This is a genomic window from Bacteroides sp. 90-K9/2, from assembly GCF_047310725.1.
Classification (GTDB): Bacteria; Bacteroidota; Bacteroidia; order Bacteroidales; family Bacteroidaceae; genus Bacteroides; species Bacteroides vicugnae.
On sequence record NZ_JBCGVL010000012.1, the window covers coordinates 27,555 to 85,225 of the forward strand.

Here is a 57,671-nt window from a genome sequence, read left to right on the forward strand (position 1 = left end):
CTTTTGCTGATGAACGCTTGGACTCACTGTTAAACGTACTTGATAAAACGATTAAGGAAGCCGATACTTATGTGCAGATTAAAGAAAACAAACTCCATGAGTTGAAAAGAGAAGCCCGAAAGACAGCTCCTCTTTCTATTGAACGCTATCATTTGAATAACGCTATCTATCTTGAATATAAAGCATACAGTTCTGATTCTGCACTCCATTATCTGAATGAAAACTTGCTGCTTGCAAGACAGTTGAATGATAAAGAGAGAGAACTTAAAATTCAATTGGAGTTATCTTATTTGTTATCTTCCATCGGAATGTATATGGAAGCGGCAGATATATTAAATTCCATTGATCGCCAGACCCTTCCAACATCTCTTTTGGGCCATTATTATACATGTTATGAACATGTATATTCTGAAGCGGGAGCCGCACAACCACGATATAAAATGTTTGCTTCCCGCTATGTAAAGTTGAGTCATGTATATCGGGATTCTATGGAGGTTACATTAGATTCGTCTTCGGCTACTTACCTGTGGTTGCGTGAGACGCAGCTAAGAGAGGCCGGGAAATATGATGAGGCTATGGAATTCAGTGACCGCCGGCTCGCAGAAGCTTCTTTTGGCACTCCCCAATATGCATTGGTGGCTTATCAACGTTTCCGTCTTTTTGAGAGCATGGGCAAGAAAGACGAACACTTATATTATTTAGTACTTTCAGCTATATCAGATGTACGTTCCGCTATTAAAGAACAATCTTCTTTGATGGTACTGGCACAAGAACTGCATGGCAAAGGAGATTTGAAACGTGCCTATGACTATATCAATTTCTCATGGGAGATATCACAATTTTATAAAACGAGGTTGCGGAGTTGGATGAACATCACCCCGCTTTCCATGATTAATGGGAATTATCAGGATATTATCAAGCAACAAAATCGGGAACTGCTGATTTATATTACGTGCGTAGCCTTGCTGGCCTTACTGTTGGTGGTAGCGTTAATCTATATTTACCGACAGATGAAAGCCCTTTCCATCGCTAAGAAAGGATTACAGGAAGTAAACGAACGGCTGTTCTCTTTGAATGAAGAACTCGAAGAAGTGAACCGCCATCTTCGTTCCACCAATCTGGAACTTTCAGAGTCCAATCTCATTAAAGAAGCCTATATCGCCCGTTTCTTTAAATTGTGTTCTGTATATGTAGACCGTTTGCAAGCATACAGAAAGTTGGTAAACAAGAAACTGCAACGTGGGCAAGTGGCAGAATTGTTGAAAATGACACACCTTAGCAATGATATTGTAACCGTTGAAGTGCAAGAATTGTATGCGAACTTTGATTCCGCTTTCTTGCATCTCTTCCCTAACTTTGTGGAATCGCTTAACGAATTATTGTTGCCCGAAGAACAGATTGTTTTGAAACCAGATGAATTACTGAATACCGAATTGCGTATTTTTGCTTTGATACGTTTGGGAATAAAAGACAGTTCGCAGATTGCAGAGCTTCTGCATTACTCGGTAAATACGATCTATAATTATCGTTCAAGAGTGAAGACCAAAGCACGTGTTTCACGAGATGATTTTGAAGATTTGGTGGCAAAAATCCGTTAATAAAATCTGTGCCGAATCTACCTTTTAATGTGAGCTTGTTAAGTATTAATATGTTTATTATCAGATAGTTATTTCTTTGAGTGGATTATGCATTTCCACTTATATTCCCTTTGCTATTTTTTATCGGGGCATTTCCCTCTATTTTTGTCATAACCGAACGGAACGAACTGATTCCGCTTTCGGGAGTTCTTTTTTTATTAACCTTTATAGAAATACAAATGAAAAATGAATTACTGCATTTTTTTGTTCCGGAAAAAGGAAGAACAAAACGCCGGCCTATAAGCTGGATCTGCTGTTGGGCTATTCTATTGGGGATAGTTTGCAACGCTTGCTCTGACGATGATCCTGTGAAAAAGAATCCTTACCTGCAAGTAAGTACTCGTGCCATGCTGAAAGAGGTGGTAGAGGTCAAATTCAACAACATTGATGGAAATACCGATATTACTGTCGATTTTGGTGACGGGACGGTCAAGGAGGGGAAAGCTGCCACCCCTATCACTTATGCCTATACCCAGAGTGGTGACTACACACTACACGTTACGGCAGGTCAGTATGAGGTGCAGAAGAGAATCCGTATCTATAATCTATTGGCGTTGACGGAGGCGATGAAGCAATTCAGAGAGCCGGATAACAAAAAAGTATGGGTCATGACACACCGGGCACATACGTCCGACAGAACTGTTCCTGAGAATTCAGTCTCTTCCGTAGAAGATGCCATTGATTCAGGAGCTGAAGTGATCGAGTGTGATACTCATGTGACAAGTGACGGAGTGGTAGTGGTTTGCCATGACCAGACGATCAATGCTACAACGAATGGCACAGGTGACATCACGAAAATGACCTATGCGGAAATACAGAAGTACAACTTGAAAGACCGGAATGGCCGGGTGACTGATGAAAAGATGCCTACTCTGGAAGAGTTTCTGAAAGCAGGACGTGGTAGAATCTATTACAATCTCGACTACTCTCCGCGTACAGCAACTTCGCAACAAGTGGTGGATATCGTGATGAAACTGGATATGATGGAATCTGTATTTTTCTATTGTAACAGTGCGCAGAAGGCGGAAGAAGTATTGGGCATTACTTCCAAGGCACATGTGTATACATGGACAGGAAGTCATAAACCGATGATAGGATTACCGGGCAACTACTTCGTGCAATACAGCTACCTGACGAATGGGAAAAGCACTCCTTTGGGAAGTTCAATCAATGATGGAATGCTTGCTACGGTGAATATGCTTCCTGCCAGTGGCAGTAGTGTGTCCGAATGGACGTTGAACGAGACTTATCTGGATGAACTCTTGCAAATCTATCCGATGGTATGTATGATACAGACGGATTTACCGGACTTGTTGATTCCGGCATTACAGGCAAGAGGGCTTCGTTAACTTTATCATCTAATATAAAAATCATCTATTTATGAGAAATATTTATTGTAGAACGTGTACCTGTCTGTTAGGTATATTGCTGATGCTGTTTTCCGGCATCCAGGCAAGGGGAGCTTCCTGGGAAGTGCAGCAGGAACGTAAAATATCCGGTACGGTGATCGATGAAAAGGGGGAACCTGTCATCGGAGCTTCGGTGGTGGTTGTAGAGACAAAGCAAGGTAGCATTACCAATATGGACGGTAAATTTCAGGTGAGTGCTCCGCAGAACGGACATTTAAAAATCTCTTATATCGGTTATGAAACACAAGAAGTGGCTATCAAGGACCGGCAATTACTAAAAATTGTGTTGAAAGAAGAATCCACTGCTTTGAATGAAGTGGTAGTGGTGGGTTATGGTACGATGAAACGGAAAGAAATGACTTCGGCTATTTCGCATGTCGGTGCGAAAGACCTGAATCAAATATCCAGTCTTGATGCTTCCATGTTGTTGCAGGGGAAGGTATCCAGTGTTTCTGTTTCCAATACGGCTTTGGCCGATCCGAATAGTACGGGAAGTATTCAGATTCGTGGTATATCATCACGTAATGCCGGGTTGGGTCCGTTGATTGTTGTAGATGGAGTGCCGGGAGGTGATATGACGAATATTAATCCTGCGGATATTGAATCTATCGATGTATTGAAGGATGGTGCCGCTTCTGCTATTTATGGTACACGGGGTAGTAACGGTGTTATCCTTGTTAATCTGAAAAAAGGAACCTGTGACGGGGAAGTGCATACTACTTACAGTGCTGCCGTCACTTTCAATAAAGCAAAGAAAGAGCTGGACATTATGAATGCGGAGGAATATCGTGCTTATCGTACGGTGTCTAATCCACTTTCCGATATGGGAGCCAGTACAGACTGGTTTGATGCCGTTACCCGTTTGGGAGTGACACATATGCACACGTTAACCTTCTCCGGAGGTAATGCGAGGACCAATTATCGCGTAACAGCCGATTACCGTAAAGCGCAGGGAATCGACTTGCGTTCCGACCGTCGGGAATATGGTGCACGTGCCACCATCAGCCACACAACGAAAGATGGCCTGTTTACGTTTGCAGCCAATATGACTCCCCGTGTCATCGACCGGAACAAGTCAGCCAGTGTGTATGGCAGCGTTATTAAGAATAATCCGACGATGCCGGTTTATGATCCCGAATCAGCTAATGGGTACTATCGTTTTCCGTCCGGAGGAGATAGCTCAAATATTGTTGAGCAATTGAATGAGGAAGAAAATGGTACGGAGATTAAATTGCTGGAATGGAATGCTACTGCTGCCGTTAATTTGCTGCCGTTGTTTAATCCTGCAAATCCGAATATGGTCTTGAAATCGCAGGTTACTGTTTCACAGTATCAGGTGGATAAGTTCAACGGATGGTTCATACCATCTACTTACGGTCCTAATGTGAATTCGGGCGTTGCCGGAAAAGCGAGCCGAGACTTTGATAAAAACACCAATAACAATCTGGAATGGGTGACCAACTTCTCTACACGTATGAAGGATCACCAAATCCGTGCAATGGTAGGTTATAGTTATAATTACGGTGTAAGTTCGGGTATGGGAGCTGAAAACTGGGATTTCTCTTCCGACGGATTGACGTATAATAATCTGGGCTCCGGTCTGGAAGCAGCCAAAGAGGGAAAGACCATGATGAGTTCTTATAAGAATGACCATAAACTAATCAGTTTTTTCGGACGTGTCAATTACGACTGGAAAGAGCGCTATCTGTTTACTTTCTCTTTACGTCACGAGGGCTCTTCCCGCTTCGGTGAGAATCATAAATGGGGTAATTTCCCGGCTGTATCTGTCGGTTGGCGTATTTCGGATGAAAAATTTATGAAAGGACTTTCATGGATTGATGACTTGAAAGTGCGTTATGACTATGGTGTAACCGGTAATCAGGAAATAGGTAACTACCAGTCTTTGGCTACTTATAAGGCTTATGGCTGGTATCAGTATGGCGGCAATAACTTCCATGTATGGGGACCGAGCAAGAATGTTAATTCGGAACTTCGTTGGGAGAAGGGACACAACCAGAACATCGGTTTGGACTTCTCGCTCCTCAAACACAAGGTGACCGGTTCATTTAACTATTTTCACCGTAAGCAAAGCGACTTACTCGGTAGCTATTCCGTATCGGTTCCACCTAATTTGTTCTCTACAATCTATGCCAATGTAGGTACATTGCGCAATACCGGTTTCGAGCTTGATATAACAGTCAATGCTGTCCGGACAAAAGACTTCACTTATAGTTTCACATTAGTGGGCGCTACTAATAATAACAAGTTTGTCAGCTTCTCCAATGATGTGTACAAGGGACAGAAATATTACTCCACCTGTAGCATGGCAAACCCCAATAATCCGGGATATTTGCAGCGGATTGAAGAGGGAGAGCGTATCGGTAACTACTTCACATACCGTTATGCGGGAGTGGATAAAAAGGGTGACTGGTTGATTTATGACAAGAAGGGAAATGTAATCCCTGTATCCCAAGGTACGGAAGAAGACAAAGCAGTAACCGGAAACGGTTTGCCGAAATTCACCGGTTCTATGACGCACAACTTCACTTACAAGAACTTCGATTTGACTGTTGCTCTCCGTGGTGCTGCCGGATTTGACATCTTTAACGTGCACGATTTCTATTTCGGATTACAGAGTATGAGTACCAATCAGTTGACCACCGCTTATTCGAAGAATGCCCATATCACAACAGGTAAGAATGTGATTACCGACTATTTCATCGAACCGGGTGATTACCTGAAGATAGACAACATTACTTTAGGATATACGATGAACCTGAATAAGAAGTACATCGAAAAGATACGCCTGTTCGGTACAGCTAACAATCTTTATACGTTTACGAAATTTACGGGTGTAGACCCTTCTACATACGAAGTGAATGGACTGACACCGGGTACTTTCGGAGGAGGATACAACTATTATCCGTCTGCTTTCCAGTTTATTTTAGGTTTACAAGTAAGTTTTTAAAAGAAAAACAATTATGAAAATAACAAGATATATTATAGGATTGGGTATGATGGCAGGTACAGTGCTGGGGTTACCGTCTTGTACTGATCTGTCGGAAACGGTGTATGACCAGGTGATGTCCAAGAACTATTATAATACGAAACAGGATGTTATCAATGCTGTATTCCGTCCTTTTGAACACATGTACTGCTGCATCTGGATACGTCATGAGAATGAAGAACTACCGGCGGACCAACTGATTACTCCTACTCGTGGTACTTGGTGGTACGATGGAGGATTGTGGGAAATGTATCATCGTCATCAATATGATGATATCAATCAAGGGGACTGGTTGAGTGAATGGGATAACTTTTATGTAGGCATTGGCCAATGCAATATGGTATTGGATGACTTGGCACAGTTGAACCCGTCTAATTTTGGTTTAAGCGACAGTGAATTTGAAAGTTTTAAAGCACAGCTGCGTTGTATGCGTGCCTGGGGTTATCTCCGTCTGTTGAATACACATCGCAACTGTATTCTAACAACTACGTCGGATCAGGCAGTGAACGAACTGCCGGAAAACCGGAAACAAGTTTCTCCGCAGGTGATGTTCGATTTCATCGAGAGTGAATTGAAAGACTACTGTCTGACAGCTTTACCCTCCAAGAGTGGACAATCCGGCAATGGCAGCCAGCAGGGACAGTTTACCAAAGCTGCTGCGGCATCTTTATTGGTACGTCTCTATCTGAATGCAGAAGTATGGATCGGCCAGGCTAAATGGCAGGAATGTATCGATATGTGTAAACGTATCACTGGGGGAGAGTTCGGATATTATGCGATTGCTGATAATTGGTATGCACCTTTCGACTGGAATAATGAAATGTGCAATGAGGTAATCTTTGGTTTCCCCGGTTCTTATGGACTGACCAGCTGGCATCTGCAAAATGACAGAAGAACGGTTTACGGCCGTGGTTTGCCTTATGGCAGTGCGTATTACCTGAAGATAGAAGGAAATGGCGAACGGAATCCGAAATATGCACTTTCACCGAGCTATGACAACCAGCAACCACGCGAACTGTTTGACTATGGTTTGGGAATGGTTACGCGGAAGTTTGCTAAATATCAGGGAGATATACGATATAAGCAATATGTAAACACGGGTAATAACACACGTGAAGGTATGTTCTTTCTTGAAGGTAAGATTGCCAACTCCGCTGTCAGTGGAGGATATGCCAAGAATCCGGATAATCAGTATGTGATTTATTTGCGTGACCAGGTCGGACGATTTGAGGGAAATGCAGAATCAGGCTATATCTCCAATCCGGCTTATAAGGAATCCAAGTTGGGCAATGGTGACTTCAACTCCGGGCTTTACTGTGTGAAGTATCCTTTCTATCCGTTTACCGGAGGTTATTATATCGAGTCTGACTACACGGAGATTCGTTTGGCCGAGATTATTTATTCGCAGGCTGAATGTCTTCTCCGTCTCGGACAGGCGGGTGAGGCTGGCAAGTTGCTGAACAGCGTACGTAAACGCAACTATGAAAACTTTACAGCGAATATCGCTTATCAGCCGGAAGGTAACGTTGTGCTCGATCTGAAAGAAATGTTGGATGAGTGGGGACGGGAATTTCTGGCGGAAAGTCGTCGGCGTACAGATCTGATCCGCTTTGACAGGTATCAGGAAGCATGGTGGGATAAACCACGAGATGCAGACGATCATTATGAGTTGTTCCCCTTGTCGCAGACGCAACTGGAACAGAATGAATATCTGAAACAGAATCCCGGTTATCCGGATATTTCCCGGTGAAATCGGTGAATTTGCGATTATTCTTATCTAATGTACAAGTTAAAAAAGAAAGAAAATGAAAAATAGATTATTCATAATATCGAAGCTATGTATGCTGGCTTTCATGATTCTGTTGGCACAGGGATGCCAGGAAGATTATGAGATGATAGACCCGCCTATGATGACGGATTACGATGACGATCTGGACGAAGAAGTGATTATGCAGAAAGGATTGGAGAGTTACTTTGTGACTCAATTCGGTGAAGGTGAGATGGATGGCAGTTCTTGGGAACAGGCACTGGATGCGGCTGGCTTCCGTAAGTTGTTGAGCGGTTCAATCGATCTCTCCAAGAGTACGATTTATATGAGTCAGGGAAAATATATAATGTCCGAAGAGAGTGGGCTTGGTGTAATCGTCCGCAAGGATGTCAAAGCGATTAAGGGCGGGTATAGCCAGTTTAGTGAAGGAACGGATGTTTCGGCACGTGATATAGATGCGTATGTGACAGTCATCAGTGGTGATGTGAACGGAAATAAGCAGGCGGATGCCGGTGATTGTGGTTTGTTGCTTGTCAAGAAAGGGCATATAGCTATTGAAGGGGTTACTTTTCAATATGGGTATGTGTCTGAAGCGGATGCGAGTACTACCGAATGTGGTAGTGGCATTTACGTGAGCGGCGGTGCCGGCGATACTTCTATTGAGTTGACCGATTGCGTGATTAGAGATTGTAAGTCGGGAGTAACGACTTCTGCCAAGCAGGGTGGCCCGGCTGTTTTTGTATTGTCGGGACAGGTACGATTGAATAAGGTAAGCTTGTTGGACAATACGGCTGCAGGTCGTGGAGGAGCTGTTCGTTGTAGTAGCAAGACGGCAGTGGTATTTATGAATGGCTGTCTGCTGAAAGGTAATTCTCATAACGGTTCGTGGGGAAATGGTATTCAGATGTCGGAAGGACATATTTGTATAAACAATACCACGCTGATAGAGAATATGGGGACGGGTGCCGCTTTGAACGGAGGAGGTAGTATATTGCTGACTAATAACACAATCATTGGAAATGCGAATGACAGTCATGGGGCTGTGCGCTGTGAGACGGGAGTTGGCGGTGATACGAAGTTTATTAATAATCTGTTGATTTCTGAAAATCCTTCGGCTCCGAGTTTTAATCTGAATGGTAGTAATTTTGAGGCTTTCTCGAAAGGATATAATGTGTATCAGCGTGTGACGGGGATAACGATGAGTGCGTCCGATACGGCTTATCCTAATCAGGTGAACGGTGCGCTGAATGAGGAGGGAGTGTATGTGTGGGATCTTAATCAGATTGGTTCGGTAAAAGGATATGCTACCAGGCAGGCGGTGATAGAAGTTGCGAAAAGCTTTAACCCGGTGGCTTCGCCTATTGCTAATTTGGGAGAAGTGTTTGTGGAATGGATCGGTGAAGATGCTTTCGGAATAGACCAGCGGGGAGTGACTCGTAATGCCAATAAGATGCAGGCCGGTGCTTATGATGCTGTTCTGGCCAATTAAACTCTAAAACGACTGTAACATGAAGAAGATATTTTATATAATAGCTTTGGGCGTCGGACTAGCCGGATGCTCAAATAATGAGGATGAATTACTGTCAACGGGTAGTTTCCCCGAAGACCATGTAATCCGTATCATTACAGAAGTAAATGAACCTTTGTCGCGTGCAGGGTATGATGCAACGAATCTGGAACGTTTCGGATTGATGATCCGGAACAGCGAGAATGCTGCTTATAACTATCATAAGCAAATGGTTGGTTCCGGAAGTGCCTGGAGTACGTCCGACGGTCAGCAGATGCTTTGGGATGCGGAAAGAACGCCGGTGACGATGATAGCGTATGCGCCTTATATGAGTGAAGCCGCTCCGGATGCCTCTTTGGCAGTCAATGCTCTTACCAATCAGGCTACTGAGGAGAATGTGAAGTCCTCCGATTTTTTGTTGATGAAAGCAACAGTCGATCCGGAGCAGGATTTAACTGCGGATGGAAAGCTGAAAATCTCTTTGAGTCATGCCATGAGCAAGCTGATTATAAAAATCACAGTCAATGGAACGACAGATGCTGCGATGAATAAGTTAGGGGATATGTCTATCAATGGGGCTGTTGTTAATGGCATTTGTGATATGTCGGCAACGGTTCCGATGGTTGTTCCTGCGCCAGATGCCGTGGTGGCTACTGTGGCTCCCTATAAAGGGACGGAATCTTGCGAATGTATTCTGCCTCCACAAAAAATAGCAGAGGGCTTCTCTGTGAACTTCAGCTATGACGGGAAACTGTATATCTGGACTGCAAAGGAAGCCATTGAATTGGAAAAAGGAGTGGAACATACCTTGACTCTCAATGTAAACACAACTGTCCGATTGGCTGCTAAGATGGCCAGAAATTGGGCAACCGGACAACTTATCGACCGGAACTAAAGAAGGAGGAGATATAAACTATGAAGATTACAAAACTGATATTGGCTGCCTATTTGTTGATGGGTATGGCGGCTTGTGATACAGATAAGGATATAGCTGTGTACAGTGAAGATTCCGGTGCTATTCAGATTGAAGCTGTAATTAATACCGTCTTTACACGTAGTAATCCCGATGCAACGGGAGATCTGCAGAAACAATTTAATGAGGGTGATGAAATTCAGTTAAGTTGTGAGGATGGATATCTGAATTATGTACTTTCGGAAGGAAAATGGGTGCCGACCGATAATTATTATTTAAGATGGGGGGAGGAACCGGTAACTTATTCGGCTTTTTATCCGGTAGTGAACGGAGCCAGTACGGCTAATTTTACGCTTCCCACAAACCAGCAACGTTTGGAAAACCTGGCTAAGGCCGATTATATGACGTGTACCGTAGAGAATGCAACGGACGATGGTTCCCGTATTCTCCGTCTGGGTATGAACCGGAAAATGGCAAAAGTGATTATGACGCTTGCAGATGTAGGCGGACAAGCTAAGGTTCAGGGAGTAAAGATTGGTTCCTATCAGGGATATACAAACGGGGAAGTGGTATCGGGTACTTCTTTAATATCCCCTTTCATTACAGTTCCCGAAGGTGGTAAGGCAGGACAGGATGGTTGTATGTATACTGCCATTGTGGCTCCCGGAAAAGCCGGGACAACTGCTACCTTTGTCTCCTTAAACTATTTGGGCGAAGATATGGTGTTGCCCGGTATACCGGAACTGAAACCCGGAAAGTGTTATGAATTCACATTAAAAGTGGAAGGCTCGATCATAACTATCAGTGAACCGATTGTTTCTCCGTGGGATAGCGGTACTTTGCCGGGCGGAGATGCGGAAGAACTGCAACTGGCGGCTTACTATGTGAAAGAGCAACCTGCCGGAAATGCAACCGGTATGGATTGGGATAATGCAATGGGAGTAGATGCGTTACGCAACTTGTTGCAAACGAATAGTAATAGTGAAATTTCCAATGCTAATGCAGTCAAACTGGATGGTAAAAAGATTTATGTAGCTGCGGGATCTTATGAGATTGCGAAAGAAAACTCCGGAGTGAAGATAGAATATAGCGGTTATAGTAAACAAGTGGAAATAACGATTGAAGGCGGATATGATCCTTCAAGTACGGGAACGGATTTAACGAAACGTGACGTTGCTAAATATACGACTGCTTTCGTCAGAAATACCAGTAGTGGAGCATCTGCGACGTCCAACTCTTTATTAGTATTGGGTAATCAGACAAATATTATTTTCGATGGCTGTACTTTCAATGGACAATATGGATTGAATGATGCAGGAAGTGTTCGTGCCGTGTTTGTTGCGGCAGGTGGAGGTGATGCAACTCTGCAACTGAATAATTGTGTCATAAAGAATTTCAATCGTGGAAGCGATGGTGGAACGGATGGTGGAGCAGCCGTTAAAGTATCAAAAGGAAGAGTCTTGTTAAATCAGGTGGAAATGGTGAGCAATAAAGCGACAGGGCGTGGAGGAGCCATCACTACTACCGCAGCAAACAGCTTCCTGTTTATGAATAATTGCTTGTTGCATGAGAATTATGCACCAACCGCTTGGGGAACTAGTATTCATGCCGGAAATGGATATGTCTGCATGAATAATGTAACCGTACTTGGCACGGCAGCTACAGGAGGAAATAGTATCACTGTCAACGGAGATGCTTACTTTATGCTTGCTAATACTACGATTGTCGGCAATTCAGGAAATCCGAATGGTGTTTTCCGTGCAGGGAAAAATGCTTCTCTTGTGGTCAACTCTTTATTTGCCAAAGGAGCCGGAAATAGAACTATTTATGTAGGTAATATCACTTCCGGTGGATACAATGTATATCAGGCGGCAGATGCCGGTTGGGGAGCAGTTGCTACGGATACGGATTATTCATCTCAAACTCTTCCTATTGCTACTTTAACGGATGGCGTTTATCAATGGACTGTGACCAGTGTTATTGATGAATTTGCAACCAGGCAGGCTGTGATAAATGCAGTGAAATCCTTTGATGCAACTGTGGGGCAGCAATTTGTAGACTGGGTTGGTGAAGCCGGCTTTGGAGTGGACCAGCGTGGAGCAACCCGTAATGTCAACAAGATGCAGGCTGGTGCTTATGATGCAGGATTGTAACTGTGACCAAAATATAGTAGATATTGAATTAAGTAAGAAGATTAAATAACAAATGAAAGATATGAAGAAAAGCAAGTTTATAGTGCTTTTGTTGCTGTTCTGTTTGCAGTCAGGTTTCCTGGCTGCACAACGGGCGGAGCTCATTCGCAAAGATGTATTGAATCCGCACTTGGATAAGGTTTTAGTGGTGGCGCATCGCGGAAATTGGAGTATTGCTCCCGAAAACTCTTTGGCGGCTATCGATAGTGCTATTCAGATGAAGGTGGATATTGTAGAGATAGATATCCGTAAGACGAAAGACGGTGAGTTAGTTCTCATGCATGACGATACGGTAGATCGCACTACCAATGGTACAGGAAAAGTAAAAGATAAAACGTTGGCTGAAATAAAGCAATTCCGGTTGAAGGATAAGGATGGCCAGTTGACGGAACATACTGTTCCTACTTTGGAAGAAGCATTGTTGGCAGCCAAAGGTAAGATTATGGTTAATCTGGATAAGGCCTACAGCATTTTTGATGATGTATATATTATATTGAAGAAAACCGATACTGCTGATTTAGTTATAATGAAAGGTGCTCAACCGGTGGAGACGGTGAAGCGGGAGTTCGGTTCTTATCTGGATAAGGTGATTTATATGCCTGTCGTAACGATTGATGAGGAAAAATCAATGAAGGTTGTTGAAGATTATATGGAACAGTTGCATCCGGTTGCGTTTGAGCTTTGTTACAGAAATGCTTCTAGTCCGGTACCTGCCAAAATGGAGCGCAGGCTGGCAGGGAAAAGTCTGATCTGGTATAATACTTTGTGGGCTTCTCTGGCAGGCGGGCATGATGATGAGGCTGCAAAGAAAGACCCGGATGCTAGTTATGGGTATCTGATAAACAAGTTGGGAGCACGAATCCTTCAAACAGACAGTCCGGCTTTTATGCTCAATTATTTGAGAAGTAAAGGGTGGCATGACTAATCACTAAGACTACATTTATGAATGATATAAAATTTTCTTTATGGACAGTAGGGTGGCTGTACATCCTATTTTTTGCAGGCGGTTGTAAATCGACGAATGATTCGGGAGCTCCGGTTTCTTTAACTTGGGAAATGGGAAACTACGATGAAAAGGGTAAATATTATGAAAATTCATTTCTGCTGAAGAATATATCAGATACTCCTGTAGGAAAAGAATGGGAGATTTATTATTCGCAGTTTCCCCGTACTATCCGCCAAGATGCTTCGTCACCGGTTAGAGTGGAGCAGGTGAATGCAACCCTTTTTAAAATGTATCCGGGAGAGGGCTTTATCTCATTAGCTCCGGGAGATTCATTGAAAGTGATTTTCCAGTGTGATGGGGAAGTGCCAAAGAATTCGCATGCGCCCGAAGGAAGCTACTGGGTGAGCCAGTCGGGAGCATCGAAAGGTAAGCCACTTCCTGTAACATTGAATAACATACCATTACCTATGACGGAATGGCAAAGAACGATTGCCCGGAAAACGTACGAAACAAACCTTCGTTTGAACAATGCTATTACTCCGGAGTTTCGCTTGACGGATATAATACCTTCCATAAAAAAGGTGATTACTACCGGAGGTAATATCTTGTTAGAAAAACAACTAGCTTTGACTTTCCATGAGGATTTTGCCAATGAGGGAAAACTGCTAAAAGAGAAACTTTCCGGATGGTATGGTTTGGAAGTAGTGCCGGAAGCTCCGGTAACCATTACTCTGGATTACCTTTCTGACAAAAAGAAAGCAGTTAATGAGGAATATTATGAATTGAGTATCGACGGTCAGCAGATCAGGATTAGCGCTACTACTCCGCATGGTATTTTTAACGGAACGCAGACCCTGTTGGGGTTGCTGAAAGGACAGGAGAGTCCGTTTCGGTTGGAAGCAATGTCTATAAAGGATTATCCGGATTTATTATATCGGGGACAGATGTTGGATATTGCCCGGAATTATACAACGGTGGATCACTTGAAGAAACTGATTGATATTCTATCTTCTTACAAACTGAATGTGCTTCAGTTCCATTTCTCGGATGATGAAGGTTGGCGGCTGGAAATTCCGGGGTTGGAAGAACTGACTGCCATCGGATCACGACGGGGACATACTACCGATGAAAAAGATTGGTTGTATCCGGCTTATGATGGTGGATATGATCCGTGTGCCGCTACATCGGGAAATGGTTATTATACCCGGGAGGAATTTATTGATTTATTGCGATATGCAACCGAAAGACATGTGCAGGTAATTCCGGAAATCGAATCTCCCGGCCATGCGCGTGCGGCAATTGTAGCAATGAATGCACGTTATCGGAAATACATCGATACAGACCCGGAGAAAGCGAAGGAATATCTTTTGAGTGACTTGCAGGATACTTCCCGATATGTTTCCGCACAGGCCTATACGGATAATGTTATGAATGTAGCCTTACCTTCCACTTACCGTTTTATGGAGAAGGTGATTCAGGAAATTGTGAGCATGTATAAGGAAGCGGATGCGCCACTGACCACCATTCATTTAGGTGGTGATGAGGTGGCTAAAGGGGCATGGATGGGATCACCCTTATGCAGAACGCTCATGGAAGAACAGGGAATGGAAAAGGCACATGATTTGGCCGAATATTTCATTACCCGGGTGGTTGATTGTTTGCAACAGCATAATTTATCTTTTAATGGCTGGCAAGAAGTAGCTTTAGGGCATAAGAAAGATACTCATACTTATTTGGCTCAACACGCATCCGGTATCAATTCGTGGAAGACTGTTCCCGAATGGAAAGAGGATGAAATTCCTTATCAGATAGCCAACAACGGTTATCCGGTTATTCTCTGCAATGTGAATAACTTCTATCTGGATTTGGCTTATGATGCTCATCCCGATGAACCGGGACATTTCTGGGGCGGATATGTGGATGAATCCAAAGCCTTTTCCATGCTTCCATTCGATGTCTATCGTTCTTCCCGTACGGATATGGCGGGAAATCCGGTTGAGATCAGTTCCGCAGGAAAAGGAAAAACGGCTTTGACCGCATCCGGCAGGAAACAGATAAAAGGCGTACAAGCCCAACTGTTTGCCGAAACAATTCGAGGATTTCAATGGGTAGAATATTATATGTTCCCTAAAGTGATAGGACTGGTAGAGCGTGGTTGGAATGCACATCCGGACTGGGAAACTCTTTCCGGAGCAGCAGAGCAACAGGCTTTTGACCGGGATCTGGCACTATTTTATGAGAAAATCAGTGTAAAGGAAATGCCTTATTGGAGCCGGATGGGGGTAAACTTCCGTTTACCGCATCCCGGACTCTTCGTGAGAGATGGACTTCTGTATGCGAATACTCCTATCGAAGGAGCACAGATATGTTATACGACGGATGGAACTGAACCGACGATTGATTCGACACTATGGGAGACCCCTGTAACGTGCCAGTCTGCTGTTGTAAAAGCAAAACTGTTTTATAGGGATAAGCAAAGTGTGACCAGCTGTTATTTACAGTAATTAGTGGAATAGTATAGCAGCCTTAGATACACAAGTTTTTTGTTTGTGTATCTAAGGCTGCTATGGATTTTATTCAGAAAGGCTTGGCTCATCAAGAAAGAGAAGTTCGAAATAAAAGAATGAAATGAACAATGTGAATGGATAACTGAGTGTTGGTCGGCTTATGATTGGTGATATAAATATAATAAATATTAATAAACTCATCCGCAACTAGGAAATATCCCCCATTTGAGAGTCTATATAAATAAAAGAATGAACTTACTTCTTATATCATAAATGAACATGAAATTCAAAGCATTGTTACTTGGCCTGTCTGTGATGGCTGCACTGCCTGCTTTTGCGCAGAAGCCGGTGTACTTGGACACAGGTAAGCCTATCGAAGAGCGAGTGAAAGATGCATTGAACCGGATGACCCTTGAAGAAAAGGTGAAGATGATTCATGCACAGTCTAAATTTAGTTCGGCAGGCGTTCCCCGCCTCGGAATTCCCGAAGTATGGGCTACTGATGGTCCTCACGGTATCCGTCCGGAAGTCTTATGGGATGAATGGGATCAGGCAGGATGGACAAACGATTCCTGTATTGCTTATCCGGCACTGACGTGCCTTGCTGCTACATGGAATCCCGAAATGTCTCATCTTTACGGGAAAAGTATCGGTGAAGAGGCGCGTTATCGCAAAAAAGACATTCTGTTGGGCCCCGGTGTGAATATCTACCGTACACCCTTGAACGGACGTAACTTCGAATATATGGGAGAAGACCCGTATCTGTCCGCCACTATGGTGGTTCCTTACATCAAAGGTGTACAAGAGAACGGGGTAGCTGCCTGTGTGAAGCATTATGCCTTGAATAATCAGGAGTTCAACCGTCATACCACCAATGTACAATTAAGTGATCGTGCTCTTTATGAAATATACCTGCCTGCTTTTAAAGCAGCTGTCCAGGAAGGTGGAACATGGTCGATTATGGGCTCTTACAATCTCTATCAGGGAGAGCACGCCTGTCACAACAAGCGCCTGCTTAAAGATATTCTTCGTGATGAATGGGGCTTTGATGGTGTTGTAGTGTCCGACTGGGGAGGTGTGCACAATACCGAGCAGGCGATTCACAATGGCATGGACCTCGAGTTTGGTTCATGGACGAACGGACTGTCTGCCGGAACGAGAAATGCCTATGATAATTATTTCCTTGCTTTCCCTTACCTGAAATTGATAAAAGAGGGTAAAGTAGGGACAAAGGAACTGGACGAAAAGGTTAGTAATGTCCTTCGTCTGATATTCCGTACTTCAATGGATCCGCACAAACCATTCGGCTCTTTAGGTTCTCCCGAGCACGGGCAAGCCGGACGTGAGATAGCTGAAGAAGGAATTGTATTGTTGCAAAATAATGGTAACGTACTGCCTATCGATTTGAATAAAGCTAAGAAAATAGCCGTTATCGGTGAAAATGCCATTAAGATGATGACTGTGGGCGGTGGTAGTTCTTCTTTGAAAGTGAAATATGAGATTTCTCCGTTGGATGGACTGAAAAGCCGTGTGGGTTCAAAAGCGGAAGTGGTATATGCCCGTGGATATGTAGGCGATCCGACAGGAGAGTATAACGGTGTGAAAACCGGTCAGGACTTGAAAGACAACCGTTCGGAAGATGAACTGCTTGCAGAGGCTTTGCAAGTGGCTAAAGATGCCGATTATGTTATCTTCTTCGGTGGCTTGAACAAGAGCAATCATCAGGATTGTGAAGATTCGGACCGTGCTTCTTTAGGTTTGCCATATGCACAGGATAGAGTGATTAGTGAACTGGCAAAGGTGAATAAGAACCTGATTGTGGTCAATATCTCCGGCAATGCTGTGGCCATGCCTTGGGTAAATGAAGTACCGGCTATTGTACAGGGCTGGTTCCTGGGCTCGGAAGCCGGAACAGCTCTTGCTTCCGTATTGGTAGGAGACGCCAATCCTTCGGGAAAACTTCCTTTCACCTTCCCGGCAAAACTGGAAGATGTAGGGGCTCATAAACTGGGCGAATATCCGGGCAATAAGGAAGAACTGGCACAGTCTAAACATAGAGGAGATACGATTAATGAAATCTATCGGGAGGATATTTTTGTAGGCTACCGCTGGGCGGACAAAGAGAAAATCAAACCGTTGTTCCCGTTCGGACACGGATTGAACTACACTACTTTCGCTTATGGAAAACCCTCGGCTGACAAGAAAACAATGACAGTAGATGATACTATCTCTTTCACGGTCAATGTGAAGAATACAGGAACTCGTGAGGGGCAAGAAGTTGTTCAGCTTTATATCAGTGATAAGAAATCCTCTCTTCCTCGTCCGATCAAAGAGTTGAAAGGTTTCCGGAAAGTGAAACTGGCTCCGGGCGAAGAGAAAACGGTAACGCTGACGATTGATAAGAAAGCATTGAGCTTCTTCGATGATGCTAAACACGAATGGGTGGCCGAACCGGGCAAGTTTGAGGCAATGATCGGCAGTTCATCCAGAGATATTAAAGGTACTGTACCATTTGAGTTGAAATAGGTAGATGTTTTGTTAGAGATTTTTTTAAGGAGATGACAGAGAGTCTGGGTACTCGGAAAACGCTAAGTGATTGCAACAAATCGACTTAGCGTTTTTTTATTGCCTAATTTTCCCTGCGTTTGCAAAAAATAGTAAGAAAGTAGTCGTTTCGCTTGGTAAAGTGTTGTATCAGAAGTAATTTTGGGAAAAATAACAATCAAGGTAACCTATTATGGAAAAAGGTATTTGGCAGGAAATAGAGGAACTGTATAAGGAGTTTCAGCAACTCGGTATCAGTCAGTCGGTGGACTATGAGAAGTACTACCTCTATTCTCTTATTACCCATTCTACAGCCATTGAAGGTTCTACACTAACCGAAATGGATGCACAGCTTCTTTTTGATGAAGGTGTAACAGCTAAAGGAAAGCCGTTGGTATATCATTTGATGAATGAGGACCTGAAGAAAGCATACGAGCTTGCTAAAAAGGAAGCGGAACGCAATACTGTTATAACTCCTGCTTTCTTGCAGAAGTTAAACGCTACTTTGATGCGGACAACAGGGGGAAGGCATAATACAATAGGCGGCTCTTTCGATTCTTCCAGAGGTGAGTTCCGTTTGTGTGACGTTACGGCTGGTGTAGGTGGGCGTTCTTATATGGGTTATCAAAAAGTACCTGTTAAAGTAGAAGAACTTTGTTTCTTGTTGCAGGAACGGCAAAAGAATGTGGAAACGTTCCGTGAACAATACGAATTAAGTTTTAATGCTCACCTCAATTTTGTGACTATTCATCCTTGGGTGGATGGTAACAGGAGAGCAGCTCGTTTATTGATGAACTATATTCAATTCTGCTATCATCTTTTCCCCGCTAAGATTTTTAAGGAGGATAGGGCAGATTATATCCTTTCTTTACAACAGGCGCAAGATGATGAAACCAACCAGCCTTTTTGGGATTTCATGGCAGTGCAGTTGAAAAAAACACTGTCTTTGGAAATACAAAAATATAAAGCTTCTCACAATAAAGGATTTAGTTTTATGTTTTAATCTTGTAGGGCTTCTTTTGATAAGACTTCCACCCATTGTATATTGTGTTGTTTTTCATTAACGAAATCACCGTTACAGTAACGGCTGTTGCATTTATTAATATCGAACTTATGTAATTCTCTAATAGTTTTAAATAAAGTTTCACCAGTTTCACCGTTAGCTGAATAGTTATAGACCAGATATTTATGGTGAAAGGAAACGCAAAATATAGAAATATTCATCCTTCACACTCTTCACCGTTCTTTTTATATGCTATAAGCTAAAGTAAATATGCTATAAGCAAAAACGAATATGCTATAAGCTAAAATTAATAAGCTCATAGCAAACGCTCCATCAAGTATTAACACTTGAGTTATAGGCCATTAATACTTTGTATCTAGGCTATTAATACTTGAGTTGTTGGACATATATACCCAAGACGCAGGATATATATATCCAACATGCTGGCTATATATGCCCAATACATTGGCTATATATACCCAACAAATTGGATGTATAGACACTTAATCTATACGATATAAGCATTTCCACGATGCTATATTGCTATTTATTTCTCTGCATTTTATCTTTGTGAAGGAGGTGAAGGATGGTTCTTTATTTTTTTATGTACCTCTTTCACCATAAACATTTGATTTAGAACTATTCAGCTAAAGGTGAAACCGGTGAACCTTCCATATGAATCTTATAGTAACAAGTAGGCTTTAGGAAGTTCTGCCTTAAGCTTATTGCTGTAAACTTCAATTTATACTGATTTTCTTTTCTCTTTTCTGATTTTATATTCTATCTTTGTAGTGCATTCCATTTTAAACCACGGCGGAGAACCTGCCGTATCAGTGTGGCGGGCTTTTTTATGCCCGTCCCATTAATCCTATATGGCGGTTTCGCACCCCCATGTAGGATGTTAGTGCACCTACTGCTGTCGTGGATAGTGGAATGCAATGGGACAGGCGGAACCGCTTCTTTTATTCCTTAAAACTACCTTTCTGTATCGCCCCATTGAACTTAATTTATTCACCATTTAATTAAAATTCTTATGGAAGAAGTTTTAAGCAACCAGCAGGCTCGTCCGGGGGACACGACGCAACTCATGCACGCTATCTTTTCATCCGATGATGAAATGATGTCTTTTTATCTGACCCTCAATTGTTTTATGAATCCTGAAAGCTATCTCTCTTGTTTTCTTTGCTTTCATCATATACTTTCTTTGCTTTCTGCAAAAAAATAACAATTTCTCACTGATAATCAATTACATTCGAGCATTTATTTATTAGTTGTAGAGAATTTGACATTTAATGCATGTACCTATTTCCGTAGAACATATACATTCCTTGTATCAGAAAGTTGATGTATAGATAATGATAGATTGAAGCGGTAAACATCTTTCTCCGTCTTTTGGAGCGCGATGCTATATACTCTTTTTACATTCTAATAGAAAAGTGAGGTTATCGTTTACCTAATGTCAACAGACTTTCCGGTCCCATATTGAACAACAAGTCTATGATACTCAAATTAGGTAGAAAACTCAGTTTGGATTCGAAAACCTGATAGTAAGGTTGTGGAACAAACTCTGTATCTACTTCCCGGAAATCCTTTTTGGGATGGATGACTTCCCGAAAATCGGATTCTCCGGGAGCAAACTCCATCTTATATTCACTAGTACGCTCCATAGTGGGGTGAATATCTATCAATTCACAGACCATCCGGCATAGTTCTTCGTTGAAATCGATTAAAAACTCGTATTTCTTTTCGTAGAAAGGGCGGAAGTCGTCTTTGTAATATTCAAAGAAAGGAGTACTGTTGTAGGCCGATTCGATGGCGTTCCAGTGCAGATGTCTCCAGTTGCCGTGGTCGGAAATGCGGATGTCTTTCATCGGACACTTCAGAGTGTCGGGTTTTACGGTTGGGATGGAAAGAGCTAATTCGCCGGATGGTCCGGCAATGGTACACCGGTTACGGTAGGTTTGTTTGATGTAGTGGTCATGTTGTTCTACAAACACTTTGTCATAAGTCAGAAGTTTGGTATAATATTCGACGGGAGCGAGATAAGCTGAAGATAAATAGGCTATTTTCATTTCTTTCATTTTAATTCGTTTAGGGAACTCTATAGTTGAGGATATTATTAAGGAGTTGTTTCTTTTATGAATCGGAAATCAGAAGATTATTCCACTGTTCTGAAAAAACGGTTCCATCGGTATCCGTCAAACAGTCCCGTGTCTTTTTCTTTGGAGAACCAGATGACGGAGGCTTTTCCGATGACATGGTCTTGCGGGACAAATCCGAAAAGACGCGAGTCGGAGAAGTTGACGGTATTGTTAGACCCCATCCAATAATAATCTTTTGTGAAATAACAGTGTTTCGTGGGCTTTCCGTCCACGTAGAGGGTATCGTTTTTTATCTCTGCCTGTTTGCCTTCGTGCATCACGAGCGTATTTCGTAGCAGGGTTATGTTCCAGGGATAGACACGTATAAATTGCCCCTTTCCGGGAACAATCAGCGGATTCGGATCAGTGTTTTCCTTGTTCGACAGAGGTTGAACGAAGCACTCTTTTCCATTCATCGCCTGTTCCAGCAGATAGTATTCATAACGGCTGAAACTGCGCACGTGGGTACTGTCATTGCTTCCCATCAATTCGTCGTTGGTGATGGAAAGAGTATGCATCAGTGAGGTTATCAGATTTTCTTTTGAAGCGGGGTACGAATAAAGTCTTTTCTTATCCGGGTTGAACTGTGCCTCGGGAGAAATAACGGAGAAAAGGGAATCAACAAATAAGGTGTCACCCGGCATTCCGAGGCAACGGCTGATATAGATTTCCCGGCGGTCGATGATAGGTTCCCGGATTCCGGCCGGATTATTGAACACTACGATATCTTGTCGCCGTACAGGACTTTCGCACCAACGATGATAAGAAAAGAGCGACATGAAAGGAATTCGCAACCCGTAACTCCATTTATTCACTAAGATACGTTCACCCTGGAAAATGGAGTTTTCCATACCGGTGGAAGGGATAAGGCAGGACGTAAAAGCAAATCCCCGGAGTAGAAGCACTACGACTACTGCTCCGGCAAATGCTAGTATCCATTTGAATTTACGAATGTTCATTAATATTTATCACCTTATCACTCTATTCTATCCGTACACTTATCAGTCTACCCACTTGAAGAGGCGGTTCCAACGGATTTTACCGTCAAACCATCCACGGTCTTTGTCAAGCGACAGCCATACGACAATCGGTTTGCCCACTACATGATCTTCGGGTACAAAACCCCAATAACGGGAGTCGGCAGAGTTGTGACGGTTGTCACCCATCATCCAGTAATAATCCATTTTGAAGGTATATTCATTGGTCTTTTCACCGTTGATGTAGATACCGTCCGGTTTCACTTCCAGCTTGTTGCCTTCGTAGGCTACGATGCAACGCTCATAGATAGGCAGGTTGTCTTCTGTGAGGGTAATGGTAGCTCCTTTGGCAGGAATCCAGATCGGACCGTAATTGTTGCGGTTCCATTTGGTATAAAGGTTTAGCGGATACATCTGTCCGGCGTATTCTTCCGGTTCCATTACTATTTTGCTGATTAGCTTTTTATTGCCAAGGAGAGTGTCATACATCTTTTTAGTCAATGGAAGATGATATACAGGATTCAGTTTGCCTTGTGCATTCCGGTTGTCCAGTCCCATATCCAATAATCCGCCTTCCCAGCCAGAGTCTTCTATCAGCATGGTGTCATCCTTGCTGATGCCTAATTCGCGCAGCATATCTTCCGGAATGTACGGACCGGTAGTCTGCACGAAGTAGTTGAATTGCAGGTTTTCGGGGTTCTCAATCGCCTTACCGTCAATCATCACCTGTCCGTCTACAATTTGCAATGTATCACCGGGCAAGCCGACACAACGTTTCACATAATTCTCGCGACGGTCTACCGGACGCCACAGTACTTCACCGTAAGTACGCGGATTATTTAGAATCTGTTTACGTCCCGCGTCATAGTAGAGGTCATAGATTGCACGTTGCTGTGAACGTGTCAGGCTATCCATCTCAATCTGTTTGGAGTAGATGCGTTGTCCTTCACCGTAAGCCAGCGTATAGAAGTCCGTTGTCTGTTGGTAGTTCACTGCTACCGTGTCTCCTGCCGGGAAGTTGAAGACAACAATGTCATTCAGCTTCACTTTGCCGAAGCCCGGTACCCGTTTGTATTTCCATTGTGGCCACTCGATATACGATTTAGTATTGAAGACAGGCAGCGTATGTTGTGCCAACGGCATAGAAAGCGGAGTGTTCGGTACGCGGGGACCGTAGCTCATCTTGCTTACATACAGGAAATCGCCTACCAGTAATGATTTTTCCAGCGAAGAGGAAGGGATCTGGTAATTCTGAAAGCTGTAGATATTGACGAAGTAGACGGCAACCAACGCAAATACGATGGCATCCACCCAACTCATCACACTGCGGACAGCCGGATTCTTCGACTTCTTCCAAAAAGACCAAGGTATTTTCTTTGTGATATAAATATCGAAAATGAAAGGAACAATAATCAATCCCCACCAACTCCGTACCCAGAGAAGGAAAGCGAGGTAAAGTAGAATAGCAATGGCACATTTGATCCATTGTGCGCGTGTGGCTTGTCTCATAATGTTATATTTGTTTAGAACTAGCTTCTGAAATCTTAGTCGTTCAAGAATGGGAATAAATCACTCATGCCCAAAAAACCTTCGTGTGTGGCAGTATATTCGGCTGCCAGTACGGCTCCCAATACAAATCCGCCACGGCTTTTAGCATCATGCGTGATAGTTATGCTGTCTACGTCGGATTCATAGCGAATGGTATGAAGGCCGAACACTTCTCCTTCGCGGATAGAGGCGATAGGAAGTTCATTAGGCGCGCAATCGTTGGTTCCGCTAATGGTTCCGTCCGGTGCAAGGAAAGTTCCTTCCACCCATTTGTCCTTACGGTCCATCTTTTCCAGAATACCTTCTGCCAGAGTGATGGCTGTTCCGCTAGGAGCATCCAGTTTATGAATATGATGTGTCTCGCTCATGGTGACATCATAAGTGGGGAACTGGTTCATAATTTTAGCCAGATACTTGTTGACGGCAGAGAAAATGCTGACTCCCAGACTGAAGTTGGACGACCAGAACAGTGTTTTGCCTCCTTCAGCGCAGAGCTTTTTGATTTCTTCGCCATGCTCGGCCATCCATCCGGTGCTGCCGGATACCAGTTTCACACCGGCTTTGAAAGTTTTTATATAATTGCTGTAAGCTACCATCGGATTGGTAAACTCAATGGCCACATCGGCCGATTTGAACGCTTCGGATTCGAAGTCATCCTGATTATTGATGTCAATGATGCAGACGATTTCATGTCCGCGACTACGGGCAACCTTTTCTATCTCTTTGCCCATCTTTCCGTAACCGATCAGTGCTATTTTCATTGTTTTCTGACTTATATTCAAAATAATAGTCGCAAAGATAAGATTTTTATTACATTTGCAGCGCACATTAACGTCTTGTTAACATGGAACATCTTCTCCACTACGTGTGGAAACATAAATTATTTCCTCTGAAAGTACTGCAAACCACCAACGGCTTACCGGTAGAAGTGATTGATTCCGGTCTGCAAAACCCGAATGCCGGTCCCGACTTTTTTAACGCGAAACTAAAGATTGATGGCACCTTATGGGTAGGGAATATAGAAATACATACACATTCTTCTGATTGGTTTCGCCACGGGCATAATTGCGACAAAGCCTACGATTCTGTAATTCTCCATGTGGTGAGCGAGGTGGATACGGAAATAACCCGTACCAATGGTGAACAGATACCACAACTATTGCTGACTTGTCCGGAAAATGTGCAATCCCATTATCATGAACTTTGCGTAGCCGATCATTATCCGGCTTGCTATCCCATCCTTGCCTCTCTTCCCAAACTCACTATCCATTCCTGGCTGACCGCTTTGCAAACAGAGCGTTTGGAACAGAAAGCACAGTTAATCATGCATCGTCTCGAACTTTGCAACAGTAATTGGGAAGATGCTTTCTTTATCACCCTTGCCCGTAATTTCGGTTTTGGATTGAACGGAGATGCTTTTGAAACGTGGGCGGAATTGTTGCCATTTCGTGCGATGGATAAGCACCGGAATAATTTGTTTCAGATAGAAGCTTTCTTCTATGGTTTGGCAGGGTTGTTGGAAGACACATTTCTGAAAAAGGAACAGGAGGACGAGTATAGTATTCGTCTTTGCAAAGAGTTTCGTTATTTGCAGCGAAAATTTGAAATCGGGCAGGGGATGGATGCTACTTTATGGCGTTTTCTACGGCTTCGTCCGGAAAACTTTCCTCACATTCGCCTGGCGCAGTTGGCTTATCTCTATCAGAAAGGAGATAAACTGTTTTCACGTTTACTGGAAGCGGATACTCTGACGGACGTGAGAGCTTTACTGGATACACGTACGTCTTCCTATTGGGAGAATCATTATTTATTCGGGCGACTGTCTCCACAAAAGGAAAAGACGATGGGAGAGCGTTCCAAGGATTTGATTATCATTAATACGGTGGTTCCTTTTCTTTATACCTATGGTTTGCACAAGACGGATGAACGAATGTGTGAACGTGCCTCACGTTTTTTGGAAGAATTGAAGGCGGAGAGCAATCATATTATCCGTTCGTGGAGCGATGCCGGACTTCCGGTAGTCAGTGCGGCGGATAGTCAGGCACTGATACAGTTACAAAAAGAGTATTGCGATAAGCGGAAATGTCTGTACTGCCGCTTCGGTTATGAGTATTTAAAGCATACAAAGATTTAGTTCTTAAAATAACCAAGATGCCAAACTTGTCATTATCTTTGCGTCGTCAATTAAACTCTTAATTTATATAGTGTTATGAGAGCTAAAAAGTTTGTATGCTGCTTGCTGGCTATGATGCTGCTCGCAGGCGTTTCGTTTATCTCCTGCGGTAATAGTTCTAAGGCAAAAGCCGATAATGAACTGACTACACAAGACGGTGAAGATTTCAAATCCTTTCTGGATAAATTTACTTCCAGTGCAGCCTTCCAGTATACTCGTATCAAGTTCCCATTAAAGACTCCGATCACTTTGTTGGCAGATGACGGAGAAACCGAGAAAACATTCCCTTTCACTCGGGAAAAGTGGCCGTTGCTGGATAGCGAAACAATGAAGGAAGAACGTATCACCCAGGAAGAGGGAGGTATTTATGTTTCCAAGTTTACGTTGAATGAACCGAAGCATAAAATCTTTGAGGCAGGCTATGAAGAATCCGAGGTTGATTTGCGTGTCGAGTTCGAGTTGCAGTCGGATGGGAAATGGTATGTGGTAGACTGCTATACAGGTTGGTATGGATATGACTTGCCGATTGGAGAGTTAAAGCAGACTATTCAGAATGTGAAAGAAGAAAATGCCGCATTCAAAGAAATACATCCTTAGAAAGGAGAAATAAGTATTAAGTATCAAGTATTGAGTATTAGCCAGTCATTTGATGTTAATACTTGATACTTAATACATGATATTGATTAGGGTTCTCCGACATAATATCCCAGTTCGGATTCTTTTCCATCCACCATCTCTCTGACAATACCGTTCTTGGTGTTGAAATCCTGATAGAGTTCCTCATAATCACGTGTATAGTCTGCATCGGGGACTACGTTAACATCAAATTTAAGTTCGGCTCTTCCGTCGGGGAGCATATTACCGAAAATCCGGATGCGGTGAACCACCTCGCCTACATTCTTAATACTATTGTAGGTTGCCTTGAATTGTCTGATTCCGTCTTCGGGAATGATGATATGCGAACTTTTATCCAGAATGATACAGCCACAGGAAGGTTGCATTTCTGAAATGATTAACGGAGCATCTCCTGTATTGGTGATAGTAAACATGATATCGAGCTGCTGACCTTGCTTGATGGGGTAATAGTGCCTGATCGAGTCCTTTATCGTCATACTTGTGGGACGTACTTCCTTCCTGCACCCTGTAAAGCAGAGCGGAAGTGTCGTCAGTAGGAAAATATAGAATATAGATTTATTCATTGTTGCCATTTATTTTTATTATATCACTTTTTCAGCATCTAAGGGATGAATGCAATTTCATCGATACCTATTTGCGCTTCCGGTTTCTTTAAACAACTGATTTTGATGCTTAGTTGTTCTGCTCCGTTCAGGTCTGCCGGAACGGTGGCTTTTATCATTTCCCCTTTTTCCGGGGCGTCTTCCGGTTTCAGGTCTATTGTTTTATAGGCTATTCCGTCTTTCAACAGTTGAATTTGTTGTGGCGCATAGATGTGATGCCGGGGAAGATTCAGAAAGCTGATATAGAATGTTCCTGATGCGTTGATACCTTTCACCGGCAGGTTGATGGTACATTCTTCTCCCGGAATGACTACCCAACCGCAATGATAGTCTCCGGGTAAACCGTGAGTGCCATCAGTCAGTTTCTTGGAATCAATTTTATTCAGTTTAGGAGTTGCTGAAGGATTGAGTCCTAAAAACAAGCTTTTCTTGATGTCGGAAGAAAGTAGGTATTGTTCCCATTCCTTTATATAATAGTCGATTTCATAGGCTGACTCATTATAATATTCCATTCCGGTAAATGCTTTGTGTTCTTTGAGCTGGGTGATCCATTTCCGGGCTTGGGGAACCGGTTGGATCTCCTTTCCATTCCGTTTGGCATATCCGTAAGCATCAAAGCCGTGGTCACGTCCTAATTCCAGGCGTGTGAAAGACAAAGCAGTCTGAAGTTCGTGCAGCTTTTTACGCTCTTTCCCTTTTGCTTCGGAAACAAAATCTCCCATTTCATCATAGAATTTGATGAATTGATCCGGATAGAGGAATGCTTTTTCTGATTCTCTGATACCGGCATAAAGTCCGAGTCGTTTTCCGGATTGGGCATTGTTCTCCAATTCAGTGTAGTAATCGTATAGCCATTTTTTTGATACTGGATATTCCTGATTAAAGTAACTTCTGATTAAGTCATCGACCGGGAGTTCCGGGTTGATAAGGAGGGAGGATAATACAAAAGTCCTCATTTCATCGAAAGAAGAATAGCTATATCCACTTCCGTTGAAGAATATGCCGCTGGCTCCATGTTGTTTGAAGAATTGGAGTCTTTGTTGAGCTATCTTTAATATGGGAAAAGGAGTGAGGTAGTCGTCGAAGTTGTTGATATAGTCCCATATATAGATGTTGTTCGTTACTTTCTTCCAGTTGTCGAGTTGGTCGGCAAATTTCTTGTCTTGCTCATCCTTGCCGTCTGTCCGGCGAAGTGGGTAGTCGATGGCGCTGACGATTACTCCGGTGTTGGCGGGGAGTTGTTTGTCGGTGACCTGTTGTGTGGTCAGATAAGAAGTCGTAAAGAAAAAATGCTTGGGAAAACGTTGTGAAAGGCGGATGATAAGTTCCGTAACGGCCGGAGTGGCATTCTTCTCCGTGTTTCCCAGTGCGGTGCAGGTGGCACATGTGCAGGCATACGGAGCATCATCCGGGGCTATTACAAAACGGGAATTCCCCTTTTCACCGAAGTTATTTACAATATAACTTTCTATCTGGCGGTACATGTCCTCGGAAGAGAAACACAGTTGTGAGTCATCTGTCTTTCCATGAATGGTGGCGTATACTTTTTCCGCTTCTTTTCCCAATACTTTCCGCAGGTTGTGTCCCCATATTCCCCAGCTGTCGTCGAAGTTGTTTAGTCCGATCACCCCTGTATGATCGAGATTCAGACCGTGTGGGGAATAAATGCTTTGGTAGTCAAATGTAAAGGTTCCACAAGTATCATTGAGATTAATAAGGGCGGGAGGAAGATCGGAGCCGTCTATGCGCGGGTCTTCTTTGCTGATTTTCTTGATTAGCTGGTATTGCAGCCAGAGCATTTGTTTGTCGTCACTTGCTGTCAACCTTATATCAGCACCTTTGCAGGCTACTTTGAACCCTCTTTGTAAGGTGGGGTCTATCTGTATAATGATACGCCATGCATCCATCTCAGAAACGCCAAAAGCTACCATTTCATCGTCATTTGCACGCTTTTTGAGATGCTCGTACAGGTATTTCGCCCACCGGGTGTCTCTGTCGGTCGGGTCTTCGCCAATAGTGACGAGATATCCTTCTTTCGATGGGAACATCTCCGTGCGTGCCTGCATACGGCAGCCGGATAAAAGGCAGCAAATACAGATCATTCCTGCCAATATGGGGCCAAGCGTATCAGAATGAAATATAAACTTGTGCATAGATGTTATATAAATTTTTATAGCGTGTCGATATGGATTCTATCTGGTTGGACGGACTTGTCCCTCGCACTGTATTGGTTTGGTTATAATAGGTGTTCCAGGTACCCATCAAGCCTATGGTAATGTTAGGACTTACCATATACTGGCCTCCTAATCCCACCATGGTATTGGTGTGAGAGAAAGAGCCGGGAAGCGCATAGTCCAGTACGGCCGTTTCCGGTGCCGATCCGATGCTTGCCATGGCGTTGATATTTGTCTTTCCGTCACTGGCCGGGAAGTACTTGGCACCAATCTGAGCATTGTAATAGAAGTTGGAGTTGAAGAAATGCATATCTATCTTCGTGTTGAGACGAACTACTTCAATGGTCTTGGCTAATTCTCCGCCTACAGTGAGTAGGTTAGTCTTTGACTCATTCCAACCCGTAAACAGATAGCCATTGTCTCCGGTGCCACCTGCAAAGAATTCATCGTTCCATTCATAACGCTTTGTATAGGCGGCTACCCGTCTATAACCCACATGCGCGCCTATTTCCCAATCATTCTTGAGATAATGTCGTAAAGCGACATCAGCCGTTATATCCGGGAAATATTTGGTCGCCAAGGCTGCATTGGCCGTGAGGCTCCACTTCGGTGAGAAGTGATGCGTCCACTCACCTTGTACCTGAATGCCGACCCCTCCCGGTGTCTGCTCTTCCGCTTCCATGCTGTCGCTTGCCGAGCCACTTCGCCCTGCATAGTTGAGGCGTCCTGTATAGCTGTTCTTCTGGCCTTTTCGGGTATATTCGGCCGTTGCAACAGAGGTAATGATATCTTCTTCTCCATAGCGTGCACGAAGATAGGTCAAGGCAATCTCATTCTTGAGCATCATGCTTCTAAGACCCGATAAATGTCGTTGGAAAGAGCGATATTCCATGATGGATGGCTCGTAGAACTTCTGGTAATAATAGGCAGAATCCGCTTGACGGTTGGCTTCATATACCACTCCCTTGGCGTACTTTAATGATTTGTTCTGACTGTCATAAAGCAAAGCTGTATCAAGAACTGCGAGAGCCTTTTCCGGTTCTTTGGCCTTTGTCAGTTGCAGGGCACGGTATTCACTGCTCTGTGAGAATGCGCCTATAATCTCTTTGTTGCTCGGGTATTTGTTGAGTATCGGCTTCAGGAATTCCAAAGAAGCTTCGTATCTCTTGTCACGTTCAAGCACAGTAGCTCTTTTTGCCTGATAGAACGGTTCTTCAGGATAATAATTGATCCCTTGTGCTGTGTATTTCTCGAATTCATCGTATTTCCCGAGTAAACCGGCCGAATTGATGGCATACCGTAATCCGAGATCGCTCGATGGATTCAGGCTAATTAGCTTGACAGATTCCTCGTATGCTTTCTTCGTAGCTCCGGCTTCCATACATTTCTTGATGTAGGGCACTGCCAGTTCCTCGTATCCGATGACATAAAAAATGCGCATATCCTCATCACTCTGTTCGATGGCAGATAGATACAGTTGCAAAGCCTCTTCGGTTTTATCCATTTTATCGAGAATAAATGCCCTTTTCAACGTGCCGTTTTCGTAATCAGGGAAGTGAAGAGTGATGGTGTCCAATGTTGCAAGTGCTTCATTGTAACGTTTCATATTGATATAGCAACTCAAGGCTTTTTCCCATGCGGCACCGTTCATATCATTGTCTATATGTTTTTGAGAAACGAACAATACGTGCGGCAATGCTTCTGCGTACAGACCGAGTTCCATCAGCTTTTCTGCTTTTTTCATGTGCTGTGCGCTCATGGCAAGCGTAATATCATAATCATCAGGATACATCTCATACATCTTTTTCAGCGTTGAATAGGCAAGATCATCCTCATTCATCTGGCGATAAAGCATATATTCTTTATAAAGAATTCCTTTATCATTGTTGCCATATTGTTTTTTAGCTTCTCTGATATAGAAGAGAGCATCGTCGGTATATCCTCGGGTGACGGAAGTGTTCAGCAGGTAGTCCAATGCTTCCTTGTTCTTATTGCCTCCTTCATAGGCCATGCCATATAATACATAAGGATCCCGTTGCTTTTCTGCACGGGCAGCCTCCATTAACAGGTCGTTATACATGCGCCGTATGGCAGGGCTGTTGTTCCTTCGCATTTGCTCGCGTATAAACACCAGTGCTTCCGGATAACGTGCCAATTCGCTGAGAATACTTGCCCTTTTGACGATAAGCGCACCGCTTCCCGGTATGGCAGCCAAACCGTTGGATGACCAGCCTAGAGCGGCTTCCCGGTTTCCTTCCTGCAAATGCAGGTTAATGATGTCCAGATAATATTCTTCGTTTTGGGGAGATACTTTGATGAGCTCCGTCAGCTTTTCGATGGCCTCTTTCCGGTTACCACCTTTTTTCATTTGCTGGTAGCCTACCTCCATGCTGTAGATATAATCCTTCCTTAGAATTGTATCGTTCGGGTAAATTTGATTGATACGTTTCAACAGACGGTCTGCTTCCACATCGTTGTTCTGCTTGCGGTACAGTTCAATCTTTCTTCGCCATAAACCTCTCCAATACGGATTCACTTCCAGCAACTCATTAACGTAGCAAATGGCACTGGAATAATTCTCGGTGATGTCTTCTACATCTACCAGCAGATGTTTGGCATTGACGTTGTTGTAGTTGTCGTCTATCGCTTTGACAAGATGATAACGCGATTGGTCGTAGTTCTTTTCGTGGAACCAGTATTTTCCCATGAGCCATTCAAGGTCAGAAACATTCGGGTATTTCTGAAGGCCCTCCTCCAATAGCTCTTTCCCTGCTTCCCATTCCTCGTTCGCAAAATGCTCTTGTACAATTTGGGCATATTGCTCCGGTGTCTGGAATCCGTTGTCGGTCCCGGAGGAAGAGGTTATCAGTAAAAACAGACAACCTAATATGGTGATTTTATGGAGAAACTCTCTGTTCATTCTATCTTGTCTTTAATCTTTCTTGTTTAAATCGTAGCCGGTTCAGGCTTCATTGTCTTTATATCAGTATCGTCTGCACTTTCTTCTTTCTGCTTGAATCCCTTACGTTCCATGTTCTTCCACTTGAAGTCTCTATTGGTCAGATAACTAAGGTATCCTCTCAATGAGCAGAAAGTGATGATGGGATGATAGAAGATAGGTTCCAATATGGACGCAATGATAATCCATAGGTATTCATATCCTCTTTTATATAGCATCCCGACATAGTAGTCGTAGGTAATAACGACGATGGAAAGGAACTGGCAGAACGTATAGATCGTCAGGTAAATCATCCATGCCGTGTTCCAGTTGACCGCTCCTGTAAAGGCCAGATAGATAAATACTATCAAACCGACGAACTCGATGATTGGCGCCAGAAACTCAAAAACGAACATATAAGGGAGAGTTAACATTCCCATTTGCTTATATGTCTTTTTGAAAATCATCTTGCGATGGATATTAAGTGTCTGGAACAATCCCCGTGCCCAACGGGTACGTTGGCGGTAGAGCATTGCCAGGTTGGGAGGCCCTTCCGTCCAGCAGCAAGTATCAGGAATCTGTATGATTTTATAAGGACGGGAGAAATCGCACATATATCCTACCATACGGGTGATGAGGTCCATGTCTTCAGCAAAAGAGGGAGCATCGTATCCTCCGGCTGCAATCGCTACCGAACGGTCGAAAAGACCGAATCCACCGGAGACATTCGGCATTCCATTGATTGCGGACCACCCCATCTTACCAATCAGATAGGAGCGCATATACTCCAGATTCTGGAAAAGTGGAATCGGTGTACGGGGAGTTCTAACGTCTATGATTTGTCCGTCTTTCACGACGCATCCGTTAGCCATCAACATCGTTCCGCTGACTGCAATTACTTGTTTTTCTGAAGATATAATGGGCGAGATGCAGCGATAAAGAGCATATTTTTCCAGAATGCAGTCCACATCCGTGCAGATGAAATACGGATAAGAAGCAACGTTGATTCCTGCATTGGATGCATCCGCTTTGGTTCCTCCATTTTCTTTGTCTACAACAATAAGTCGGCTGTATTTCGGGTTGGAGGATTTGAGGAGTCTTCGGAACGGTCTGGTTTTGATTCGCTCGATATAAGCATAGGGCACTTCTACCAGTTCATAATATTCGGTCATCTTTTCCAATGTGCTGTCCGTACTTCCATCATTTACAATAACCACCTCGAAAAGCGGATATTCCAATGCAAGCATGGAGTTCACATTATCAATGATTGTCTTTTCTTCATTGAAGGCAGGAGCAATTACCGAAATACCCGGTGTATAGGGGGATTCCTTGATTGTTTTCCGCATATAGCTTTCCACATAGTAATCCTTTCTCCGTTTCAGAGAAATGAAAGAGAGGAAGGCGAATGTGACGAAGAATATTGCCAGCATGCTCGTATAAAAGAATACGAAATAATTGAAGAATGTAAATATTATATCTCTCATATTCTCTAATTTAACTGGTTGATTAACGGATGCTTGGTGTGGGCAAACAATATAGCTGTGTGGGAATCTGCTTTTCTCTCCAATTGATCGAATGTTTTCCTTCCCATTGCACTATACTCATAGAGGGCTTTGAGTATGACTCTCTTGGTTCCCCAGTTATCTGCTTCATCATAAGCGTTGTAAAGAAATCCTAAAGCCTTGTCGGTCTTCAGATCTGCAATAGCCGAAATGATTTGTCGTTTGACTTCTTCCGGTTGTACATTATACATTTCAATCAGCTTAGGTTCAACCTCTTTGTATTTTAGCTTACCTAAAGTCTTGATTGCTTCACCCCGTATTTCCACAGAACGGGCATTGAGTTGCTTCGCGAGAATTGGGGCACTTTCGGTTTCATGATATAGCCGGATTTCGTTGATAAAGAATATCTTAACGTTTTCTTCAGCTGAAGTATTCACCCATTTGATAAAGGTGGGTGTGTTATATCCCACTTTTTTACGGTGTTCCAAGATGGCGTGTAACTCCATCATGTCCCATTGCCTTAACTTCATGCCGATATCTTCGTCGAAGAAGCGGAACGGATCACCCTGACTTAACCACATATAAGTATAGCGTGCCGAGTTTCTTAGTTCTAGTTCACGATGATAGAGGAAACGCACCAATACCGCTTCAGAGGCATAACCATTGATGGACTGAATAAGTTTCAGAGCTTGTATCTTTGATCTTTTGGAACCGAATTGAAGTTCGCGTTCAAGGAAACGTGTGATTTGGAATACAGTTTGAATCGTTTGATAGTTTAGTTCATTGATCTCATCTTCATGCACACTCTTGATTTCTGTTAACAGTTGGGTGATAATGCGTAATTCGTTGGGTTTTGGGCGCTTTTTCGTATCATATTCTAATCTGTCAGCTATCTCTTCTTCACTCAATGTGTTGGAATCTAGTGAGATAGTTTTCATTTCTTCGTAATATTTATCAAACGCTTTATTGTATCTTCGCTTCTCTTTTCGCCTTTTAAATATACCATATATAATATGGAATAGGAGAAATAAGTACGCAATAATACAAAACATTACAGCAATTGAGCATATTCTTATGATTAAAGGATAGCCAATAAACTTGTAATATATCCAATAGAAATAATATTCTATGTAATCTATACCATACAGTACTTGATCCATTTCCCTTGATATATTTAGATATAAAACTTGTATATTCAGAATAAAAGTTCTATATTTGTTGTATTGAATGTTCTGTCTAATGCAAATATACGAAATAACTTGTATATATTATCCATTGTTTATGGACAGCTCTTTTGAGGCATATTTTAGCTCTTGTGATTATTTTCGATGGAAAGGATTGAAATTACAAATAAAGGAGGGTGGAAAGCTATTAAGCGTTAAATATATTTTTGATAAGTTAACAAATGGAGCCTGAAAATAAGTGTGATAAGCCAGGCTCTCATGCGAAACAGAAACAAACAATAAATTTAAAAATTAGATTAAGATGAAAATTAAAAGTTTGGTGTATGTCCTTATGGGGACAATGTTGGTTACTACTTCCTGCTCTGATAATGAGTTGGAAAAAGGTAATGATGGTCCGGGAACTGTTGATCCGGTAAATGCTTCTCCTCTTGTTAAAGTGTATGCTGATGAAAAAGGAGAAAACTTGCTTGCAGAAGACGTTTTTGTGAAAGACGGTTCTTCACGTACTATAACCTTAAATGTCCCTATTCATGCGGACAAGGTATATATGGAGTATAACACAGTATCAGGTGAGGTGAAAAAGGCAAGTTTTGCTTTATCTCCTGTTACTCGCAGTGAGAGCTATCCGACTGATTTTTCTTATGAAACCACTCACAATGCATCGGTTACTCTTTCTCTTCCTGAAGATGCAGTGAAACCGACAGCGGAGCCGACAGCCGATTATCTTTTTTATCATAGTACCGGTGTGGCAATGTTTGAAGATGGCTGGCCTAAGGAGTCCACGTGGTATGACGAGGATTTTAATGATGTAGTTTTTGAATATGACATAAAGGTTTCCGAATGTCAGAATGAAGAATTGATGGAGATTCAAGGTAGTAAAGAGGAGTTGTTACTGACTTTGGATGTTCGTGCGGTGGGTGGTCAGATTCCTACTCAGTTAGGAGTTGTCTTGGAAAACTTAAAGAGTGAGTATGTCGACCGGATTACAGCAAAACTTTCATTGAAAGGCGGACAAGGTACTGAAAGACTTCTGAAACAAGTACAACTTTCTACGGAATCGGAGGTATCGATTGAAGCAAGAGACTGGAGATGGGATCAAGATGATGCTGATAAAAAACGTTATGCTGGTTTGTCTGTGAATACGACTCCGGAAGAAGGAACGGTTATCAAATTGGATGGTTTATCTGGTTTGCATAGTGATCTTCTTGATGGGACACCGAGAGCTTATTTCCAAACAACAAAGGGAGCAATTAGAGAAGGATTGCCTATGTTACGTGCTGAAGTTAGACTGATAGGCAAGGATGGTTTGAAAGGGCAGGATAGAGAAAATCAACTAAAAGCATTCAGAGATCTTATTCTTGATACGCAGAGACAGAACTTTTTTATAGTTGTCAATGGTGGCAAAGAAATACACATGAGAGGTTATAAGCCTACTTCGGCTTATGCTGACTATGCTAAAGATGCAGCAACTATGAGTGGAAATGAAGCAATAAATGAAAATATTCCATATTGTAATATGAATGGTTTCGTTTGGGGTATAAAAGTTCCTGTAGGTACAAGACATGCGTATGAGAAAGTTGCTTTTGAAACGGCATACCCGAAGTTTAAGGATTGGGCAAAAAATAATGGTGCTTCATATAAAAACTGGTATGAGGATTTTGAACCGGAAGAGACCGTAAAATATTGGTAATACAAATTACCAGTTAATACATTATTTGAGATATTTTGTACAATTTGAACCCCTCTTTTCGAAAAAAGAGGGGTTTCTTTGTATCCGGAAGAATAATCTTTAAACTAATACCGTAATGACGAAGCGATTTTTTATAGGCTACAGTTTGATTACTTTTTTTCTCTTAGATAGTGTGATGCTTTTGGCACAACACAAAGCTTCTTTTGTGCAACAGTGGAAAATAGAAGATGCATCCCATGCTTTGCAGATAATAGAACGTGCAGATACATTAGAATTGATAGTTCCGGACGGACTGACTATGTGGTATCGGCAACGATTGGCAGGTGATTATGAAATTAGTTATCGTATCTGTATGGTGATGCAAGGTGGAAAGTATGATCGCTTGAGTGATCTGAACTGCTTTTGGGCTGCCAATGATCCTAAATACCCTAATGATCTTTTTGCCCGTAGTCAGTGGCGTGACGGCATCTTTAAAAACTACAATACATTAAACCTTTTCTACGTTGGATACGGAGGAAATGATAACTCAACGACCCGTTTTCGTCGATACAGAGGAGAATACTATGGAGTGGCAGATGATAAGGTGAAACCGTTATTGAAAGAATATACTGATACCTCCCACTTACTTGTTCCCAATCAGTGGTATGAGATTCGGATTCGAGTGGAAAAGGGAATCACAACTTATTCTGTGAATGATGAAGAGTTGTTCCGCTATACCCTTACGGGTGGTGAAGGTGACGGACACTTCGGTTTACGTCTTTTGCAGAATCATATACTCTTTACAGATTTTAAAGCGACCATACTTTGACTGATATACTGAAAACCTGATAAGACAATATTTCCATGATGAAACAACCTTTTACTAAATTTGGAGTGACAACTCTGTTTTCTCTTTTGTGCTCAGCATTCCTTCATGCACAAGTCGTAACAGATGAGCGGATGTTTTCTTTTGAAGAACCGCAAATCCCGGATTGTATCACCGCTACCCAATCCCGCCTGTCGGTATCTGATCTGCATTATAAAGATGGAAAACATTCGTTGGAATGGACATTTGAACCGGGTGGTATATTGGAACTCAAGAAAGATTTGAAGTTTGAGAAGAAAGATCCGACCGGCAAGGATTTATACCTTTCCGCTTTTATTGTGTGGGTTTATAATGAAGTTCCCCAGAATGCGACCATTGAGTTTCAGTTTCTGAAAGATGGCAAACAATGCACATCTTTCCCTTTTGGCATTAATTTCAGTGGTTGGCGTGCTGCATGGGTCTGCTATGAACGTGATATGCAAGGCACACCGGAGGAAGGCATGAATGAACTTCGGATGATTGCTCCAAATTCAAAAGGAAGCCTTTTCATCGATCATCTGATTACGGCCACTAAGGTTGATGCACGTCAACAGACAGCCGATCTGCAAGTCCCTTTTGTCAATGCCGGAACCACCAACCATTGGCTGGTTGTCTATCAACACTCGCTTTTGAAACCGGATATTGAATTGACTCCTGTGAACGATAAGCAAAGAGCAGAAATGCAACTGTTGGAAAAGCGTTTTCGTGATATGATCTACACGAAAGGGAAAACTACAGATAAAGAAGTGGAAACTATCCGCAAGAAATATGATTTCTATCAGATAACCTACAAGAACGGTCAAGTATCGGGAGTACCTGTTTATATGGTACGTGCTTCAGAAGCTTATGAACGGATCATACCGAACTGGGACAAAGATATGCTGACTAAAATGGGAGTGGAAATGCGTGCTTATTTCGACCTGATGAAAAGAATTGCCGTTGCATATAATAATGCGGCAAATCCGGTGATTCGGGAAGAAATGAAGAAGAAGTTCTTGGCAATGTACGATCATATAACCGATCAGGGAGTAGCTTATGGTAGTTGTTGGGGAAACATCCATCATTACGGCTATAGTGTCCGCGGTCTGTACCTGGCATATTTTCTGATGAAAGATGTGCTTAGGGAAGCTGGTAAACTTCAGGAAGCCGAACGGACATTGCGCTGGTATGCGATTACTAACGAAGTATACCCTAAACCGGAAGTCAACGGAATTGATATGGACTCTTTCAATACACAGACCACCGGACGCATTGCCAGCATTTTAATGATGGAAGATACACCGGAAAAACTACAATATCTCCGGTCTTTCTCCCGTTGGATTGATTTTGGTTGCCGTCCTGCATTGGGATTGTCCGGTTCGTTTAAAGTAGACGGAGGTGCTTTCCATCATCGAAACAACTATCCGGCTTATGCTGTGGGCGGACTCGATGGAGCAACCAATATGATCTATCTTTTCAGCCGGACGGAATTTGCTATTTCCGAATTAGCTCATGAAACCGTGAAAAATGTACTGTTGACCATGCGTTTTTACTGCAATAAGCTGAACTTCCCTCTTTCCATGTCCGGTCGTCATCCGGATGGAAAAGGTAAGCTGGTTCCTATGCATTTTGCTATGATGGCTTTAGCCGGTTCTCCCGATGGAAAGGAGGAATATGATAGTGAAATGGCTTCTTCTTACCTCCGTCTGATTTCAGACCCAAGTATTGAAAATGACTCTCCCGAATATATGCCTAAGGTTTCAAATGCTGAAGAGCGTAAGGTGGCAAAACTTCTTATAGAGAAAGGTTTCCGTCCGGAGACGGACCCGCAGGGAAATATAGCAATGGGATATGGTTGCATCTCTGTTCAACGTCGTAGTAACTGGTCGGCTGTGGCACGCGGACATTCCCGTTATTTATGGGCGGCAGAGCATTATCTGGGGGCAAATCTATACGGTCGTTATCTGGCACACGGCAGTTTACAGATATTGACTGCTGCGCCGGGACAGACAGTAACTCCCACCACTAGTGGCTGGCAGCAGGAAGGTTTTGACTGGAACCGTATTCCGGGAGTGACATCTATTCATTTGCCATTGGAGCAACTGCAGGCTAAGGTGCTCAATGTAGATAGTTACTCCGGAATGGAAGAGATGCTTTACTCCGACGAGGCTTTTGCCGGTGGTTTGTCTCAACAGAAGATGAATGGTAATTTCGGAATGAAGTTGCATGAGCATGATAAGTACAACGGATCACATCGGGCACGTAAATCTTACCATTTCATCGATGGAATGATTGTCTGTCTTGGTTCGGATATTGAAAATACAAATACGGAGTTCCCGACAGAAACGACTATCTTCCAATTAGCGGTTACTGATAAAGCAGGGCATGATTATTGGAAAAATTATCAAAGGGATAAGAACGTATGGGTAGATCATTTGGGAACGGGTTATTATGTTCCGACTCCCATTCGGTTTGAGGAGAACTTTCCTCAATGCTCGCGAATGCAAAATACGGGAAAAGAAACAAAGGGTGATTGGGTTTCTTTGGTTGTAGATCATGGAAAGGCACCGAAAAACGGAAGTTATGAATACGCTGTTTTGCCTCAGACGAATGAAGCTCTCATGAAGAAATTTGCAAAGAAGCCCACTTATAAGGTATTACGGCAAGACCGGAATGCGCATATTGTAGAGTCCGTTTCCGAACAGATCATTTCTTATGTGTTGTTTGAAACTCCTGAAACGACATTGCCGGGTGGTTTATTACAACGTGTGGATACTTCCTGTCTGGTTATGACTCATAAAGAATCTGCTGATAAGATTAAGTTGACGGTGGCACAACCGGATTTGGCTTTGTATCGCGGTCCAAGCGATGAAGCGTTTGATAAAGATGGGAAACGCATCGAACGTAGTATCTATTCCCGACCATGGATTGAAAATGCCAGTGGTGAAATACCTGTGACTGTAACGATAAAAGGGCAATGGAATGTAGAAGAAACTCCGTTTTGCAAGGTGATTTCTTCTGATAAGAAGCAAACAGTTTTGCAGTTCAGTTGCAAAGATGGCGCTAGCTTTGAAGTGGAGTTAAGGAGATAAAAGTCAGACAACAGGAGATCATTTGCTTTCCCTGATAGGGGAACAGTAGTTTCTCTTGGAGAAACTATAGTTTCCATGCCGTTGAAACTGTTGTTTCTCGGTGCTGAAACTTTAGTTTCCCGGTACGAAACCTTTGGTTTCAAGCCTTGAAACTAAAAGTTTCCCCACGAGAAACAAAGGTAATGCATTCATGAAATAAATAGGATTGCTTGGAGCTTCCAGAGTGAATACCTCCGCGTTGTGAAATGTAGTTTATCTGTTTCTGGTGACAGCATTATTGTTGTCACACTGCTGTCACCGATTGCTGTCACGGTGTTAATTGTTAATAATCAAATCGTTAAGCAGCAATCGGTGACAGGTGACAGATATATAATTAAAATAATTGTATAGAGAGGTTAGAACATAAACATGGCAACGGCAACAATACGGTTGTTACATACGGCATGGGTATCTTGAATTTTCCCATTGGACGTATTGAGCGAACCATACCATGCAGAACTTAATGTATATTCCAACCCGAATTTCCAGTGGGGGACATTGTAGGTCAGTTCTGCTCCTGCCGTAACTAATTGGTTAAGGTCTGTTCCTGTTCCATAAAGTTTTGCATCATTTCCTTTGGGAGCATATAGTGCATCACTTGTTCCCAGATTCTTGGCATAGCCTACGAAGATTCCCGGCTTCCATTTCTTTCCGTAGACAACGTTGAACCAAGAGCTGGAGAAACGTATTGGAGTATATTTTTGTTCTCCCGTTTGTTCGTTGACAGACTTGATCCCGAATCCGCCCAAGCCGGAAGCTTGTGTCAGATTGGATCCTAATACACTCTTCGCAGCGATGAACCAGTCTTTGTTGGTGTATTTCACATGAGCTTCGTATGAAAGAGTTGTGATGCGTTCGTCTACCTTATATGTATCTTTATTTACAGTGGACTCCGTACGTAGTTTCAATGATAACAACTCAATGCCTACGCCGGCCAGCAAACCGCCATTCTTATAATCAGCTCCGACATAAAATTCGGGAATACAGCTTTGCTTCAGATACTTATGTGTTTTCCCTTCCGGTCCTTGTGAAGTATATTGTGATTGCCACACTGCGGCTCCGGTAAGTTGGAAATTCTTGTTTGTATAGCGATAACGAATTTGTGGCGCACGGCTGAAGGGTTGGAACGGTGCTCCTACAGAGAGATTAAGAATCTGCGGAGACACATCTCCGAATAACGGATGCCAGTTTTGCCCGAGCAATAAAGCTGATTTTCCCCAATCCAGATTCAAATAAGCATGACGGAGACGAATGACTGAATAAGAAGTACCTGTGCCGCGGAAGTCAACTTCTACTTTGGCAGACGTCTTGGCTGTTCCCAGTTTGGGACCGGCAACGTCTACTCCGAGACGTGAGTATAAAGTATAGAAGTTACTGTTGGGTGTTGAATTCAGATCGTTCCCGTCCGGATCGCGCACTTTGTCTTTCGGATACATATAAAACAATCCATCTACGGTTTCCTCGTTAGCACGACTATTATAATAGAAGTCAGTACGAATCTGTCCGTAGAACTTAAACTTGAAATCCTGCATTTGTGCGAAGCTGCCTGATACGGTTATCAGACAAAGAAAGATTAGAATGTATTTTTTCATAATGTGCTTGTTTATAAACGGGCGCAAAATTACGAAAAATTACTGGTTATTAGTTTATCGTTGATTAAAAAAGGCAAGGATTGCCTGATTATATTTGTTGAGGCTTGTGCTTTTATGAATTGCTTTCAGTGATTTTCTGTCTGCTTGCGGCATTAAATATTCCCAGAAAGTTTTCATTTTATTCAAAAGCTGTTCGTCTCCTCCTTCCAACTGTTCTGCGTATTGACTGTATACGCATTTATGCATAGATTGCAATTTCTCCCTCATTTCATCGGACTCAAGTGCACGGTTTTGTCTATATTCCAATGCTAATGCCGGGTTGGCAAGCAATCCCCGTCCTATCATAATTCCGGCTAATCCGGGAAACTGTTCCTGAATGCGGTGAATATCTTCTACGCCATTGATATCCCCATTATAGATGAGCGGATGTTTGCAGACTCCCTGAAAAGCTTCAAACGCTTTAAGGTCAACTTCTCCTTTATATTGCTGTTTTCCCAAGCGGGGATGCATTGCCACTTGTCGCAAGGGTAGCTCATTGATAATCGGAGCCAGTTTCAGGCATTCTTCCGAATCTTCCCAACCCAACCTCATTTTGATAGAGAAACTTATTTGTGGATATTCTGTAATCAGGTTAAGTAATGCCTGAACTTCTTCAGGATAAGGAAGAATACCGGAACCATTGTGACGTTTAGCCAGCATAGGAAAAGGACATCCCATATTGATATCGACTTCTTTATATCCCTTTTCAATGAATAGGGATAAGATTTTTTCTGCTTTCTCAAAAGAGGGGGCTATCAGTTGGGGAATCAGGTGGGGTACTTGATTGTTCCCGGGTTCGATTCCCCGGACATCTCTATGGCGGAATCCTCCTTTTTCGAGTCGTACAAATGGGGTGTAATAAGTATCTATACCTCCGAAGCAGGCAGCATGAGCATTACGGTAAAACACTTCGGTGTAACCTTGTAATGGGGCAAAATGAATAGGAAGAGTCTTTGGCATTGTTTTTATTTTTGTGCAAAGATACAGAAAAAGTAAAAGAGAGGAGCCTCGCGGTCCCTCTCTTTCTGATGTTAAATTGATTAAAGTCTGATTTTTATAAACGTTTTCTATGATTGAAGGTTAGAAAAATTGGGGGATATATTTTTATTCTACAACGTTTATAGTCAGTTCACGTACTACTTGACCACCTTGATGGACGTAGTTTGCATTGTTGGCTACGAAGGTAGCGGTATATGTACCGGTCTCTTCATAGGTATGTGAGTATATCTCCAACGATTGCGAGATATTCTTAATCGCTACACCAGCGTCAGGATCGCAGGAACCGTTGAGTAAAAGTGGTTCAGAGATTAGCCAACTATTTTTTAGTGTAGCTCCAGCCGCAGAGCTAGATACAATTATTTCCGTCGGTAAATTTGTTTTCCAGAATCCGGGGACACCGCCATCAACTGCTCCATACTCTCTGTCTTTAACTTTGTCCGATTGCTGGTCACTTTCATTATTTACAATGTTTAGTGGTGTGAAACCTAGATTTTTTGCATAGACAGTTTCTGATTTATTATTATTAAAAGCCAATTCTATGCGTATATTTTTAAAGGAAAATTTAGGTTGTCTAACAGCACCATCCTGACCGCCTTTGTAATGGAAAGCAATGGTGATTTGCTTTCCAAGATAAGACGACAAGTTCTTAATGTATGGATATGATTTGTCGTTATTTTCTACTTTCACCGGCAATTCATCTGTCGGTATTAAATAGGTCCAGTCAAATCCTTCCACTAGTTGCTTGTCTGCTTCGAAATTATTCTTGGCCATTCCCGGAAATTTATCGGAAATGAAAATGTCTAATGCAGTCTGCGGTGTGTTTTTAGGCGGCGCATCATATTGGGCAATCATATCGAAATTAATTTCACATTTTTCGATATCCTCTATTTTCATTTCTGTCCGGTTCCGAAATCTATATTCATGGTCAATTTCTCCACTAAAGAATGTTATAAAATCCGGATCACCATCGAAGCTGAACGTTACCGGGCTTCCTTTCTTTACAGTCACAGTTTTGCCGTCGAAGCTGACATTGCTGTCTGTCACCACGCCAACTTCCATTGCTGTCTCTTCTTTCAATTCCTTGTCGCATGAAGCGAGACAGAGTCCGGCAAAAGCGATAGTCATCAAACTTTTATATATTGTCTTCATATCCTTTTTCTTTTTAAAGTTAATAAGAGATTTACCAACCCGGATTATTCGTTTTAATAGCACCGTTCGATCCTATTTCATTGGCAGGAATCGGGAAATAGTTGTAAGACTTCGGAATATTGAAGTAAGTGTATACATTGATTCCGAATTTCCAGGATTCGTCAGTCTGTGCCTTGTCCACTTGTTCCTGCATCAGTTTGTAATAGTCTCCCCAACGGATCAGGTCGAAGCGTCGTGTATATTCGAAGCAGAGTTCCATAGCGCGTTCGTCTTTGATAGCTTTGCGGAAGTTCTCTTCATCCAGATTTGCTTGAAGCTTGCTGATTCCTGCACGTTCTCTTACTGCATTGATACACTCATAAGCAAGATCATTAGGACCATGGTTGACTTCATTTTCAGCTTCTGCAATCATCAGCAGAATGTCAGAGTAGCGGAGAAGAGGAAAGTTGATGGAAGTATCGTTCTTGCTCTTCTTGTCTGCTTCATATTCTCTACGATATTTGGCTGCAGCTCTGTTACGGTTCTTATTAGCATCATTCTTCGATTCGCGATCACCGTAAGTAGAACCTGGATCTGTTTTGCCATAGCTGAAGGATTGATCCCAATATTGTTGTTCCACTTCATCTCTTTTTCCTTTCACAAATTCACGACCGTCTACCGGAGTGCCTTCTCCTGCTGATTGGGTGTAGGTGAATGGAGCTATATTCCAGTTGCAACGGTCAATGTCACCGTTTGCTTCATACAATTCCAGTAGCTTAGGAGTATTCCAGATAAAAGCGTATGCATAACCCGGGTCACCTTTACCGGTGATGGAGGCTTTGGAAGAAAGGTCTTTTCCCTGAATACCGATGATATTACCAATTCTACCTTCTGCGCGTACATCCGTTGAACGGTTACCAGCAAATTCTACCTCCCAGATACTCTCATTAGCTTTGGCACCATCCTTATTGAGAGCTGTGTTATACTTGTCAGAACAAATGTCGATAAAGAAATCCCAATATTTGGCAGTCAGTGAATGACCTTCGTTTTTAACTAACTGCGCATAGTAACTTGCCTTCTTGAAATATTCTGTAATCTCGGCGCTGGTCGTACTGTTGGCCAAACCTACTTCCTTGTCACGTTTAGGCTCACCGGCTCTGAACATATACACACGTGCCAGCATTCCCCAAGCTGCCGATTTGGAAACACGTCCCGGCAAATAGTTCAACTCTTGAGCAGATTTAAGATCCTCGGCAGAACCATACATCTCTTTGATGATAAAGTCATAAATCGTCTGTTTGTCCGTACGTGGAATAGAGAGATTGTAAGCATCTTCTGTAGAAGTAGTCTTAAAAGGTACATCTCCCCAACATTCTACCAAAGTGAAATAATAGAATGCGCGTAAGAAGCGGGCTTCCGCTTTATACTGCTTGCGGGTATCATCGTTTATATCGGGCACTGCATCAATATTCTCCAGGAAAATATTGGCTCTGTTGATACCGGAGTATAAGGTATACCACAATGCTGCAACAGTCGGATCACTCGTATTGGCATTGTTGCAGATCAAGCCACTTTTGTTAGGTCCGCGGTTAGCCCCTCCATAGTGTCCCAGATCGTCACCTCCTACAAGGTATAAGAATTCATTTCCGTAGAAGGAACTTTGCCCCAGAATAGCATAGGTTCCTGTTAGCCAAGAGGCAGCATCCGCTTCATTCTTGAAGTAATTTTCAGGGGTAGTGTACGTCGGGTCTTTTTCTAGGAAATCGCAGGAAGTCAGGTTAAGTCCGACAAGAAGTGATATGATGATTATTTTTATTGTTTTCATATACATAATTGTTTGAAGGATGATTGATTAGAAACCTAAGTTTATACCAAAACTGATAGAGTAGGCTCTCGGATAAGCGGAGAAGTCCAGTCCCGGAGTCAGTGCGCCTTCACGGATAGATACTTCCGGATCGTAACCGGAATATCCTGTACATGTCCATAGATTCTGACCTGCAACGAATACACGCGCATTGTCTATCTTCCATTTCTTGGTCAGTTGCTTCGGCAGTGTATATCCTAAAGATACGGTTTTCAGACGAAGGAAAGAACCGTCTTCGATAATACGTGTAGAGAACACTTTGTTAGAGCCGGAGTCGGTAGCTCTCGGAATATTGCTTTCCGGGTTTTCCGGTGTCCAACGATTTGCGTAACTTGCGTATTGGTTCAAGTCGCGTGTCTTATTGCTGTTCTCGAAGAACAGGCGGTTGGCATTCAATACATCGTTTCCATACGACCATTGGAAGAAGATACTCAAGTCGAATCCTTTGTATTCGAAATTGTTGGTAAATCCACCTGTATGTTTCGGCATACCGTTACCGATCATAGTACGGTCGTTATCGTCGATAATGCCGTCACCATTCAAGTCTGCGTATTTCGGCATACCCGGTTGTGTATTGCTTTCGGAAGAGAAGTAAGGAACATTACGTTTCAGTGTATATGTATCGCCCACTTTATCAAAATCTTCATATTTGTATGTACCTTCATAGATGAATCCGTACATCATTCCCATCGGATAACCCACTTTGGCAATGTAGCTGTATTGTGAGTTGTAGTTCTGGTCAAATTTGGCTGCACTCAACAGAGAGGATTGGTTTTCGGCCAATTCCAATACTTTGTTCTTGTTGAATGCGATATTAAAGTTGGTAGTCCAAGAGAAATGGCGGTTCCTGATATTGGTCGTGTTCAAGGTAAATTCGACACCTTGGTTGCGTACCTTTCCTACATTCTTCATGGCACTGAAATAGCCGGAAGAAGTGGGAAGTGCAGTATTCAGCAACAAATCACGAGTCGTTTTACGATACCAGTCTACGGTTAGTCCGATACGTTCGTCCAGGAAGCCCAAGTCCAGACCCAGATTCCACTGCTCGGTCGTTTCCCATTTCAGTTTTCTGTTTCTTAAAGAAGTAGGCACTGTACCTACACTTGTCAGACTGTTTTCGAACGGATATACACCACTTGGTAGGCTACCGATCGAAATAAAATCTCCAACTTTATCTTTTAATATCTGATATAAAGCATATGTGTCATATTCACCTACGCGGTTGTTACCGGTTAATCCCCAGCTTGCTCTTAATTTACCGGAAGAAACAACAGATTTCAATGGTTTCATGAAATCCTCTTCCATGAATCCCCAAGCCAATGAACCGGAAGGGAAGTAACCGAAACGGTTATCACCACGGAATTTGGAAGAACCGTCGGAACGGAAAGAAACTGTTGCGTAATACAATGATTTATAGTTATAATTCAAACGTCCCAGGAAAGAAAGCATAGACCAGGAACTCTTTAGTGATTTGGTCGTACTGGGAATTCCTTCGCTCATTCCTGCCATCCCGAGTGCTTCGTTCGGAATTTGCACTGTCTTGTATGAATAGTATTCATAGTCAGAATTTTGCAGGGTTACACCTACCATACTATTGAAGAAATGCTTCCGTTTGATATTGGTCTGATAGGTCAGAATATTTTCGTTCAACCATGTTGCACGTTGAGAATGATAGATTTCTGCATTCACCTTATCGGATGATTTCGGATTACCATAACGGGTCTTCGAGTTGTTGAATGTTTCCCCTTTGCGGGTATCGAACGTGTAACCGCCGGAAACTTTCAACTTCAATCCTTTGATAAATTCATATTCTGCAAATCCGTTGAACTGGATATAGTTCGCGTACGTCTTGCGATATTCGTTTTTCAAAGACATGATAGGATTGAAACGATAGTCGTTGGTATTGTTTATCGCATCGTCCATGATGTTATCCATCAATGAATTTAAAGGTCTGTCCGGTTCCGTCACGGGGCGATATCCCCATACGCTATAGAACAGGTTGTTCATACCACTATATGAGTTCTGCGAAGGAGAACCACCGGTGGTTGTAGTGCTTGAATAGTTGGTTGTCAGATAGATTTTCAGTTTCTTCTTTTGAATGGTAGTACCCATACGGCCTTGTATACGCTTGTAGTTCGATTCCAACAAGATACCGTCCTGATCATAATAAGATAAAGAAGCGTTGTAACGAACTCCTTCCGAACCACCGGTCAGGCTGACATTGTGGCTTTGCATCCATGCGCTGCGGAAGATTTCATCCTGCCAGTTATATTGCGGGATATTCCTATAATCTTCCAGTCCCCATTTCTTGCCGTCATAATTCATGAAGTAGGTAGTTTCCATATCTTTTGGACTACGTTCCGCCTGTAGTTTGACGAACTCATAGGCATCCATCATCGGGATTGTTTTAGTGATATGCTGAATACCGAAACTTCCGTCGTATTTAATTTTAGGTTGTCCGATTGTACCTTTCTTGGTGGTAATCATCACAACGCCATTAGCGCCACGGGCACCGTAGATAGCGGTAGCAGAGGCGTCTTTCAGAAAATCAAGAGATTCTATATCATTCTGATTGATGGCTGCGGCTACGGAAGGGTCTTCCACCGGGAAACCGTCAATGACATAAAGAGGAGAGTTGTCCTGTGTCAATGAGTTGTTACCACGGATAACGATGTTCATCTGTCCGCCCGGCATACCTTCGCCCGAACTTACGTTGACACCGGCGATACGTCCGCCCAATGTCTCGCCGAAAGAAGCGGTCGGAGTGCTAAGCAGTTCTGCCATGCTGGCTTTGGCAACAGAACCCGTCAGGTCTCTCTTGCGTATTTCCTGATAGCCGACTACTACCACTTCATCCAATGTCTTTGTGTCTTCCTTCAATGTGATAACCATTGGCTTTTGAGTGTCCGCCTTTATTTCTACAGTGACATAACCAATGAAAGAAATAACCAATATTGAATTCTTATTGGGTACGTTAAAAGCAAATTTACCATCAAGGTCAGTGATTGTTCCTTGTGAAGTACCTTGTACCTGAACACTGGCTCCCGGCACTCCTTCTCCTAAGTTGTCCTTCACTGTACCTTTAACAAGTACCTGTGCAAGTACAAAAGAAACAGAAAACAGGATCAGTCCGATGGAGGAGAGCATCCTTTTTCTAGTTTGAGTGGATAAATGTTTTTTCATATATTAAAAATTAAGTGATTTTATTGAATCTACGCTTGCAAAGATAGACGGATTGAATATTCTAATATGGATAGAATTATTCAAGATTGGTGCAAAATCATACAATTTTTCTGTTCTCATAAACTATTTCTCTTTTACGGATTCTAGTAATTCGGATAACTCTTTCACTATGTCGGGATGTTGTTTTGATACATTCGTTTTCTCCGATGGATCGGAGGATAAATCGTAAAGTTGAGACTGTCTGTCGTTGCCTAACTCCATTTTCGTCCAATGTTCGATGGCGGGGCCATCGCTCGGTTCGATGTATTTCCATTGGCCTTTTATGATGGCAAGTGTGTTATTGAGATTCTGTTGAACGACATACTCACGGTTTGTATTATTCTTGCCGAGGAGAACGTTCAGATGTTCCTGACTGTCGGGGGCAGCTCCCTTGCGTAAAGGTTGGTCCAGAAGTGAGGCGAGCGATGCATACACATCTATTTGAGAGAAGAGAGCTTGTTGCTTGTTCGGCTTCACCCGGGCAGGCCAACGGACAATAAACGGAACGCGTGTACCCGCTTCGTAAGCACTGTATTTCCCGCCACGGTAGATCCCCATCGGAGTATGTCCGTTGAGAAGTTCGTAAGCTTGGTCTTGATAGCCGTCGTCGATAACAGGACCGTTGTCGCTGGTAAAGATAAGGATGGTGTTGTCTGCGATGTGGAGGCTATCCAGTGTGTGCATGATTTCACCGATGGTCCAGTCCAGTTGCAGGATGACGTCGCCACGAGTGCCGAGTCCGCTTTTGCCTGCGAAACGTGGGTGGGGGATGCGCGGTACATGTACGTCTTGCGTACCCATATATAAGAAGAAGGGTTCTTCCTGATGGGATGCAATGAAATTCTTAGCCTTGTTGGTGATGATATCAGCTATGTCTTCATCTTTCCAAAGAGCGGATTTTCCTCCGGTCATCCAGCCGATACGGGGAATACCGTTGATAATTGTATTATTGTGTCCCTGACTGGGTTTTAAAGTGACGAGCTCCGGGTTCTCTTCTCCCGTAGGCCAGTCGCCGACTTTGTGGTCATAACTTACGGTGATAGGATCATTGGGGTCAAGTCCTACGACATGTCCGTTTTCTACAAATACACAAGGTACACGGTCTACGGTAGCCGGAATAATAAATTCGTAGTCAAAACCGATGCTTTGTGCGTTAGGGGTAATCCGGTTGTTAAAGTCGGTTCCACCTTTCGGACCGAGTCCCAGATGCCATTTGCCTACTGCACCGGTTGCGTATCCTGCATCTTTCAGCATATCTGCCATGGTGACGCAGGTAGTGTCGATAATGAGTTCAGAGTTGCCGGGAGCAATCCCTGTGTTTTCTTGTCTCCACGGATACATACCGGTCAGGAGTCCGAAACGGGAAGGAGTGCTGGTGGCGGAAGTTGCATAAGCATTGGTAAATTGTACTCCTTGTCCTGCCAGCCGATCGATGTTGGGGGTACTCACTTTCGTTGCTCCATAACAGCTTAAATCACCAATGCCGAGATCATCTGCAAATATATAAATAATGTTAGGCTTTTGGTTATTCTGCCCATTGCTCTTTTGGGGTGCTTGATTGCATCCTGACAGCGTGACGATGCCGGACAACAGGGGAAGTAGACGCGAAACGTTTTTCATAATGCTGAGTGTTTTAGGAAATAATGTAATGAACACAAAGATAAGCGATTGGAAGAAAAAGAATGAGTAGGAATGTACAAGTGAAGTACAAAATAGTACACTTAAGAAGTTACCTTTTTTATTCGGGCGAAGATGTCCGGACTAAGAAACCGTTTATATTATAAATTTAGGCACGGATCACACGGATGAACGCTGTAGTTTTCATACTCATCGTTTTTTTAATCCGTGAAATCCGTGTGATCCGTGCCTAATAATATAAGATTATTTTGCAAGAGTGCTTGTACAGTTGCCTGCTAATCTGTTTCTTCCCCGTCTCCTTCTTCTCCGCTCTCTTCTCCTTTACGGTAAGCCAGCGGACTGACGTGATAAATCTCCTTGAAACATTTACTGAAATAGCGGGAGGAGGAGAACCCGATCCGGTCGGAAATCTCCGTGATATTCAGCTCCGGGTTATTCCTTAACATGACAGCACCCTTTTTGAGACGTATGCTTAGGATGAAATCATTCGGAGTCTGACCTGTCACAGCTTTCAGTTTGGTGAATAGGTTCGTACGTGCCATACCCATTTCGCGAGCGAAGATATTGACGTTGAAATCCGTATTGTCCAGATGACGTTCGATAATAGCCATCGCACGGTCGAGCATCTCCTTATCCATCGGGTTGGTAGCCAACATTTGGGCAAAAGCCTGTGGTTGTTTGCTGAACTTCTCTTGCAGTAGTCGGCGGGAATTAACCAAATTATTGCAGCGGGAAATCAGAAGATTGGTATTAAACGGTTTCGTGATATAATCATCCGCACCAATCTTCAAACCTTCGATATTGTGCTCTATGGCAGTACGCGCAGTTAATAATACCACCGGAATATGGCAGGTATTAAAGTCCGTCTTGATCTGTTTGCAAAGTTCCGTACCCGACATACGTGGCATCACGACATCACTTAAAATGATGCTTGGCATATCCTTCTGTATCATCTCTAATGCTTCTACTCCATCGGAAGCCGTACTGACCTGATAGAATGTTTCGAAAATACCGACTAACATCTGCTTGATAGACTCATTGTCTTCCACTATCAACATTTTGGCGTCTTCGATACGCTTGTTATCTTCTTCTTTCCATTCCGAATCAGGGATTACTTCTACTGAAGGAACAATAGTTTCTGTCTGTTGGAGGGTTTCCGTATCATCCTTTGCTATTTGCTCTTCTGTAAAGTGTTCCTTGCCTAGTTTGAGGGTAATGATGAAACTGCTTCCTTTGCCCGGTTCGCTTTCCACCCGGATTGTGCCGTGATGAAGTTCCACAATACCTTTCGTCAGTGCCAGTCCGATGCCTGTACCGGCTCCGGTATTCAGCGAGTTGAGATGTTCGGTCTGATAAAAGCGGTCGAATATCTTATCAATTTCGGCAGCGGCGATACCTGTGCCGGTATCTTTTATTTCAATGATGACATGGTCTTTCTCCTGCGATACATTAATCGAAATCGTATCTTCGGCCTTGGTATGTTTTACTGCATTAGACAGCAGGTTGTTTATCACTTTCTGCATCTGTTTTTGGTCATACCACACTTCAATGTCATCCTTCTGTTTGTTGAACTTGAAGTTGATTTGTTTGCTGCTGGCGTATTCGAGGAAGAGCAGATAATTCTCATACAGGAAGTTAACCAGGTTGTGCTGGCTTACTTTGATCTTCATGTGACCCTGTTCCTGTTTACGGAAATCAAGTAGTTCCGTAATCAGTTCCCGTAATTGGAGACTGTTCTTGTAGATTCCCAACACCTTATTATATATATTAGGCGTAAATGTCTGCACCTGCAACAAAGTTTCCACTTGTCCCACGATCAGCGTTAACGGTGTGCGGAATTCGTGTGAGATGTTAGTGAAGAAACGGAGTTTCGACTGGTTCAATGCTTCAAGGTCTTCAATATGCTTCTTCTCGTACTTCAAAGACTCACGGAGTTTGATGCGCGAATTATAGTTCTGAATAAGATACCATAACAGGCTGATAGTGACAATGGTATAAATCAGGTAAGCCCACCATGTCTCATACCATGAAGGGAGTACGATAATCAGCAGTCTGGCCTCTTTTATTCCTTCCTTTTGTGATTTGATGACAAGGGTGTATTTACCCGGATTCAGGTTTGTATAAGTAATCAGCGTTTGCTTCCGGTAAGTATGGTTCCATTCGTCCGAGAAACCCTCCAGACGATAGAGAATCTCATCTCTGTTGGCAGGGATGAAGTTGGAAGTGGCATATTCGATGCTAAACATTGATTGATTCGCTTTCAGACTGATTTCCGGAGTGTGACAGATCGACTGTTCCAGGATGCCGCTTTCATCTCCCGGAACTACTTCTTTTCCGTTGACAAGCAGGCGGGAAAGAATGATATTATATGATTTGGGAGTGAAGTGTAGCTTCTTTTCCCAGAAAGAAATCATTCCCTGAATACCACCAAGGAACACTTCTCCGTCATGTGTCACAAATAGTGCGTTTTCATTAACGGCGGTTAGCGGGAATCCGTTTTCCGTACCGTAATTATAGAATTTCTTGCTTGGATAGTCAAACTGTGAGAACCCTTGATTGGTAATCAGCAATAAGTCGCCTTTCTGTATGGATGATTCGCATACTTCGTAGATGCAGTCGCTGGATAAACCATCTGTTTGTACATCGAAGTTTTCAAAGTCATCACTTGCCTTACGGTAACGGTCGAGACCGCTTCCGGAGGTGCAGAACCACAGATTACCATTACTGTCCTGCATGATACTGTTGATATTATTGTTGCTAAGACTGTTCGGATTAGCGGGATTATGCGGATAATTAGTAAGTTTACCGCTGTCGAATCGGTAAGAATAAACACCCTCCCCGGTAGCTGCAATCCACAATGTACCGTCTTTGTCGATGCAAAGACTGGCTACCATGCCAATGCCTCTTCCTTCTTTGGTTTCTTTAAAGAGTTGTTGGCAAGCACCTGTTGCCGGATTGAAAAGACAGACACCGTTTTGTGTGGCGACAACCAGCTTGTCCTTATAAGGTACAATGTCTCGGACAATGTCCGAAGGTAGCGAAGTTGGCTCTCCCGCTTTCATCCGGTAGACTGTGAAACGGTTGGTACGCAGGTCGAGTTTGTTCAATCCTCCCAAGTGTGTACCTATCCACATAATTTCATTAGTCCGGTCGTAATAGATTGCTTTGACGTTGTTATGGGAAATACTATTTTTGCCCTCTTCGTGGCGATACCACCGATAGGTATTATTTTTCCGGTCGTACACATTCACGCCACCGCCTTCTGTACAGATCCATAAGTTTCCGTCTTTGTCCTCAGTCATTCTGCCGACAATCGGACTACTTAACCCTTCTTTTTCTGTATCTCCCGTCTTGTAGCGGGTATAGATTTCATATTCCGGATTGAAATAGTTGACACCTCCGAAATAAGTGCCCAGCCAAATTGTTCCTTGTTCATCTTTGACGATGCACCAGATAGAGGAGTGGGTGAGACCGTCGGGTTTGTTCGCGTTGGCAGTGTAAAGTTGGAATTTGCCTGTGCTCTTTTCATAGCGATTTAACCCGTGAAAGGTTCCTATCCATAAGTTGCCTGCGTTGTCCTCGCTACAACTTCTTACGAAGTTGGAGCAAAGGCTGTTCGGGTTTCCGGGTTCGTGGTGGAGGTTTTCGATGCTTCCGTCTTTCTTTACGTGGTAAAGTCCTTCTTCCCAGCTGCCTATCCATAATTCTTTGGAAGAATCTTCGTAGATGCTGGCAATATTACCTCTTGTGACAGGTTGGGAAATTTTCTTATCGTCGGACAGGCAGTAAAGTCCGTTACTGGTAGTTCCCATCCACAGATTTTTCTTTTCGTCTAGGTGGAGGCAGGAGAGGGTGATATCTTTTCCGGCAAGATGATAGTAGAGATCGAAGTTTCCCGTACTTTCATTATATACAAATACTTCTTCTCTTTTCCCGATATATAATTTCTCATTGAAATAAATAGCATCCACATTGCCTTGCAGCAACGTTTTGAATCTTTGTGTGGTCAGATCGAATTCTGCCACCCCGTCCGTACAGAGCAGGTATACCTTTCCGTTTTTGTTTCCGGTGATGCGCAGCACTGTATTGCTGAACAAGCTGTTCGGATCGTTTTTATTAAGTTTGAAACTTTTGATATCGTTACCGTTATACCGGTTCAGTCCTTCACGAGTGCCGATCCATATAATTCCCTGTTCATCAATATAAAGGCTATTGACAGAAAATTGGGAGAGTCCGTCGTCCGTGGTCAAGTGGCTAAAAGTGATGTTTTGACCTTGTGTGCGGACTCCAGCTACGCTTAAAAATAGCAGAAATAAAAGAATTACTTTTCTCACTAATTTATTTTTTAAGGTGTTTACATCTATGCAAATATATTGTTTTTATTCGATTTCTGTGAACCTTATTAGAAGAAAGTAACTATAAAGTACCGGGAGAGAATCCTATTTAACAGAATTACTCTCCCGGTTTCTAACCTGACTAACCTCTTATATATATAGTGCCCATGACTATTTAATGTAGAATGTGACCAATACTCCTTTATGATCGCTTGGCCATTGATTGTTTACGGGTGGAATAATCGGATCCTTGGTTTGTTCTTCTATTCTTTGCCCGCGTACGATAGAGCCTGTCGGACCTACTATCTGCGCGTTTTTCACTTGCAAGTCCTTATTCGGATAATAATAAACGAAATCAATCCGTTCACGTTCATCTGCTTCCGGTGCCCATGAGAGGTTTGCCGGTGCGATTGCTTTGTTGTCGGCGGGAAAAGTGAACCCCGGATATTTAACCGGGTCGGGATGCATCACCCGATAGGCATCTTTATATCCTCTTTGAATCAGCAATTTGGAAGTTCCCCAATTAACGATACATCCCCGATGATCGAATAAATCTTTTGTATCGTTCTGCCAATCCAGATAAGAAGGTTCGTTCAGATCTCCGGCAAAGAAAACAAATGCGCCTTGCTCCAGTTCTTTGGCAGCATCGTTGATAAAAGCCTGGGCAGATTCTATACGGTCTGATTCTTCACATACGGACAGAATTTTGTCCACGTCTGTGATAGGAGCCGGAAGTTTATCCCAATTAACACTACCGTCATTGTATCCGCGTGGATAATAGCATGTGTAGTAGCGGTATTCCGAGTGTGCCGGGTAAACAGCTACCCGTTTTCCGCTTACATCCAGAATAGCTTTGAACATCCATTTATTGATGCGCTCTGTTTCTTTGATCGGGAACTTCGATATGACTGCCCTTCCGTCTATGCGTGCATCGTAATAGGTAAGTCCTTTATCTTTAAGTCCTTGCATCAGTTTAGGCATCACAGGGTCGTCTTGCGGACCTTTATATAATTCGCAAAACGTTGCCACATCTGGCTGTATGGTGGCAATTTGTTCAATTAGGTATTCCGGGGCATGTTCCACTTTGGTACATTCCACCCATAAGTTGAGTTGGAAGAATTTGAACTCTGTTTTCTTTCCTGTTTTTTCTTCCGGTGCAGATATATCAGTATCGCTTTTGGAACATGCCGTGATAACAGGAAGTATGGCAATAATAATTGTTAATAACCACTTTTGCATAATCTGTATTTTTAATAGTTGATTACCATCCCGGATTTTGGCAGTTAGTTCCTGATGCATTTTGCAACCGGATTGCTTCATCACCCGGTATGGGATATAATAAGAATTTCTCACTGTATGCTCTTCGGTCACTATCTACAACAAAGCGGGAATAGCTTCCATCCGCATTTGCTTTCATTCCGGTGACGACCTTGTCTGTCTGATCCAAAATTTTCCAACGGCGCACGTCGAAGAAGCGATGTTCTTCAAAAGCAAGTTCCACACGTCTTTCATTTCTGACTCGCAGACGGAATTGGTCGCAGGATAATCCGTAAGGAATTCCCGGCATACCTACTCTGGAACGCACTGTATTAACTGCATCTACTGCATCATTAGGTACGGTTCCGGTAGTTGATGCTTCGTTAGCAGCTTCCGCATAATTCAAATATAATTCGGCCAGACGGAACTCTTTAAAATATCCGTCCAAATTACCGGAACGTCCGGATTTGTAATGTGAGAACTTACGTGTATAATAACCGGTGCAGGTGTAACGTGCATTGCTCGGATCAAGAGCACAGTTTCCTCCTGTCTTGGTTGAGACTAATGTACCCGTCTCCAGATTCAGCTTGGAACCATCATAATAGATAGAAGCTTTAAGACGTGGATCACGGTTTTCATACGGCTT

35 protein-coding genes (1 of these 35 only partly in view) are annotated in these 57,671 nt (G+C 42.9%); 17 read left to right on the top strand and 18 right to left on the bottom strand.

Annotated elements, in window-relative coordinates:
* The 12 genes from AAHJ11_RS19875 to AAHJ11_RS19930 form a co-directional block, all read left to right on the top strand.
* A partial coding sequence (locus AAHJ11_RS19875) for a DUF6377 domain-containing protein (protein WP_413580062.1) occupies window positions 1-1,598 on the top strand: 1,598 nt, incomplete at its 5' end.
* Between the two features lie 218 nt (window positions 1,599-1,816).
* Window positions 1,817-2,986 (top strand): glycerophosphodiester phosphodiesterase family protein, encoded by a 1,170-nt coding sequence (locus tag AAHJ11_RS19880; protein WP_195649823.1) that lies wholly within the window; start codon window positions 1,817-1,819, stop codon window positions 2,984-2,986.
* Between the two features lie 31 nt (window positions 2,987-3,017).
* The gene (locus tag AAHJ11_RS19885) at window positions 3,018-6,014 is read left to right on the top strand and encodes a SusC/RagA family TonB-linked outer membrane protein (protein ID WP_320975018.1); all 2,997 of its coding nucleotides are present in this window, start codon (window positions 3,018-3,020) and stop codon (window positions 6,012-6,014) included.
* Window positions 6,015-6,027: 13 nt separating this feature from the next.
* Window positions 6,028-7,803 (top strand): RagB/SusD family nutrient uptake outer membrane protein, encoded by a 1,776-nt coding sequence (locus AAHJ11_RS19890; RefSeq protein WP_217721731.1) that lies wholly within the window; start codon window positions 6,028-6,030, stop codon window positions 7,801-7,803.
* Between the two features lie 55 nt (window positions 7,804-7,858).
* A complete protein-coding gene (locus AAHJ11_RS19895; RefSeq protein WP_298044665.1) occupies window positions 7,859-9,310 on the top strand; it encodes a right-handed parallel beta-helix repeat-containing protein in 1,452 nt (483 codons plus the stop codon).
* A gap of 19 nt (window positions 9,311-9,329) precedes the next feature.
* Window positions 9,330-10,223 (top strand): fimbrillin family protein, encoded by an 894-nt coding sequence (locus tag AAHJ11_RS19900; RefSeq protein ID WP_320975017.1) that lies wholly within the window; start codon window positions 9,330-9,332, stop codon window positions 10,221-10,223.
* 20 nt (window positions 10,224-10,243) lie between these two features.
* Entirely contained in the window at window positions 10,244-12,394 is a 2,151-nt protein-coding gene (locus tag AAHJ11_RS19905; protein WP_320975016.1) for a fimbrillin family protein, read from the top strand.
* 61 nt (window positions 12,395-12,455) lie between these two features.
* Window positions 12,456-13,358 carry a glycerophosphodiester phosphodiesterase family protein gene (locus AAHJ11_RS19910; protein WP_320975015.1) on the top strand — a complete coding sequence of 301 codons (903 nt, stop codon included), beginning with the start codon at window positions 12,456-12,458 and terminating at the stop codon, window positions 13,356-13,358.
* Window positions 13,359-13,375: 17 nt separating this feature from the next.
* Window positions 13,376-15,883 (top strand): family 20 glycosylhydrolase, encoded by a 2,508-nt coding sequence (locus AAHJ11_RS19915; RefSeq protein WP_320975014.1) that lies wholly within the window; start codon window positions 13,376-13,378, stop codon window positions 15,881-15,883.
* 276 nt (window positions 15,884-16,159) lie between these two features.
* Complete coding sequence (locus AAHJ11_RS19920; protein ID WP_320975013.1) at window positions 16,160-18,412, top strand: glycoside hydrolase family 3 C-terminal domain-containing protein; 2,253 nt, start codon at window positions 16,160-16,162, stop codon at window positions 18,410-18,412.
* A 211-nt stretch (window positions 18,413-18,623) separates the two neighbouring features.
* The gene (locus AAHJ11_RS19925) at window positions 18,624-19,433 is read left to right on the top strand and encodes a Fic family protein (RefSeq protein ID WP_320975012.1); all 810 of its coding nucleotides are present in this window, start codon (window positions 18,624-18,626) and stop codon (window positions 19,431-19,433) included.
* Between the two features lie 1,033 nt (window positions 19,434-20,466).
* Entirely contained in the window at window positions 20,467-20,658 is a 192-nt protein-coding gene (locus tag AAHJ11_RS19930; RefSeq protein WP_195649839.1) for a hypothetical protein, read from the top strand.
* Between the two features lie 217 nt (window positions 20,659-20,875).
* On the opposite strand, the gene AAHJ11_RS19935 is transcribed toward AAHJ11_RS19930, so the two are convergent.
* The 4 genes from AAHJ11_RS19935 to dapB all read right to left on the bottom strand — a co-directional run bounded on the left by AAHJ11_RS19935 (window position 20,876) and on the right by dapB (window position 24,860).
* A complete protein-coding gene (locus tag AAHJ11_RS19935) occupies window positions 20,876-21,514 on the bottom strand; it encodes a WbqC family protein (RefSeq protein ID WP_148365460.1) in 639 nt (212 codons plus the stop codon).
* A gap of 77 nt (window positions 21,515-21,591) precedes the next feature.
* Complete coding sequence (lepB, locus tag AAHJ11_RS19940) at window positions 21,592-22,533, bottom strand: signal peptidase I (RefSeq protein ID WP_320975011.1); 942 nt, start codon at window positions 22,531-22,533, stop codon at window positions 21,592-21,594.
* A 42-nt stretch (window positions 22,534-22,575) separates the two neighbouring features.
* Window positions 22,576-24,060 carry a signal peptidase I gene (gene lepB, locus AAHJ11_RS19945; RefSeq protein ID WP_413580063.1) on the bottom strand — a complete coding sequence of 495 codons (1,485 nt, stop codon included), beginning with the start codon at window positions 24,058-24,060 and terminating at the stop codon, window positions 22,576-22,578.
* A 35-nt stretch (window positions 24,061-24,095) separates the two neighbouring features.
* The gene (gene dapB / locus AAHJ11_RS19950; RefSeq protein ID WP_298044647.1) at window positions 24,096-24,860 is read right to left on the bottom strand and encodes a 4-hydroxy-tetrahydrodipicolinate reductase; all 765 of its coding nucleotides are present in this window, start codon (window positions 24,858-24,860) and stop codon (window positions 24,096-24,098) included.
* Window positions 24,861-24,943: 83 nt separating this feature from the next.
* Between dapB and AAHJ11_RS19955 the strand changes: the two genes are divergently transcribed.
* Window positions 24,944-26,233, top strand: coding sequence for a DUF2851 family protein (locus tag AAHJ11_RS19955; RefSeq protein ID WP_320975009.1), 1,290 nt, complete (start codon window positions 24,944-24,946; stop codon window positions 26,231-26,233).
* A gap of 75 nt (window positions 26,234-26,308) precedes the next feature.
* The gene (locus tag AAHJ11_RS19960) at window positions 26,309-26,869 is read left to right on the top strand and encodes a DUF4348 domain-containing protein (RefSeq protein WP_167511794.1); all 561 of its coding nucleotides are present in this window, start codon (window positions 26,309-26,311) and stop codon (window positions 26,867-26,869) included.
* An 86-nt stretch (window positions 26,870-26,955) separates the two neighbouring features.
* Here the strand turns inward: AAHJ11_RS19960 and AAHJ11_RS19965 are convergent, their stop codons facing one another.
* The 5 genes from AAHJ11_RS19965 to AAHJ11_RS19985 are packed head-to-tail and all read right to left on the bottom strand — an operon-like array spanning window position 26,956 to window position 35,284.
* Entirely contained in the window at window positions 26,956-27,471 is a 516-nt protein-coding gene (locus tag AAHJ11_RS19965; RefSeq protein ID WP_148365465.1) for a DUF1573 domain-containing protein, read from the bottom strand.
* A 38-nt stretch (window positions 27,472-27,509) separates the two neighbouring features.
* A complete protein-coding gene (locus AAHJ11_RS19970) occupies window positions 27,510-29,663 on the bottom strand; it encodes a DUF4838 domain-containing protein (RefSeq protein WP_320975008.1) in 2,154 nt (717 codons plus the stop codon).
* Window positions 29,638-32,604, bottom strand: a complete 2,967-nt coding sequence (locus AAHJ11_RS19975; RefSeq protein ID WP_234131688.1) for a hypothetical protein — start codon at window positions 32,602-32,604, stop codon at window positions 29,638-29,640. Before AAHJ11_RS19975 ends, AAHJ11_RS19970 begins: the two co-directional genes overlap by 26 nt.
* Window positions 32,605-32,630: 26 nt before the next feature.
* Window positions 32,631-34,106, bottom strand: a complete 1,476-nt coding sequence (locus tag AAHJ11_RS19980; protein WP_148365468.1) for a glycosyltransferase family 2 protein — start codon at window positions 34,104-34,106, stop codon at window positions 32,631-32,633.
* Between the two features lie 5 nt (window positions 34,107-34,111).
* Window positions 34,112-35,284 carry a HEAT repeat domain-containing protein gene (locus AAHJ11_RS19985; RefSeq protein ID WP_148365469.1) on the bottom strand — a complete coding sequence of 391 codons (1,173 nt, stop codon included), beginning with the start codon at window positions 35,282-35,284 and terminating at the stop codon, window positions 34,112-34,114.
* A 325-nt stretch (window positions 35,285-35,609) separates the two neighbouring features.
* Here AAHJ11_RS19985 and AAHJ11_RS19990 point away from each other — a divergent pair, with 325 nt between their 5' ends.
* The 3 genes from AAHJ11_RS19990 (at window position 35,610) to AAHJ11_RS20000 (ending at window position 40,913) form a co-directional block, all read left to right on the top strand.
* The gene (locus AAHJ11_RS19990) at window positions 35,610-36,998 is read left to right on the top strand and encodes an LruC domain-containing protein (protein ID WP_148365470.1); all 1,389 of its coding nucleotides are present in this window, start codon (window positions 35,610-35,612) and stop codon (window positions 36,996-36,998) included.
* A 115-nt stretch (window positions 36,999-37,113) separates the two neighbouring features.
* Complete coding sequence (locus AAHJ11_RS19995; protein WP_234131687.1) at window positions 37,114-37,806, top strand: DUF6250 domain-containing protein; 693 nt, start codon at window positions 37,114-37,116, stop codon at window positions 37,804-37,806.
* 35 nt (window positions 37,807-37,841) lie between these two features.
* Complete coding sequence (locus AAHJ11_RS20000; protein ID WP_320978104.1) at window positions 37,842-40,913, top strand: chondroitinase family polysaccharide lyase; 3,072 nt, start codon at window positions 37,842-37,844, stop codon at window positions 40,911-40,913.
* Window positions 40,914-41,308: 395 nt separating this feature from the next.
* Here AAHJ11_RS20000 and AAHJ11_RS20005 read toward each other — a convergent pair whose 3' ends face one another.
* From AAHJ11_RS20005 to AAHJ11_RS20045, 9 genes are all read right to left on the bottom strand, one after another.
* Window positions 41,309-42,544, bottom strand: coding sequence for a DcaP family trimeric outer membrane transporter (locus AAHJ11_RS20005; RefSeq protein ID WP_320978103.1), 1,236 nt, complete (start codon window positions 42,542-42,544; stop codon window positions 41,309-41,311).
* Window positions 42,545-42,598: 54 nt separating this feature from the next.
* On the bottom strand, window positions 42,599-43,543 hold the full coding sequence (locus tag AAHJ11_RS20010; RefSeq protein WP_148365474.1) for a tRNA-dihydrouridine synthase family protein: 945 nt from the start codon (window positions 43,541-43,543) through the stop codon (window positions 42,599-42,601).
* A 144-nt stretch (window positions 43,544-43,687) separates the two neighbouring features.
* Window positions 43,688-44,731 carry a DUF5017 domain-containing protein gene (locus tag AAHJ11_RS20015; RefSeq protein WP_148365475.1) on the bottom strand — a complete coding sequence of 348 codons (1,044 nt, stop codon included), beginning with the start codon at window positions 44,729-44,731 and terminating at the stop codon, window positions 43,688-43,690.
* A 31-nt stretch (window positions 44,732-44,762) separates the two neighbouring features.
* Complete coding sequence (locus AAHJ11_RS20020) at window positions 44,763-46,535, bottom strand: RagB/SusD family nutrient uptake outer membrane protein (RefSeq protein WP_099147532.1); 1,773 nt, start codon at window positions 46,533-46,535, stop codon at window positions 44,763-44,765.
* A gap of 27 nt (window positions 46,536-46,562) precedes the next feature.
* Window positions 46,563-49,721 carry a SusC/RagA family TonB-linked outer membrane protein gene (locus AAHJ11_RS20025; RefSeq protein WP_074558201.1) on the bottom strand — a complete coding sequence of 1,053 codons (3,159 nt, stop codon included), beginning with the start codon at window positions 49,719-49,721 and terminating at the stop codon, window positions 46,563-46,565.
* Window positions 49,722-49,880: 159 nt separating this feature from the next.
* The gene (locus AAHJ11_RS20030) at window positions 49,881-51,416 is read right to left on the bottom strand and encodes a sulfatase-like hydrolase/transferase (RefSeq protein WP_258978986.1); all 1,536 of its coding nucleotides are present in this window, start codon (window positions 51,414-51,416) and stop codon (window positions 49,881-49,883) included.
* A gap of 293 nt (window positions 51,417-51,709) precedes the next feature.
* Window positions 51,710-55,768 carry a two-component regulator propeller domain-containing protein gene (locus AAHJ11_RS20035; protein ID WP_320979406.1) on the bottom strand — a complete coding sequence of 1,353 codons (4,059 nt, stop codon included), beginning with the start codon at window positions 55,766-55,768 and terminating at the stop codon, window positions 51,710-51,712.
* Window positions 55,769-55,939: 171 nt separating this feature from the next.
* Window positions 55,940-57,007: an endonuclease/exonuclease/phosphatase family protein gene (locus AAHJ11_RS20040; RefSeq protein WP_148365479.1), complete on the bottom strand. Its 1,068-nt coding sequence runs from the start codon at window positions 57,005-57,007 to the stop codon at window positions 55,940-55,942.
* A gap of 22 nt (window positions 57,008-57,029) precedes the next feature.
* Window positions 57,030-57,671 carry the 3' portion of a RagB/SusD family nutrient uptake outer membrane protein gene (locus AAHJ11_RS20045; RefSeq protein ID WP_413580064.1) on the bottom strand. The gene runs 1,125 nt beyond the window's last position, so the window shows 642 of its 1,767 coding nt (coding positions 1,126-1,767); its start codon lies beyond the right edge, outside the window; its stop codon occupies window positions 57,030-57,032.

Coding starts and splice junctions, on each gene's coding strand:
- AAHJ11_RS19895 (WP_298044665.1), top strand. CDS start 7,859: ATGAAAAATAGATTATTCATAATATCGAAGCTATGTATGCTGGCTTTC.
- AAHJ11_RS19960 (WP_167511794.1), top strand. CDS start 26,309: ATGAGAGCTAAAAAGTTTGTATGCTGCTTGCTGGCTATGATGCTGCTC.
- AAHJ11_RS19995 (WP_234131687.1), top strand. CDS start 37,114: ATGACGAAGCGATTTTTTATAGGCTACAGTTTGATTACTTTTTTTCTC.
- AAHJ11_RS20030 (WP_258978986.1), bottom strand. CDS start 51,416: ATGAAAAACGTTTCGCGTCTACTTCCCCTGTTGTCCGGCATCGTCACG.
- AAHJ11_RS20010 (WP_148365474.1), bottom strand. CDS start 43,543: ATGCCAAAGACTCTTCCTATTCATTTTGCCCCATTACAAGGTTACACC.
- AAHJ11_RS19975 (WP_234131688.1), bottom strand. CDS start 32,604: ATGAACAGAGAGTTTCTCCATAAAATCACCATATTAGGTTGTCTGTTT.
- AAHJ11_RS20025 (WP_074558201.1), bottom strand. CDS start 49,721: ATGCTCTCCTCCATCGGACTGATCCTGTTTTCTGTTTCTTTTGTACTT.
- AAHJ11_RS20000 (WP_320978104.1), top strand. CDS start 37,842: ATGATGAAACAACCTTTTACTAAATTTGGAGTGACAACTCTGTTTTCT.
- AAHJ11_RS20040 (WP_148365479.1), bottom strand. CDS start 57,007: ATGCAAAAGTGGTTATTAACAATTATTATTGCCATACTTCCTGTTATC.
- AAHJ11_RS20015 (WP_148365475.1), bottom strand. CDS start 44,731: ATGAAGACAATATATAAAAGTTTGATGACTATCGCTTTTGCCGGACTC.
- AAHJ11_RS20020 (WP_099147532.1), bottom strand. CDS start 46,535: ATGAAAACAATAAAAATAATCATCATATCACTTCTTGTCGGACTTAAC.
- AAHJ11_RS19900 (WP_320975017.1), top strand. CDS start 9,330: ATGAAGAAGATATTTTATATAATAGCTTTGGGCGTCGGACTAGCCGGA.
- AAHJ11_RS19970 (WP_320975008.1), bottom strand. CDS start 29,663: ATGCACAAGTTTATATTTCATTCTGATACGCTTGGCCCCATATTGGCA.
- dapB (WP_298044647.1), bottom strand. CDS start 24,860: ATGAAAATAGCACTGATCGGTTACGGAAAGATGGGCAAAGAGATAGAA.
- AAHJ11_RS19910 (WP_320975015.1), top strand. CDS start 12,456: ATGAAGAAAAGCAAGTTTATAGTGCTTTTGTTGCTGTTCTGTTTGCAG.
- AAHJ11_RS19985 (WP_148365469.1), bottom strand. CDS start 35,284: ATGGATCAAGTACTGTATGGTATAGATTACATAGAATATTATTTCTAT.
- AAHJ11_RS19955 (WP_320975009.1), top strand. CDS start 24,944: ATGGAACATCTTCTCCACTACGTGTGGAAACATAAATTATTTCCTCTG.
- AAHJ11_RS19920 (WP_320975013.1), top strand. CDS start 16,160: ATGAACATGAAATTCAAAGCATTGTTACTTGGCCTGTCTGTGATGGCT.
- AAHJ11_RS19965 (WP_148365465.1), bottom strand. CDS start 27,471: ATGAATAAATCTATATTCTATATTTTCCTACTGACGACACTTCCGCTC.
- lepB (WP_413580063.1), bottom strand. CDS start 24,060: ATGAGACAAGCCACACGCGCACAATGGATCAAATGTGCCATTGCTATT.
- AAHJ11_RS19885 (WP_320975018.1), top strand. CDS start 3,018: ATGAGAAATATTTATTGTAGAACGTGTACCTGTCTGTTAGGTATATTG.
- AAHJ11_RS19880 (WP_195649823.1), top strand. CDS start 1,817: ATGAAAAATGAATTACTGCATTTTTTTGTTCCGGAAAAAGGAAGAACA.
- AAHJ11_RS19905 (WP_320975016.1), top strand. CDS start 10,244: ATGAAGATTACAAAACTGATATTGGCTGCCTATTTGTTGATGGGTATG.
- AAHJ11_RS19935 (WP_148365460.1), bottom strand. CDS start 21,514: ATGAAAGAAATGAAAATAGCCTATTTATCTTCAGCTTATCTCGCTCCC.
- AAHJ11_RS19915 (WP_320975014.1), top strand. CDS start 13,376: ATGAATGATATAAAATTTTCTTTATGGACAGTAGGGTGGCTGTACATC.
- AAHJ11_RS19890 (WP_217721731.1), top strand. CDS start 6,028: ATGAAAATAACAAGATATATTATAGGATTGGGTATGATGGCAGGTACA.
- AAHJ11_RS20005 (WP_320978103.1), bottom strand. CDS start 42,544: ATGAAAAAATACATTCTAATCTTTCTTTGTCTGATAACCGTATCAGGC.
- lepB (WP_320975011.1), bottom strand. CDS start 22,533: ATGAACATTCGTAAATTCAAATGGATACTAGCATTTGCCGGAGCAGTA.
- AAHJ11_RS19930 (WP_195649839.1), top strand. CDS start 20,467: ATGGAAGAAGTTTTAAGCAACCAGCAGGCTCGTCCGGGGGACACGACG.
- AAHJ11_RS19980 (WP_148365468.1), bottom strand. CDS start 34,106: ATGAGAGATATAATATTTACATTCTTCAATTATTTCGTATTCTTTTAT.
- AAHJ11_RS19925 (WP_320975012.1), top strand. CDS start 18,624: ATGGAAAAAGGTATTTGGCAGGAAATAGAGGAACTGTATAAGGAGTTT.
- AAHJ11_RS19990 (WP_148365470.1), top strand. CDS start 35,610: ATGAAAATTAAAAGTTTGGTGTATGTCCTTATGGGGACAATGTTGGTT.